The 57,395-nt window shown below is 71.2% G+C and carries 46 protein-coding genes, 4 pseudogenes and 2 CRISPR repeat arrays (2 of these 52 only partly in view); of the genes and pseudogenes, 19 read left to right on the top strand and 31 right to left on the bottom strand.

From position 1 onward, the window contains the following. The 14 genes from ACH4VX_RS20280 to ACH4VX_RS20215 form a co-directional block, all read right to left on the bottom strand. Positions 1-2,707, bottom strand: partial view of an AAA family ATPase gene (locus ACH4VX_RS20280; protein ID WP_398368780.1) — the 5' portion only. It extends 833 nt beyond the left edge of the window; the window shows 2,707 of its 3,540 coding nt (coding positions 1-2,707); its start codon is at positions 2,705-2,707; its stop codon lies off the left edge, out of view. 224 nt (positions 2,708-2,931) lie between these two features. Continuing rightward, positions 2,932-3,997: a CRISPR direct-repeat array (repeat unit 29 nt; unit sequence CGGAACACCCCCGCGTCGGCGGGGAGGAC). Between the two features lie 17 nt (positions 3,998-4,014). Next, positions 4,015-4,332 (bottom strand): type I-E CRISPR-associated endoribonuclease Cas2e, encoded by a 318-nt coding sequence (gene cas2e, locus ACH4VX_RS20275; RefSeq protein WP_398368779.1) that lies wholly within the window; start codon positions 4,330-4,332, stop codon positions 4,015-4,017. Further along, a complete protein-coding gene (cas1e, locus tag ACH4VX_RS20270) occupies positions 4,332-5,285 on the bottom strand; it encodes a type I-E CRISPR-associated endonuclease Cas1e (RefSeq protein WP_398368902.1) in 954 nt (317 codons plus the stop codon). The genes cas2e and cas1e overlap by 1 nt, the downstream gene beginning before the upstream one ends. 56 nt (positions 5,286-5,341) lie before the next feature. Beyond that, entirely contained in the window at positions 5,342-5,992 is a 651-nt protein-coding gene (cas6e, locus tag ACH4VX_RS20265) for a type I-E CRISPR-associated protein Cas6/Cse3/CasE (RefSeq protein WP_398368778.1), read from the bottom strand. Continuing rightward, positions 5,989-6,783, bottom strand: coding sequence for a type I-E CRISPR-associated protein Cas5/CasD (gene cas5e, locus ACH4VX_RS20260; protein WP_398368777.1), 795 nt, complete (start codon positions 6,781-6,783; stop codon positions 5,989-5,991). The genes cas6e and cas5e overlap by 4 nt, the downstream gene beginning before the upstream one ends. Beyond that, positions 6,780-7,907: a type I-E CRISPR-associated protein Cas7/Cse4/CasC gene (cas7e, locus tag ACH4VX_RS20255; protein WP_398368776.1), complete on the bottom strand. Its 1,128-nt coding sequence runs from the start codon at positions 7,905-7,907 to the stop codon at positions 6,780-6,782. The genes cas5e and cas7e overlap by 4 nt, the downstream gene beginning before the upstream one ends. After that, the gene (gene casB, locus ACH4VX_RS20250) at positions 7,904-8,536 is read right to left on the bottom strand and encodes a type I-E CRISPR-associated protein Cse2/CasB (RefSeq protein ID WP_398368775.1); all 633 of its coding nucleotides are present in this window, start codon (positions 8,534-8,536) and stop codon (positions 7,904-7,906) included. The genes cas7e and casB overlap by 4 nt, the downstream gene beginning before the upstream one ends. 85 nt (positions 8,537-8,621) lie before the next feature. Beyond that, on the bottom strand, positions 8,622-10,211 hold the full coding sequence (casA, locus tag ACH4VX_RS20245) for a type I-E CRISPR-associated protein Cse1/CasA (protein WP_398368774.1): 1,590 nt from the start codon (positions 10,209-10,211) through the stop codon (positions 8,622-8,624). Positions 10,212-10,366: 155 nt separating this feature from the next. Next, positions 10,367-13,174, bottom strand: a complete 2,808-nt coding sequence (locus ACH4VX_RS20240) for a CRISPR-associated endonuclease Cas3'' (protein WP_398368900.1) — start codon at positions 13,172-13,174, stop codon at positions 10,367-10,369. A gap of 223 nt (positions 13,175-13,397) precedes the next feature. After that, positions 13,398-14,524: a CRISPR direct-repeat array (repeat unit 29 nt; unit sequence GTCTTCCCCGCCGACGCGGGGGTGTTCCG). A 206-nt stretch (positions 14,525-14,730) separates the two neighbouring features. Further along, positions 14,731-15,186, bottom strand: coding sequence for a hypothetical protein (locus tag ACH4VX_RS20235; protein ID WP_398368773.1), 456 nt, complete (start codon positions 15,184-15,186; stop codon positions 14,731-14,733). A 76-nt stretch (positions 15,187-15,262) separates the two neighbouring features. Next, the gene (locus ACH4VX_RS20230) at positions 15,263-15,742 is read right to left on the bottom strand and encodes a hypothetical protein (protein WP_398368772.1); all 480 of its coding nucleotides are present in this window, start codon (positions 15,740-15,742) and stop codon (positions 15,263-15,265) included. 266 nt (positions 15,743-16,008) lie between these two features. Beyond that, on the bottom strand, positions 16,009-16,215 hold the full coding sequence (locus ACH4VX_RS20225) for a hypothetical protein (RefSeq protein WP_398368771.1): 207 nt from the start codon (positions 16,213-16,215) through the stop codon (positions 16,009-16,011). After that, positions 16,212-16,589, bottom strand: a complete 378-nt coding sequence (locus ACH4VX_RS20220; RefSeq protein WP_398368770.1) for a DUF6415 family natural product biosynthesis protein — start codon at positions 16,587-16,589, stop codon at positions 16,212-16,214. The genes ACH4VX_RS20225 and ACH4VX_RS20220 overlap by 4 nt, the downstream gene beginning before the upstream one ends. Next, on the bottom strand, positions 16,586-16,792 hold the full coding sequence (locus ACH4VX_RS20215) for a hypothetical protein (protein ID WP_398368769.1): 207 nt from the start codon (positions 16,790-16,792) through the stop codon (positions 16,586-16,588). The genes ACH4VX_RS20220 and ACH4VX_RS20215 overlap by 4 nt, the downstream gene beginning before the upstream one ends. Positions 16,793-16,997: 205 nt before the next feature. On the opposite strand from ACH4VX_RS20215, the gene ACH4VX_RS20210 reads away from it, so the two are divergent. Together ACH4VX_RS20210 and ACH4VX_RS20205 are read left to right on the top strand one after the other, a co-directional pair. After that, a complete protein-coding gene (locus ACH4VX_RS20210; RefSeq protein WP_398368768.1) occupies positions 16,998-18,443 on the top strand; it encodes a hypothetical protein in 1,446 nt (481 codons plus the stop codon). A 9-nt stretch (positions 18,444-18,452) separates the two neighbouring features. Then, on the top strand, positions 18,453-18,935 hold the full coding sequence (locus ACH4VX_RS20205) for a hypothetical protein (protein WP_398368767.1): 483 nt from the start codon (positions 18,453-18,455) through the stop codon (positions 18,933-18,935). A 265-nt stretch (positions 18,936-19,200) separates the two neighbouring features. Here the strand turns inward: ACH4VX_RS20205 and ACH4VX_RS20200 are convergent. The 3 genes and pseudogenes from ACH4VX_RS20200 to ACH4VX_RS20190 form a co-directional block, all read right to left on the bottom strand. Continuing rightward, positions 19,201-19,392 (bottom strand): annotated as a pseudogene (locus ACH4VX_RS20200) (HAD family hydrolase); the annotation flags it as partial. Positions 19,393-19,544: 152 nt separating this feature from the next. Beyond that, positions 19,545-21,047, bottom strand: a complete 1,503-nt coding sequence (mmsA, locus tag ACH4VX_RS20195; protein ID WP_398368766.1) for a CoA-acylating methylmalonate-semialdehyde dehydrogenase — start codon at positions 21,045-21,047, stop codon at positions 19,545-19,547. A 209-nt stretch (positions 21,048-21,256) separates the two neighbouring features. Further along, positions 21,257-21,358: pseudogene (locus tag ACH4VX_RS20190) on the bottom strand (5-deoxy-glucuronate isomerase); the annotation flags it as partial. A 462-nt stretch (positions 21,359-21,820) separates the two neighbouring features. On the opposite strand from ACH4VX_RS20190, the gene ACH4VX_RS20185 reads away from it, so the two are divergent. Continuing rightward, entirely contained in the window at positions 21,821-22,021 is a 201-nt protein-coding gene (locus ACH4VX_RS20185) for a helix-turn-helix transcriptional regulator (RefSeq protein WP_398368765.1), read from the top strand. Positions 22,022-22,039: 18 nt separating this feature from the next. Here ACH4VX_RS20185 and ACH4VX_RS20180 read toward each other — a convergent pair. After that, positions 22,040-22,177, bottom strand: a pseudogene (locus ACH4VX_RS20180) (alcohol dehydrogenase); the annotation flags it as partial. A 297-nt stretch (positions 22,178-22,474) separates the two neighbouring features. Between ACH4VX_RS20180 and ACH4VX_RS20175 the strand changes: the two are divergent. After that, positions 22,475-22,714: a heavy-metal-associated domain-containing protein gene (locus ACH4VX_RS20175; protein WP_398368764.1), complete on the top strand. Its 240-nt coding sequence runs from the start codon at positions 22,475-22,477 to the stop codon at positions 22,712-22,714. 110 nt (positions 22,715-22,824) lie between these two features. Further along, the gene (locus tag ACH4VX_RS20170) at positions 22,825-25,122 is read left to right on the top strand and encodes a heavy metal translocating P-type ATPase (RefSeq protein WP_398368763.1); all 2,298 of its coding nucleotides are present in this window, start codon (positions 22,825-22,827) and stop codon (positions 25,120-25,122) included. A gap of 638 nt (positions 25,123-25,760) precedes the next feature. Here the strand turns inward: ACH4VX_RS20170 and ACH4VX_RS20165 are convergent. From ACH4VX_RS20165 to ACH4VX_RS20150, 4 genes are all read right to left on the bottom strand, one after another. Then, complete coding sequence (locus tag ACH4VX_RS20165) at positions 25,761-27,050, bottom strand: citrate synthase (protein WP_398368762.1); 1,290 nt, start codon at positions 27,048-27,050, stop codon at positions 25,761-25,763. 232 nt (positions 27,051-27,282) lie between these two features. Continuing rightward, positions 27,283-29,562 carry an ATP-dependent RecD-like DNA helicase gene (locus tag ACH4VX_RS20160; RefSeq protein ID WP_398368761.1) on the bottom strand — a complete coding sequence of 760 codons (2,280 nt, stop codon included), beginning with the start codon at positions 29,560-29,562 and terminating at the stop codon, positions 27,283-27,285. A 75-nt stretch (positions 29,563-29,637) separates the two neighbouring features. Beyond that, positions 29,638-30,027, bottom strand: coding sequence for a hypothetical protein (locus ACH4VX_RS20155; RefSeq protein WP_398368760.1), 390 nt, complete (start codon positions 30,025-30,027; stop codon positions 29,638-29,640). A gap of 424 nt (positions 30,028-30,451) precedes the next feature. After that, positions 30,452-31,081 carry a TetR/AcrR family transcriptional regulator gene (locus ACH4VX_RS20150; protein ID WP_398368759.1) on the bottom strand — a complete coding sequence of 210 codons (630 nt, stop codon included), beginning with the start codon at positions 31,079-31,081 and terminating at the stop codon, positions 30,452-30,454. Between the two features lie 105 nt (positions 31,082-31,186). Between ACH4VX_RS20150 and ACH4VX_RS20145 the strand changes: the two genes are divergently transcribed. Beyond that, positions 31,187-32,239, top strand: a complete 1,053-nt coding sequence (locus ACH4VX_RS20145) for an aldo/keto reductase (RefSeq protein WP_398368758.1) — start codon at positions 31,187-31,189, stop codon at positions 32,237-32,239. 64 nt (positions 32,240-32,303) lie between these two features. After that, positions 32,304-32,642, top strand: a complete 339-nt coding sequence (locus tag ACH4VX_RS20140; RefSeq protein WP_398368757.1) for a hypothetical protein — start codon at positions 32,304-32,306, stop codon at positions 32,640-32,642. A 43-nt stretch (positions 32,643-32,685) separates the two neighbouring features. Here the strand turns inward: ACH4VX_RS20140 and ACH4VX_RS20135 are convergent, their stop codons facing one another. Continuing rightward, the gene (locus tag ACH4VX_RS20135; protein ID WP_398368756.1) at positions 32,686-33,339 is read right to left on the bottom strand and encodes a hypothetical protein; all 654 of its coding nucleotides are present in this window, start codon (positions 33,337-33,339) and stop codon (positions 32,686-32,688) included. Positions 33,340-33,833: 494 nt separating this feature from the next. Between ACH4VX_RS20135 and ACH4VX_RS20130 the strand changes: the two genes are divergently transcribed. The 6 genes from ACH4VX_RS20130 (at position 33,834) to ACH4VX_RS20105 (ending at position 41,015) form a co-directional block, all read left to right on the top strand. Then, positions 33,834-34,877 carry a LacI family DNA-binding transcriptional regulator gene (locus tag ACH4VX_RS20130; RefSeq protein WP_398368755.1) on the top strand — a complete coding sequence of 348 codons (1,044 nt, stop codon included), beginning with the start codon at positions 33,834-33,836 and terminating at the stop codon, positions 34,875-34,877. Next, positions 34,874-36,394 carry a sugar ABC transporter ATP-binding protein gene (locus tag ACH4VX_RS20125; RefSeq protein ID WP_398368754.1) on the top strand — a complete coding sequence of 507 codons (1,521 nt, stop codon included), beginning with the start codon at positions 34,874-34,876 and terminating at the stop codon, positions 36,392-36,394. Before ACH4VX_RS20130 ends, ACH4VX_RS20125 begins: the two co-directional genes overlap by 4 nt. Continuing rightward, entirely contained in the window at positions 36,384-38,342 is a 1,959-nt protein-coding gene (locus ACH4VX_RS20120; RefSeq protein ID WP_398368753.1) for a substrate-binding domain-containing protein, read from the top strand. The genes ACH4VX_RS20125 and ACH4VX_RS20120 overlap by 11 nt, the downstream gene beginning before the upstream one ends. 95 nt (positions 38,343-38,437) lie before the next feature. Beyond that, positions 38,438-39,409, top strand: coding sequence for a ribokinase (locus ACH4VX_RS20115; protein ID WP_398368752.1), 972 nt, complete (start codon positions 38,438-38,440; stop codon positions 39,407-39,409). Then, positions 39,406-39,795: a D-ribose pyranase gene (gene rbsD, locus ACH4VX_RS20110; protein WP_398368751.1), complete on the top strand. Its 390-nt coding sequence runs from the start codon at positions 39,406-39,408 to the stop codon at positions 39,793-39,795. Before ACH4VX_RS20115 ends, rbsD begins: the two co-directional genes overlap by 4 nt. Before the next feature lie 248 nt (positions 39,796-40,043). Continuing rightward, entirely contained in the window at positions 40,044-41,015 is a 972-nt protein-coding gene (locus tag ACH4VX_RS20105; protein ID WP_398368750.1) for a helix-turn-helix domain-containing protein, read from the top strand. A 315-nt stretch (positions 41,016-41,330) separates the two neighbouring features. On the opposite strand, the gene ACH4VX_RS20100 is transcribed toward ACH4VX_RS20105, so the two are convergent. The 3 genes from ACH4VX_RS20100 to ACH4VX_RS20090 are packed head-to-tail and all read right to left on the bottom strand — an operon-like array spanning position 41,331 to position 44,460. Continuing rightward, positions 41,331-42,128 carry a sugar phosphate isomerase/epimerase family protein gene (locus ACH4VX_RS20100; protein WP_398368898.1) on the bottom strand — a complete coding sequence of 266 codons (798 nt, stop codon included), beginning with the start codon at positions 42,126-42,128 and terminating at the stop codon, positions 41,331-41,333. A 32-nt stretch (positions 42,129-42,160) separates the two neighbouring features. Next, positions 42,161-43,312: a dihydrodipicolinate synthase family protein gene (locus ACH4VX_RS20095; RefSeq protein WP_398368749.1), complete on the bottom strand. Its 1,152-nt coding sequence runs from the start codon at positions 43,310-43,312 to the stop codon at positions 42,161-42,163. Continuing rightward, positions 43,309-44,460 carry a Gfo/Idh/MocA family protein gene (locus ACH4VX_RS20090; RefSeq protein WP_398368748.1) on the bottom strand — a complete coding sequence of 384 codons (1,152 nt, stop codon included), beginning with the start codon at positions 44,458-44,460 and terminating at the stop codon, positions 43,309-43,311. The genes ACH4VX_RS20095 and ACH4VX_RS20090 overlap by 4 nt, the downstream gene beginning before the upstream one ends. A 243-nt stretch (positions 44,461-44,703) precedes the next feature. On the opposite strand from ACH4VX_RS20090, the gene ACH4VX_RS20085 reads away from it, so the two are divergent. The 3 genes from ACH4VX_RS20085 (at position 44,704) to ACH4VX_RS20075 (ending at position 48,390) form a co-directional block, all read left to right on the top strand. Beyond that, complete coding sequence (locus ACH4VX_RS20085; RefSeq protein WP_398368747.1) at positions 44,704-45,750, top strand: LacI family DNA-binding transcriptional regulator; 1,047 nt, start codon at positions 44,704-44,706, stop codon at positions 45,748-45,750. 506 nt (positions 45,751-46,256) lie between these two features. Continuing rightward, positions 46,257-47,057 (top strand): sugar phosphate isomerase/epimerase family protein, encoded by an 801-nt coding sequence (locus ACH4VX_RS20080; RefSeq protein WP_398368746.1) that lies wholly within the window; start codon positions 46,257-46,259, stop codon positions 47,055-47,057. A gap of 94 nt (positions 47,058-47,151) precedes the next feature. Beyond that, positions 47,152-48,390: an MFS transporter gene (locus ACH4VX_RS20075; RefSeq protein WP_398368745.1), complete on the top strand. Its 1,239-nt coding sequence runs from the start codon at positions 47,152-47,154 to the stop codon at positions 48,388-48,390. Between the two features lie 244 nt (positions 48,391-48,634). Here ACH4VX_RS20075 and ACH4VX_RS20070 read toward each other — a convergent pair whose 3' ends face one another. Both ACH4VX_RS20070 and ACH4VX_RS20065 read right to left on the bottom strand, forming a co-directional pair. Continuing rightward, positions 48,635-49,273, bottom strand: a complete 639-nt coding sequence (locus tag ACH4VX_RS20070; RefSeq protein ID WP_398368744.1) for a GNAT family N-acetyltransferase — start codon at positions 49,271-49,273, stop codon at positions 48,635-48,637. Positions 49,274-49,398: 125 nt separating this feature from the next. After that, positions 49,399-49,518: pseudogene (locus tag ACH4VX_RS20065) on the bottom strand (EamA family transporter); the annotation flags it as partial. A gap of 105 nt (positions 49,519-49,623) precedes the next feature. On the opposite strand from ACH4VX_RS20065, the gene ACH4VX_RS20060 reads away from it, so the two are divergent. The 3 genes from ACH4VX_RS20060 (at position 49,624) to ACH4VX_RS20050 (ending at position 53,534) form a co-directional block, all read left to right on the top strand. Further along, positions 49,624-50,541, top strand: a complete 918-nt coding sequence (locus ACH4VX_RS20060) for a LysR family transcriptional regulator (RefSeq protein WP_398368743.1) — start codon at positions 49,624-49,626, stop codon at positions 50,539-50,541. Positions 50,542-50,893: 352 nt separating this feature from the next. Continuing rightward, positions 50,894-52,738, top strand: a complete 1,845-nt coding sequence (locus ACH4VX_RS20055) for a glycoside hydrolase family 3 protein (protein ID WP_398368742.1) — start codon at positions 50,894-50,896, stop codon at positions 52,736-52,738. Between the two features lie 148 nt (positions 52,739-52,886). Continuing rightward, the gene (locus ACH4VX_RS20050) at positions 52,887-53,534 is read left to right on the top strand and encodes a hypothetical protein (RefSeq protein ID WP_398368897.1); all 648 of its coding nucleotides are present in this window, start codon (positions 52,887-52,889) and stop codon (positions 53,532-53,534) included. Between the two features lie 13 nt (positions 53,535-53,547). On the opposite strand, the gene ACH4VX_RS20045 is transcribed toward ACH4VX_RS20050, so the two are convergent. The 3 genes from ACH4VX_RS20045 to ACH4VX_RS20035 all read right to left on the bottom strand — a co-directional run. Further along, a complete protein-coding gene (locus ACH4VX_RS20045) occupies positions 53,548-54,981 on the bottom strand; it encodes a S28 family serine protease (protein WP_398368741.1) in 1,434 nt (477 codons plus the stop codon). 96 nt (positions 54,982-55,077) lie between these two features. Further along, the gene (locus ACH4VX_RS20040; protein WP_398368740.1) at positions 55,078-55,464 is read right to left on the bottom strand and encodes a hypothetical protein; all 387 of its coding nucleotides are present in this window, start codon (positions 55,462-55,464) and stop codon (positions 55,078-55,080) included. Between the two features lie 93 nt (positions 55,465-55,557). Next, positions 55,558-57,395 carry the 3' portion of an ABC transporter ATP-binding protein gene (locus ACH4VX_RS20035; protein ID WP_398368739.1) on the bottom strand. It continues 1,870 nt past the right edge of the window, so 1,838 of the gene's 3,708 nt are visible here — the last part of the coding sequence; its start codon lies beyond the right edge, outside the window; its stop codon occupies positions 55,558-55,560.

The raw sequence follows: 57,395 nt of genomic DNA, 5'->3' as shown, positions 1-57,395 counted from the left end.
CGGCGGAAGCGCCTGTTTCCGCGTCCCAGACTCGAGCCGTGCCGTCGTTGGAGGCCGTGGCGACGCGACTGTCGTCCCCGGACCACGCGGCCTCGTTCACCGGACCGTCGTGCCCGTCGACGAGTATGGACTCGGCACCGCGCGGACGCAGGTCCCACACGATCCCGGTGCCGTCGGTCGAGCCGGTGGCGAGCTGTGTGCCGTTGGGAGACCAGGTCACTCCCCACACGGTGTCGGTGTGGCCGCGCAGCACCGCCAGGACCTTCGCATCCTCGGCGTCGACGATGCGCACGGTCCGGTCGGAGGAGGCGGAGGCGAGCATCCGGCCGTCCGGTGACCAGGCCAGGTTCCATACGTAGTCGGTGTGCCCGCGCAGCAGGAGACGGAGCTCGCCCGTCTCCGCGTCCCAGATGCGGGCGGTGTGGTCACCGGAGCCGGTCGCGATGCGGCGCCCGTCCGGGGACCAGGCGATGCCTTCGACGAAGTCCGTGTGCCCGGTCAGGGTCACGGTGGCCGTCCCCGTCGCGCGGTCCCACACGATCACGGTCTGGTCATGGGAGACGGAGCCGAGAAGGCTGCTGTCCGGCGACCAGGCAACGCCCCAGACATCGTCGCTGTGCCCGCGCAGTTCGTGCACGAGCCGGCCTGTCCGGGCCTCCCAGACACGTACCGCTCGGTCCTTGAAGGTGGCGGCGATGTGCGACCCGTCGGGCGACCAGGCCACCTGCCTGCCGATGTCCCCGGCCCCGGTCAGCAACCGTACGGGCTCACCGGAAACGGCGTCCCAGATCCGTACGACATGGTCCCGGCCGACGGTGGCCACCTGGGCCGAGTCGGGTGACCAGGTGACGGACTCGACCATCGCACCGTCGGAGGGCAGGACAAGCACGGCCCGTCCCGACCGGGCATCGTAGACGCGGGCCGTACCGTCCCGGGACGCCGTCGCCAGCAGGCGCCCGTCCGGCGACCAGGCGATGTCGCGGACCGTGTCCGTGTGCCCGTCGAGCCGGGTGCGCGGATGGCTGGCGGCCAGGGCCGCCATCAGCCCGCGCCTCGCGGAGGGTGTCGGCGTGCACTCGCCGAGCGCGGCCAGCGACAGCAGCAGGGCGCGTTCGGGCTCGGTCTCCGCACTGCCGAGAACCTGCCGGCCGATGCTGTCGGAGACACGGCTCAGGAAAGCGAGGTCCCGGCGCTGGGAAGCCTCGACAAGCGCTCGCGCGGGCGCCGACGCCTGCCCGGCCTCGTCCAGGGCTTCGAGCCAGCGCTGGGCCACGGTGAGCCGTTCACCGGTGAGGAGGTAGTCGGCGCTGCGCCCGGACCGCTCCCAGTCCTCGGCCCACCGCTCCAGCTCGGCGCGCTCCCGCAGCCGCTCGGCCCGCGCCTCGACCTCCTGCCGCAGCGGCGCCCACTGCCGGAACAGTGCCTCGTGCGTCACCTGGGCGTACGGCTCCTGGCCGGTGGTCGCGTCCCCGCGTACGTCGGACCGCAACAGCCGGGCGTCGATGAACGCGTCCACCACGTGCCGCTCCCTGTCAGTGAGGTCCGACAGCGGCACGTGGCGGCGGGCGACCTCCTGCCCTTCCACGGTGACGCACTTCAGCAGCACGCGGAGGACGAAGTCGATGGTGTCGCCCGTACCGAGACCGGCCACGGTGTTGTCGGCCTGCCGCGCCAGCGCGCCCGGTACGCCGCCGAGCCGCTGGTACAGCTCTTCGGTGACCGTTCCGCCGGGGCCGGACGCGAAGTACAGCTCCTGGAGGAGGTAGGCGAGCAGCGGGAGGGCGTCGTCGGTACCCGTCTCACCCACGATCATGTCGACCACGCCGGGTGCGAAGGAGAGATCCACCAGGGCACCGGGCGCCTCCACCACCTCGGCGAGCTGGGCCCTGCTCAGGGTGCCGATCGCGATGGGGTGTTGGAAGAGGTCGGCGTGACCGGCGCCGAGGAGCTTTCCCAGAAGGTCCACGCGGAGAGTGGCCAGCACCCTGACCGAGGGGTCCTGCTCCAGGCAGGTGCGCAGGGAGTCGAGGAATTGGGCTCGTTCCCGCTCGCCCCCGAGGGTGACAAGTTCCTCGAACTGATCGATGACGAGGAGTGTCCGCCGGAACCGCCCCCCACGAAGCCGGGTCAGCTCGGCCCGCAGGGCATCCGGCCCCTGGCGCAGCCGCCGCAGAACGACACCGGCCGTTTCCCGCCCTCCGGCGGCGGTCGTGAGGGCGGCAGCCAGAGCGCCGAGAGGATTCGGGCCGGGCGAGAAGGGCGGGATGACAGCCCATCGGCGCTCTCGCAGCCGGGGCAACACCCCGGCTCGCACGAGCGAGGACTTCCCGCTGCCGGACGCCCCGGCCAGCAGAAGGAACCGGTCGGCGGGGCGCGTCGCGGTGGCGTGCAGCCTTCGCGTCAACTCGGCGGCCTGCGCCTCCCGGCCGAAGTAGACGGCCGCCTCCTCCTCGTCATACGCGTCCAGGCCCGGATACGGGACTCGGTCACGCGGCCAGTCGGCTTGCGGCGGCGCGGGATTCTCCAGCCGGTACACCACGACCTGCCCGACCACCATGGCCACCACCAGCAGCCCGATCGCCGGGACCGAGAACCGCTGAATGACCTGCAGCGCCCACGGCGCCTCGTCGGTGCTGGTGGCGTAGTTGGTGGTGATGCCGAGTAAGCAGGCAATCAGCGCCAGCATGATCTGGAGCAGCACCTGCATCCGGTGCCTCATCCGACACCACCCACGACCGCGTCACCGCCCGCCGACACGACCCGCCCCCGATCTACCGGCCTCGGAGCCGGTTCCGCGCTTCCTCACCCCTCACCACGGACAGAAGGGCTCGTGACCATCTTCCGGGGCGGCCAGGACGCGATCAACGGTGCGGGTTGGATCCAGCCACAGCAGGTCGTACAGGACACCACCGCCGAGATCGCGGTCATCCGCGGGACACCCTCGCATCGGCGGGGAGGACTAGCGGGACGAGGGCGTCGGGAGACTGAGAAGCGGAACACCCCCACGTCGGCGGGGAGGACGGTGCGGGTGTGGGTGCTCACAGGGTCTGGTCCGGAACACCCCCGCGTCGGCGGGGAGGACCCCTTGGGGAGCCCCGACTTCTCGACGATGTCCGGAACACCCCCGCGTCGGCGGGGAGGACAGCCGGTCGAAGACCTCCAGGACGGCCGTGCGCGGAACACCCCCGCGTCGGCGGGGAGGACGAGGTCCTGGAGTGCGGCGGTGTGCGTATCGGCGGAACACCCCCGCGTCGGCAAGGAGGACCCGACCGCGAGTTCGAGGCGGGAGCGGATGGACGGAACACCCCCGCGTCGGCGGGGAGGACCCGACCGCGAGTTCGAGGCGGGAGCGGATGGACGGAACACCCCCGCGTCGGCGGGGAGGACTCGGTGTAGTTCGTGTAGGCGAGCAGGAGCAGCGGAACACCCCCGCGTCGGCGGGGAGGACCAGAGCGTGATGGCCTGCGCCATGCCCTGCACCGGAACACCCCCGCGTCGGCGGGGAGGACGCGCTGGTGGAAGACGCCGCGTGCGACGCCGACGGAACACCCCCGCGTCGGCGGGGAGGACGTCTGATGGAACAACTCGACCGCATCGGCAACCGGAACACCCCCGCGTCGGCGGGGAGGACGCGTGCACCGCGTGCGCCTGGACCGCCCGAGCCGGAACACCCCCGCGTCGGCGGGGAGGACTCAGCCGCGTCGGGGCTGTACACCCGGGGGATCGGAACACCCCCGCGTCGGCGGGGAGGACCTGCCTGTACGCGATGATCACGTGCTGTCTCTCGGAACACCCCCGCGTCGGCGGGGAGGACATCTGGCTCGGGATGCCCTCGCCCACGGTCGGCGGAACACCCCCGCGTCGGCGGGGAGGACGTCGACGTGGAACTCGGCTCCTTGCTGCTCCTCGGAACACCCCCGCGTCGGCGGGGAGGACGCCACCGGGAGCGCAAGACCGTCCTCGACACTCGGAACACCCCCGCGTCGGCGGGGAGGACCCTTCCTGACCTGCACCTCAAGAAGGGTATTGCATTTCCTTTACCTTTGGTGCGGCAGTCATGCGAATCAGGGTGAGGCCGTCGAAGTCGACGGGGACCCGGCGGCGGGTTCCTGCGGTGCGGATGGCATAGCCCTGTTCTGTTGCGGCGGGGTGGATGAGGACGGCGGCGCCGTTGCCCACGACTTCGGTGACGACGTGCCAGAGTTCATCGCGGACGCGGGCCGAGACGCTGCCGACGAAGATGCCGGGCACCACTTCGCTGGTCCATCGGCTGAGGGCGCCGCGCAGGTGGTCGGGGACCGCGGTGGTGGCGATAACGACCATGGAGGGCATCAGTCGCCTCCTTTCGCGTAGTTGACGCCTGCTGGGAGGACTCCGGCTTTGGGGTCCCAGAGGTGGACCATCCTCACGTCACTCCGTTCGGAACGTTCCTCGTCGGTGTCGTCATCGGCTGTGGTCGTGGGTGTGTGGGGCGAGGTCAGCAGGGACTGGACGTTCTGGACGATGCGGGGCAGGAGGCGCAGGAGTCGGAGGTCTTCGCGGAAGCGGCGGCGGGCTTCCTGTTCGGGGTTGTCGGAGTTGTGGAGGGCGAAGGCGAGGGGGAGTGTGATGTCGGCTTTGTAGAGGTCGGCGATGTCGTAGACGAAGGCGTGTTGGGTGCCGGCGTGGACGTAGCCGAGGGCCGGGGAGAGCCCGAGGGCGAGCAGAGCGGCGTGGACGACGCCGTACAGGCAGGTGTTGGCGGCGGACAGGGCGAGGTTGACGGGGTCCTGGGTGTCCCATTGGTCGGGCCGGTAGTTGCGCCGGAAGCGTCCGATGCCGTGCTGCTGCGCGAGGATTCTGTAGAAGGCCTTCATGCGCTGGCCTTCCATACCGCGGAGCTGGTCCAGGGTGACGGATTCCGGTACGTCGGCGTCTTTGAAGCGCATCCGGTACATGCGGACGGCGACGTCGAGGCGCCGCGCCGGGTCGGCCCATGTCGCGACCTGTTGTTCGAGCCAGTGGGTGGTGAGGGAGTCCGGGAGGATGCCCGCGTAGGCGCGGATGCCGCCCGCGCCGACGCAGACGACGCTGGTGCCGTGGCGGGCGAGCGTGGTCAGGGCGGGGGTGGTGATGGAGACCCCCGGGCCGAGGAGCAGGCAGGACAGGGCGGCGGTGGGGATGTAGACGAGGTCGGTGCGGTGTTCGTCGATCTGGATCTGCGCGCATACTCCGGTGTCGTCCTGCACCACGCGGACCATGTCCAGGTAAAGGAAGGACAGGGAGTCCGCGACGCGGGGAAGCATGGCCAGGGTGGGGGCGGCGAGGCGCCTGCGCGCGTCACCGCCCCGTCGTGGCGCGCTCACGTGGTTCTGGCGGGTGCGAGGCTGAGCAGTCCCGCGCCGTACGGCTTGCCGCGTCCGATGCCGTGAATGACGGCATCGCGTACGGCGTCGGGGTCGGTGACGGTGGCGGTGCCGTCGTAGCGGATCAGGCTGTGTCGCATGCGAGGGGCGTCTCGTCCGCGAGGGCGGGCCGGTTCCATGCTGGTGGGGGTCAGGACGTGGAGGTCGAGGCCGGCTTCGGTGGCCCGGCGGAGCCACCACTGGTCGGCGTCGGCGCCGGAGAGCGGCATGATCCGTCCCCGCTTCCCCTTCTCCTCCAGGGAGAGCCGCTCCCGTTTGGCGGGGTTGAGGACGATGCGGAAGCGGACGCCGAGGCCCTTGCGCAGTGCGGTGAACATCGGGGTGAGGCTTTTGACGTCGGCCTGCCCGTATCCGGTGGGCAGGCGTGCCGGGTCGAGCCTGGCGGCCTGGACGAGGAGGGTGATGGAGGTGTCGGTTTCGTCCAGGCGGTACAGCAGTCCGGCCCGGTGGCGGGGGGCGTCACCGAGACCGTCGGGGACCATCCGCATGACGGTGCGGTGCATCTGGGTGGCGTCGTGCAGATCCCGCTGCACGTCGCGGCTGTGCGGATTGAGGCGGATGCGTGCGATCACCGGGTGGTCGTTCATGCGCTTTCCTCGAGGTGGGCGTAGTCGATCAGACGCTGCGTCAAGGTCTCTTGAGGGCCTGCGAGAGAGCGGGGCACCGGTACCCGGGTCCGGTGGATGCGGCGGCCGGTGTGGCTGCGGCCGTGCTGGGCGAAACTTACCGGCACGTCGTTCACGTCGATGACGTCGACCGGTACAGGCTCTGCGGAACCGCTGGTGAACGGTGGCTGTTCCCAGAGGAATTCCACGGCAATCGTCTCGGCTTCCTGACCGTCGCCGTTCTTCGCGCGCGGTGCGGTGCGGCTGAGCGGCACCCGGGTACGGAGTTCTTCCACCGGGTCGTCGACGTGGCGGCGCAGGAGGAACGGCTCGTCGGGGACGCAGGAGCGACGACCCAGATAGGGCGCCCAGTGCGGGCGGCTCAGGGCATCGGCGAGGCGCTCGACGGTCTCGTCGGCTGCGGTGACGGCGACGACGAACACCGCGTCGGAGAGGTAGTGGCGGCGGGTGACGACGGCGGCGCCTTTGTTGCTGCCGCCGCTGGTGGCGGCTGTGCGGTCCTTGGGGAATCCCCCTCCGACGGTGTGGTAGTCGACGAGGCGGACGCCAGGCCGGTCCACGCGCACGGTGAGCTGCAGGTCCTGGTAGCGGTCCAGGCCTGCCTCGTCGCGGCCGATGCCCTCGGCCGCGGCGAACATTCCGATCAGCGCGGAGCGGGTCGGGAAGGGCGCGGTGTCCCTCACCGGGGTGAACGCGGAGCGCTCACCCCAGGACTGCAGGGGGCCGGCCAGGCGCAGCAGGAGTCCGCTCACTGCTGGTCCTCCGCGGCGGGCACGGCGGCCTCGACGGCGGCGTCGATCAGCTGGTCGAAGGAGTCGTGGGCGGTGCCGAGCCCGGTGTACTTCTCGACGGGATCGATGACGGTGTGGCCGTGGAAGCGGCGGTTGCGGTTGCCGGTGAGGCGGTTGAGGTTACCGGCGTAGGCGTCGAGGGCCTGGCGGGAGGGGTGGGAGAAGCCGCCTTGCCGGTCGCCGGTGACGGGGGTCTCGAAGGCCGCGGCCAGGGAGAGGGGCCGGTGTTCCCGCACGGCGAGGTAGGTCAGGTCCGGGACGGTGTGCGGGGCGGTGCTGTTCTTCTTGGCCTGCGGCAGGGAGAGCAGGAAGTGCTCGGCGAAGGAGCTGAGTACGGTCCGGGCGGCCTTGACGTCGCCTTCCAGGTTCTTCAGCAGGTCGGAGACGTTGACGGTCGCATACCGGTAGAAGACGCCCGCGCTGAACTCGGCGGTGTCGAGGTGACCGCTGCCGGTCTCGGCCTCGCCCAGCCAGTCGTCGACGGCGGTGAAATAGTCACGCTGCGGCTCGGCGGCGTGCGTGGTGAACGCGTGGGCGACCTGGGCGGCCCCGTCCACGTTGGCGTCCGGGAGCTCGGCGAGCATGCGGCCCAGCAGACCGATGGAGGCGGTACGCCGCTTGAGGATCGCCTCGATCGTCTGGGGCGGCAGTACCTGGCCGGGCTTCTTCTTGCCTTGGGCCGCCTCCAGAGCCGGCCGGTGCTCGGCGCACACGGCGGCCAGTTCGTCGATGGCCGCCTCCGGCAGGAACAGCAGCACCGAGGTGTGGCCGGCCGACTCGGTGCCGATGCCCTTCTTCCCGGCGCTCGCGGCGACCTGCACCCCGGCGAACGCGGCCAGCTCGGTGGGCCAGCCGGCGCTCTCAAGGGCGCGCTGCACCTTCACCGGCACCAGGCGGGTGCGGGCCGCCTTCTCCCCGAGGTCCTGCTCGACGCCGAGCCGGATGACCCGCTTCCAGGACTGGCTGGAGACCCGGATGCGGGGAGCGTTGCCGTAGCGCACCTGCTTGGGAGAACCGAGGTCGTCCCGGTTCAGGTTGGCGGCGGGCACCGACTGCAGAGCGCTCAGGTCCAGGTAGAGAGTCATCGGTCGTTCTCCTCGGCGGAATCAACGGGGGCGGCGGAGTCGGTCGTGCCGCCTGCGGTGCGGAAGTAGTGCTCCAGCCAGCGGGTGGCGATGCGGTCGCGGCTGCGGTTCCACCAGGCGAGGTCCTCCAGGAGGACCGCCCAGTCGACCGTGATGCCACCGCCCAGAAGCTGGCGGACGAGGGCGGGCAGGCCCGGGTGGACTGCGTCGCTGCTCTGCCGGGCCATCAGGTGAAGAGCGCTTTCGGCGGAGTTCTCCTTGAGGACTCCCTTGGCGACGGCCTGTCCGAGCGAGGCTCCCAGGTTGGCACGCTCGTACCAGGAGGCGATGGCGCTCTCGTCGGGCGTGATGTCACGTGCCGAGCGGGGACGTGCGGCGATCAGCGCGGCCACCGCGTAGTACGCCCGCCGGACATCGGCATGGTGCTGGTCGTCGTGGTCGCGCAGCCATGACACCAGGTAGCGGTGCATGTAGGTGCACCGCTCCACCGGCAGCCCGAGGCCGCGCCGCAGAGCGGCACGGGCCTGCTTGGACTCGCACACCTGGTGCACGTAGGTGGCGAACCGGTCCGAAACGCGGACGGTCGAGGAGTTCGGCGGAGCGGACACCGCCGGCACGGAATCGGTCATGGGACATCCCTGATGCGGGGAAGGGGCGGGAACGGGTGAGGTGGCGGAGCACCGACAGCATCGGCGTGGGCGCAGCCGGGCGGGTTCAGTCGGATGCGGACGGCTGCAGCAGTGCGAGAAGGAGGCCGCGGGCGCGGTGACGGGCGCGCGCCACTCTGATGTCCGCGCGGTTGGCCTGGCCGATGGCATCGTCGAGAGCGGCCAGGGCCGCGTCGACGAACGGTTTGTCGACCTGGTCTGTGGTGCGGCCGGGCTCGGTGAGCTGCCAGAACTGCTTCTCCGCGGCCGGCCAGTAACGCGTCAGCGCGGCAGAGGTCCACGGACCGGGCTTGCGGGCATCAAGCTTGATCCTGGCCTTGGGCGACAGGTCGACACTCGCGTCGGTGGCGATCTTCCACGCGATCCTCGCGGCGAAGTCCAGTCGGCTACCGGCCTTCTCCGCAGCGGCGTGGCAGCGCTTGACGTGATGGGCCATCTCCGCGTCGTTCTCCTCCTGCCACTGCAGGACCTGCGGACTCGTCGCCCGGAACCAGACGCTGTCCTTCTGCTGACCGTCCTGGTCGAAGCCGTAGGCGCGCACCCGCAGCCGTGGCAGCAGCGGCCTGGGCAGGTGTTCAAGAGCCGGAGGGCGCCGGGCGTCCTGACGGCTGTCCTTCAGCAGCAGCGAGTCGAGGTCACGCCACAGGGCCCTCGCCCCGTCGGCCTCCCGTGGCTGGAAGTCCCCGTCCTTGCGACGGTCGAGGATCTGGTACGGGTCACGCACCTTCTGCGGCGGTTCGTGTGTCGACCAGGTGAGGTAGGCGTCGGTCACCGCCCGGCCGTCCTCGGAGGGCACGAGCAGCGCGGCGTGACGGAACCGGCCGGTCAGCATCCGGCCCGGCCACGTGACCGGCGGCAAAGGTTCCAGGGGAGCACTGAGACCCCCCTCCCACGGGCAAGCGTCCTCCGCTTCCCAGTCGACCTCGGTCTGAGGGCTCGGCACGGCCAGCACCAGCGTGGTGAACAGGTTGGGCCCCCAGGCAAAGTAGGAGACGGACTTGCGCAGCGGGGCGGCGTCACCGCTGCCCGCCCGTTCATCGGTGATCCGGCGGGGCGTGCACTGTCCGGACGGCCCGTAGTACAACTGCGCGATCAGGTGCCAGGCGGCCTCGGCGGCCGGTACCGGCACGGGCGCGGTGTCGGTGAAATGTCCGAACAGCACTGCCCCGTTGACTCCCGTGGGGCGGCCCATCACGAGCTTGTTCACCCCGGACGGGTTCGGCGCCCCCTTCGCGTCCACGCACTCCTTGCGCAGTCGCGGATCCTGGAGGAACGGTCGCGCAGGATGGAACAGGTCGAACCGGCCCGCCAGATCCTCCCGGCCGAAGTAGGCGTCCACCGCCTGCGGATCGAACCGGCCGGCCTTCAGGGCACGCTCCCGTAAGTCGAACCAGTCGTCGATGTCCTCCGCAACGTCCGGATCGTCGAGCCGCTCCTCGCCATCGGCGGCGATCCGCGCCGCGATCGGCGCCAGAATCCGCATCAGACCTGCCACCGCAGGCGGCACCGGGATCTCCAGGTCCTCGATCTCGTGGGCCCGCTCGAACAACTCGCACAAGCCCACGCCCGCCGATTCCCCAGTCAGCAGACGCACCGGAATCCACGGCTCGACCCGCAGATCGTATCCCCCACTCACCGTCGTCCCCTCCCACAGCCCTGATCCCATGACGCACCGGCATGGCAAAGCCCCCAGCAGCCCTACTCTGGCGTCGTCTGGGCATTCAAGCAGCCGCCACTGACAATGCGCCCGGACCTGCTAATTTCCGGGTCAAATGTGGGTGGTGACTGGTATCAGCGGCGAACCAGACCGCAGTCCTGGTCCAGACGAAAAGTCTTACCGCCGACTTTCACCGCCTGCACGCTCCCGCCCTGCACGGGCTGGTGAAGAACACGCAGTTCTCCGAGCATCGGGTGCTCCGTCCACGACTCCGGCAGGGCGAATTGACCGGGATCCGCTTCCTTGAGCCAGTCGGCGCGGACCGGAATGGTGCGGCGCATCATCTCCCGCACGGACGAGACCGGCATCTTGCCGTCCGTCACTGTCTGGGGGAGCAGTTGCTCGCCCTCCAGGTCCAGGGTCACCCGGCCGTCCTCCTGGACATAGGCGCACAACAGCCGCACCGAGTCGGCGCCAAGCCTGGTGGACACCTCCCACTCGTCCTCTTCACCGGGCAGATCATGCAGGTCATGCAGTGCGGAAACACTCCGCGCACGCGGGACGGCGAGAAGGCCGGCCATACTGCGTTCCGCCATCTCTTTGCCCTTGTGAGCCGCCCAGGCTTTCGTCTCGCTACCACCCGGGTTGTTCCAGTCGAATTCCTCGTTGTCCCCATGGACCGCTTCAACCAGGCCCTGTACATCACCGGGGATGGAGATGATCTCGCCCTCGATTCCGGCAAGAGTTCGGGAAGTGGAGGCGAGGAGGTGCTCGGAATACACCTCGCCCCACTGCTGTGGCATCTTCCCGCCGTCCACGATCGGGTCAAGCACCACAAGACGCGGCCCGATCGCCCAAGCCGGACGGCTACGGCCGTCCGGATAGCCGTACCGAGTCCAGTGGTTCTCGTGCCGCCAGCACCGTCCAGCCCGCTGCAACAGCAAGGACAGCGGAGCGAGGTCGCTGATGACGATGTCGGCATCAAGGTCAAGCGACTGCTCGACGACCTGGGTGGCGACGACGATCCGGCGCAGCGGACGCGGACCCGTGCGGCCCAGCCCCTCGGTGACCTCCCGCGTACGGGCCTCACGCACATCGCCGGGGAAACGAGCGTGCAGCAGCTGCACGCTTCCGCCCTGCTCGTGGGAGCGTTTGTCGAACCGTTCGCAGAGCCTCAGGTAGGTGTCCTGCGCGTCTCCTACGGTGTTGCACACCACCAGGGCGGTACCGCCCTCTCCCTCGCTCACCGGCTTCAGGAGCCGTTCGATCACCGCCAGTCGGGCCCGGGCTCCGCCCCCGGAGCCGTGGATGACCGGTTCCACCACGACACCGAGTTCCATGCCTCGCGCACGCGCCTGTTCACGCTGGTGGGCGGGCGAGATCTGGGTTGCCTGGCCGCTCTCCCCGTCCACGTACAGCCATCCGGGGTAGGGCGCCGGGAACGTCTGTCTGCTCAGGACGCGTGTCTTGTGGCCGGCGCCTTGCAGGTACTCCTTGATCAGCCGGTCGCTGACCGACGCCGGCAACGTCGCCGACAACAGGACGACCGGCACGCCGTACGCCCCGAGCCAGTTCAGCAACCGGCCCAACAGCACCTGCATGTACGGGTCATAGGCGTGAGCCTCGTCAACGATGAATGTTTTCCCCGACAGGGCCAGCAACCGCAGCGTGTTGTGCCGTACCGGCAGCACCGCCATCAATGCCTGGTCGATCGTGCCGACCGCGAACTGTGCGAGCAACGGCCGCTTGGGCCCGCGCAGCCACCGCTGCGGCCGCATGTCCGCATCCGCCCGCCGGCTCCCCTCCCCGACCTCGTCACCATCGCAGGTCAGCACGCTCTGCGCGTCCAAGTCCTCGTCGGCATACGCGCTGTTCAACCAGGCCATACTGTGGACCAATGTCAACCCGGCGTCCTCACCGGACTGACGCAGCAGCGCTTTCGCGACCCGCCCGTGCATCTGATCACTGGTGGCCATCGTCGGCAGCAAGAACGCGTACCCCTGCGTGCCGAAGACCTCGGACAGAACCCGCTCGGCCTCCAGAGCCGTCTCACTTTTCCCGTCACCCGGAGCCGCGGTGACGAGGAAGATGCCACCATGACGTCCCTCGCCCACCGCCGTCCGAAGCTCGTCCATCACGGACCGCTGCAACGGATTCGGCTCACCCTGAATACCGTACGCCTCCGCGAACCCCTTGCGCTGCAGCCGCACCCGGGCCAACCCGGCCTCGACCAGCAGACGGGGAGCATCCTGCTGGGAACGCCTGAAATGATCAGCCAGTACCGGCGCCAGTTCTCCCTGCCGCAGTCGAAGGTAGTCCTCCTGGCTAACCAGCCAGTCCGCGAGAATAACCACCCCCGTCACCAGCACCGCAGCCGACGCCTTGAACACACCCGGCGCCTGCGGGGCCCCCAGTGATTCGTGCACCTCGGCTGCGTGCGCGACCCGCTGCCGCGCCCAGGCAACCCCACCGAGAAACGCCGGAGCAATGCCGTCCTCAACGCGGTGAAAACGTCCGTGATGACCACCGATGACCTCGGCCAGCCGCTCAGCGACCCTCAGGTCTTCGTCAGCGGCAAGGCCCAGATCCGCCAGCACTTCCTTCGTGCTCTGCAAGCCTGCCACGTCATGCCCGAACCGCTCCATGCTCATTCTCGTTCGGTCGCCACCCAGTTCCGCACTGAGGTACTGACTGCCGTGCCGGGAGCAGAACTGGAACCCTGACAGCTTCCCGATGTCATGCAGACCGGCACACAGCCCGACGACCGCCCTCGCACGTTCCAGCTCGCCCGCCAGCCCCATCCCCTCGGCGATCCGCACACGCTGGTTCTCGGACAGATAGACATCCCAGAGGTGCAGTGCCATCGCGGCAGCGTCCAGGAGATGCCGGATCAGCGGATACGGGGGCAGCCCCGGATCCAAACCTCTCGACTTCCCCCACACCGACTCATCCGGAGCTTCCCACTTCCCCGTCACCCTCGCCCCCCACTCCAGCCACCGGCCTGTGCCCCGCTGCTGAAGCCGGCATTCAACCACCCCTCACTGACAGCACCTCAGCAGTCGAGCCCCGATAGGGTGACGACATGCAGCCCTGCCAGTCGCGACGCAGAGCCCTATTCAATGCAAAGGAAGGGCAAAGCCCCTCTTGAGTCGCAGGTCAGGAAGAGTCTTCCCCGCCGACGCGGGGGTGTTCCGAGACCGCCCGCGATGAGAACCACCCCCGTCGCGTCTTCCCCGCCGACGCGGGGGTGTTCCGATCAGAGGTCAGCGGGCGATGCCCAGCTCCAGGTCTTCCCCGCCGACGCGGGGGTGTTCCGCCGCGTCAAGGGTGCGGCGCTTGGCAGCGAGCGTCTTCCCCGCCGACGCGGGGGTGTTCCGCGGTAGCTCCCGCCGGTGGCGCCGGCCCCCGAGTCTTCCCCGCCGACGCGGGGGTGTTCCGCACCACTGGCTGTACATCAGGCAGGAGGCGGGGTCTTCCCCGCCGACGCGGGGGTGTTCCGTTCTTCGCCTTCTGCGCGCCGTTGGCGTCCCGGTCTTCCCCGCCGACGCGGGGGTGTTCCGCGATGCCCGGACCGGGATGCCCTGCACGCCCTGTCTTCCCCGCCGACGCGGGGGTGTTCCGCTGTGGAGGCGGGAGTCGATCTAGGTGGCCGTGTCTTCCCCGCCGACGCGGGGGTGTTCCGCCTTCGCAGACCCCTTCGCAAACCCCTTCGCAGTCTTCCCCGCCGACGCGGGGGTGTTCCGTCGATGATCTCGCAGGGCTGCTCGGCCTCCGGGTCTTCCCCGCCGACGCGGGGGTGTTCCGATGCAGATCGGCAAGGAGCTGGAGATCGAGGGGTCTTCCCCGCCGACGCGGGGGTGTTCCGCCGGTGGCCTGGGCGACGGTGCTGCCGGTCGGGTCTTCCCCGCCGACGCGGGGGTGTTCCGCGTCTCAACGGCCGGTCCGCCCGCCGCCGTACGTCTTCCCCGCCGACGCGGGGGTGTTCCGAACACGCCGAAGAGGGTTGTGACCCGCGACGAGTCTTCCCCGCCGACGCGGGGGTGTTCCGCCCGTCGGTCGCGGCGGGCAGGATCTCGATCTGTCTTCCCCGCCGACGCGGGGGTGTTCCGCCGCGGCGAACACGCGGCAGATCGAGCAGATCGTCTTCCCCGCCGACGCGGGGGTGTTCCCCAGTGGGTGAATGTGACCGCGTCGATGCTGGCGTCTTCCCCGCCGACGCGGGGGTGTTCCGTCCTTCACGGGCTGCATGTCCTACCCGCCCACGTCTTCCCCGCCGACGCGGGGGTGTTCCGCCCACCTGAGCCAGGTGCAGTTGGGCGAGCACATCGGCCGGGACCACAAAGCGATCCACCGGTGGGAGACCGCACAGCGCCTGCCGAACCTTCTGGACCTGCTCCTCCTGGCCGGCGCTCTCGATATCCCCTGGCGCCACCCGGCAGCGAGAGGCCCCGCCCATCCGCCACGGGGGCAACGGACGGACGGGGCCGGTCTCGGAGGGCTACGCGGCGACGGGCGGGCATTCCAGGAGCGTGTGGGCTCGCTCGGTCAGCGCCGGATCGTCCAGCGTCATGCGGCCCGCCACTACCCGCCGGTGGCCGTAGTAGGTGCTGTCCAAGTCGACCGCGTGCGCCATGTCGAGCGACCAGCCGACGTCCGGCACGTCGATGGTGCCGGGCTTCATCACGGTCCGGGACCCGTAGCCGGTGCAGGCCAGCCAGCAGGCGCACCGCTGCTCGTGGTTTCCCTTCCACTCGCCCACGAACCCGTGGCGTCTGCCAAGGGCAAACAGGTCGCCGGGCTCGAATTGGTTGCCTTCGACGGGGAGCACACCGAGAACCGCGGTCAGACCGGTGTCCATGGTCGTGTAGGTCAGGATGCAGCGGGAGCCGGTCTCCCAGTCGTGCAGCATCAAGAAGATCGTGACCCTGCCAGTGCTGCTCAGGTTCCTCGCCATCGATGCGTCCCTTTCTTCCTGGTGGCCGACCCGTCTCTGTACGAGCGGGGTCGGCCACCTCTCACGAGGTCAGAGGTCAGCCGTGGTCACCGCAGGGCAGCGGGTCGGGCTGGCCGCCGTCGTCACCGCACGTGTCCCCACAGTCCACCTTGGCGGTCCACAGCTCCGGGATCGCCGTGTAGCCGGCGGCCCGGATGGCGTCGACGGTGGGCGAGATGGCGGCCTCGGGCGCGGGATAGGTCGCGCCACCCCAGCCGTCGCAGGGGTTGTGGTGGACCTTGTGCCAGCCCGGCCGCTGGAAGAACGCGTCGTACTCGGCAGTGAAGGTCATGAACTCGTGCCACGCCGGATCGACGTCCGCGCTCATGTACAGCGTCGGCGCTCCCTTGGGCTTGACCGCCGACGTGGCGAGGTAGGCGAGGGCCTGGTCCGTGATGGCCTCGGCTCGCGCCTGCTCGAGGACTGTGGTCTTGGCGACGCGCCTGCTCAGGCGGATGAAGAAGTCCGTGTCGACGAGGGTCCTCGCCGACACGGACTCCATGACTGGTGCAGACATGCTCATTCCTCTGATGATTGAGTGGTGGTGCATTGCAGGCCCGCCCCAGGGCTCGGCCTGTCCAGGGTTCGGGGGCCCTGGGGCGGGGCTTGTGGAACCCGTTTCGTCGGAGGCTTGCGGACCTTCCGGCGGGACGGGCGTTCTGGGGTGCGACCCTGACCCTGCGGTCGCCGTGGGGGTGCGTCAGTTGAGGGTCCGCGCCGGCACCACAGCGAGGACCGGGTCCGAGATGAGGGCCACGTAGGTCAGCAGGCCGGCGACGGCCTTCACGACTCCAGGGCCTTCACGATGAGGACGCGGGCCGCGGCACGGGCCGCCACCGGGTCCGGGCCAACCTGGTTGACGTGTCCGCGGTGCGCGTGGATGTCCCAGCCGGGCCCCGAGTTCCCTTCCTCGTGCCCGAGGTAGACGGCATCGTCCGGGTCCTCGATCGGCTCACCGCAGGCGCGACAGATCGGTACGGGCCCGCTCACCGCATGGTTCCGTTCAACATCTCGTAGTGGTCACACAGGGCGTTGAGGGCGCGGGCCAGGCGCCGGGCGTAACCGGGGGCGCCGCCGAAGCGGGGGGACGGCTGTGCTTCCAGTCTGCTGCGGGCCTCCCACACACAGCCGAGCACGGTGTAGCGGTGGACGCTGTCCGACTTCAGCTTCCAGGCCGCCGTTTCCACCTCGGGGGCCAGCAGCGCAAGGTGACCGCGCACGGTTTCGGTCAGCGTCCGAAGCTCGTCACCGGTCGGCGGCAGGGCTTCGGGGACGGCGTCGGGGTCCAGCAGCCGGTTCACGATGTCGCGCATCGTGGCGGTGTCGACCGGCGTGGTCTGCGTGTCCGGGCGGGTGGCGCTCACCGGGCCGCCGCCTGGCGGGTGCGGTGACGCGGGCACCGGCAGGGCGGGAAGCCATAGACGTCAGGGGCGAGCGCGGCCGGGTCCTCCTCGAACCCGACGGCGACCAGCTCACCCCGGTCCTCGATGACGGTTCCCTGCGCGTTCACGGTGTAGACCCGGACCGTCATCTTGACGCCGGACTTCGGCGGGGCTGTAGCGTTCATGGTGTTGACGCTCCTTCGCAGCGTTGACCACGCCCCGGGGCCGCTCGCAGCGCGGTTGCCGGGGTCTTGTCTGTCATGCATCGAGGGTCGCCGCCCGCGCACAACTGCGCCATGACCGGCGGGGATTACCGAAGTGGTAATACGCTCGTTCCTGATTCCGTAAATGCGTGACGAAGCGCCTACCATCACTACGGAAGTCGGCCCCATGGACGCCATCACCCCCGGCCCGCTCGCTCCCGAGGTCCTCGAACGAGACGACGTGAAGCGAGCCCTGGCAGAGCACGACTTTGCCGCGGCCTTCTCACTGATCAAGAAGTGGGGCGGCCTGTCCCAGAACCGCATCGCGTCGGCCTGCCAGCTCACCCCCGGCAAGGTCTCCACGATCATCAGCGGTCAACAGCAGGTCACGAGCTTCGATGTGATCTGCCGCATCGCAGACGGGCTGCGCATCCCCGGACGTTTCGTCGGCCTCGCCGACCGCCCGTGGGAAGAGCAGCCCGACATCCCCGACCCGCCGACTCCGCCTACCGCACAGCCTTCTGAAGGCGCCGCCTGGTGTCCCGCAGTGACAGTGCACCTGGCCGCAGACCTGACCAGGAGCGACCTCGTGATGGACCGCCGCACCGCAACCCGTGCCCTCGCCGGCGCCACTATGTCCGGAGCACCCCTGCTCGACACCCTGGAGAGATGGCTCCAGCCCGCCCTGCGGGTCGATCAGGGCCACCGCCGCGGACGTATCGGCCGGCGTGAGGTCCACGAACTGGAAGCGACGGCCCGCGCCTTCCGTGCGTGGGACCACCGGTTCGGCGGCGGCCTCCGCCGCAAGGCGGTCGTCGGACAGCTCAACGAGGTAGTCGGCCACCTGGAGGACCACCAGGCACCGGATGTCGAGCAGGGGCTGTTTCAGGTGATGGCTTACCTCGGTGGGACCGCAGCAACCATGGCCTGGGACTCTGGACACCAGAAACAGGCACAGGACTACTACCTCTTGGCGCTGCGAGCTGCTCACGCTGCCGACGACACCGCATTCGGCGCCAACGTACTGGCCGGCATGGCGCGGCAGATGCTGTACCTGGACCGTCCGCAGGACGCCCTCGAACTCGCACACTTGGCACAAAAGGGCACCGGAAGAGCAACCAGCCCGCGTTTGTGGGCCATGCTGCACACGCGGGAGGCATGGGCATACGCGGCCATGGGCCGGGCTGCGGCATTCAGCCGGGCCACCAGCGAGGCGGAGGAAGCACTCGCCGACGCCGGCGGGGATGAAGAGCCCTACTGGATCGCGTACTTCGACAGTGCGGAGCTGGCTGGTGTCACTGGCGGCCGTCTGCTGGAGATGGCTCGCGCAGATCCTCAGAAACATGCGGAGGCCGCTGCCGGAAGCATCCGCAGTGCGCTCGCCGGACGCGGCTCGGAGGCAGGGCGTAGCCATGCCCTGGATCTGATCGGGCTTGCGGAGTGCCACTTCCTGATCGGGGATCTGACCGGCGCAGTCGAGCACACACATCGCGCAGCCGACGCTGCTGCCCGGACCCGCTCAAGTCGTGTCCGCGCCCAGCTCGGGCAGCTGTACCCGTACACCGTGGGCCGGTCGGCATCGCGTACGGTCGGCGAGGCGCGGGCAAGGATCCGCGATGTCCTGTCGAGTTGAAGGAGCACCGTGACCACGATCGCCGTGACCGGGCACATGGATCTGACCGACAGCAGCATGCCCCTGGTACGCGATGCGCTACGAGAGACACTCCGGCCCTACGCCGACGACCTCACCGGCGTCTCGTGCATCGCCAGGGGATCCGACACCCTGTTCGCTGAAGTCGTACTCGAGTTGGGTGGCCGCCTGATCGTGGTCATCCCCTCGAAGGACTACCGGCAGAGCAAGGTCAAACCCGACCACACCGATGCATTCGATCGGCTCGTGCAGGCCGCGGACGACGTCGTCGTACTCAATAACGAGACTGCGAACCGAGCTGCCTACGAGGAGGCCAATCGCACACTGCTGCACCGGGCCAGCCGTCTGGTCGCTGTCTGGGACGGCACGCCCCCGAGCGGCAAGGGCGGCGGCACGGCAGACACCGTCCAGGAAGCCCGCGAAGCCGGATTCCCCGTGGATGTCGTCTGGCCCGCCGGGGCCGTGCGGGGATGAGTCCCGCGCCCGCCCCGCTCGATCTTCCGGATGGTGCCGAGCGCGACGCAGGCTGCGTCGGCGAGCTGCTGCTGCTGCTGTGTCAGCTTCGGTCGCATGGCGCTGCGGCAGTAGACGATCCGGCGGCCTATCTCGCCGTCAGCGTGTACGGGTATACCGGCTCCCGGTTCGGCGCATCCCACTCCGAACAGTACTCGCGCCTGTACGCCGCGTGCACAGGAACGGCCTCGCCAACCATCCGGCTGGTAAGGCCGGTTCATGCCCGTCAGGCACCGACGATGCCGGCGAGCTGGGTAAGGCTGTCGATCCGCCAGTCCGCTTGCGCCACTACCTCCGGATCGTCCGCCCACAGGTAGCCCCACGGTCCGCGGCGAAGGTGCGCCGTACGCAGTCCTGCCGCCTTCGCGGGGAACACGTCGTTGGCCGGGTGGTCACCCACATACAGGGTCGCCTCCGGGACCGTCTGCAGCGGCCTCGTCCGACCGCGTTCGTGCGTCCCGTCGGCGGGGGACGGGAGTGGACCGTGCCCCCGGAGCGGTTGCGGGCGGCCGGCCGGGACCGTGGTGGTGGGCACGGTCCCGGCCGGCCGGGGTGACGGTTCGCGCGGGCTCAGTGGTTGCGCGGGAAGCCCAGGTCGACGCCGGTCGGGGCGTCCGCCGGGTCGGGCCAGCGGGTGGTGACGACCTTGCCGCGGGTGTAGAAGTGCGTGCCGTCGTTGCCGTAGATGTGGTGGTCGCCGAAGAGGGAGTCCTTCCAGCCGCCGAAGGAGTGGTAGCCGACGGGGACCGGGATCGGGACGTTCACGCCGACCATGCCGGCCTCGACCTCCAGCTGGAAGCGGCGGGCGGCGCCGCCGTCGCGGGTGAAGATCGCGGTGCCGTTGCCGAACGGGGAGGCGTTGATGAGGTCGAGGGCTTCTTCGTAGGTCTCGGTGCGCAGGACGCACAGGACCGGGCCGAAGATCTCGTCCTGGTAGGCCGCGGCGGACGTCGGCACCTTGTCGAGGAGGGAGATGCCGATCCAGTGGCCGTTCTCGTGGCCGTCGACCGTGTAGCCGGTGCCGTCGAGGACGACCTCGGCGCCCTCGGCCGCCGCACCCGCCACGTACGAGGCGACCTTGTCGCGGTGGGTCGCGGTGATCAGCGGGCCCATCTCGGAGGTGGGGTCGTTGCCGGGGCCGATCTTGATCTTCTCGGCGCGCTCGCGGATCTTCTCCACCAGCGTGTCGCCGATCGCGCCGACGGCGACGACCGCGGAGATCGCCATGCAGCGCTCGCCCGCGGAGCCGTAGGCCGCGGAGACGGCGGCGTCGGCCGCCGCGTCGAGGTCGGCGTCGGGGAGGACCAGCATGTGGTTCTTGGCGCCGCCGAGGGCCTGGACGCGCTTGCCGTTCGCCGAGGCGGTGGTGTGGATGTAGCGGGCGATCGGGGTGGAGCCGACGAAGGAGACGGCCTTGACGTCGGGGTGGGTGAGGAGGCGGTCGACGGCCACCTTGTCGCCGTGGACGACGTTGAAGACGCCGTCGGGGAGACCGGCCTCCGACAGGAGTTCGGCGAGGCGGACCGAGGCGGACGGGTCCTTCTCGGACGGCTTCAGCACGAACGTGTTGCCGCAGGCGATGGCGAGCGGGAACATCCACATCGGCACCATCGCCGGGAAGTTGAACGGCGTGATGCCGGCGACGACGCCCAGCGGCTGGCGGATGGACGACACGTCGACGCGGCTGGCGACCTGTGTGGACAGCTCGCCCTTGAGCTGCACGTTGATCCCGCAGGCCAGGTCGACGATCTCCAGGCCGCGTGCCACCTCGCCGAGTGCGTCGGAGTGCACCTTGCCGTGCTCGGCGGTGATCAGTTCGGCGATCTCGTCGCGGTGGGCGTCGAGCAGCGCGCGGAACCTGAAGAGGATGGTGGTGCGGGTGGCCAGGGAGGACCGGCCCCAGCTCAGGTACGCCTCCTTGGCGGCGGCGACCGCGGCGTCGACCTCCTCGACGGACGCGAACGCGACCTTCGTGGTGATCTCGCCGGTCGCCGGGTCCGTCACCGGGCCGTGGGTACCCGAGGCGCCTTCGGCGGTCCTGCCGCCGATCCAGTGGTTGACGATCTTCGTCATGACCGAGAACTCCTTCGCAGGGGGCGGCGTCGGGTGGGGACGTGCCGTTCGTACAGCTCGTGCCGTCGGGTCGCGGGCGGACGCGCCGCGGCCCCGGCCACGGATCCATCCCACCAGGACCGGGCGGCCGGACGGGCCCGACACAGTGTCGGCCGTTCGGGTCTCCGAGTGGACACATGACACTTCGGCGGCTTCGGCGACGTCGGCAAAACCTCCGGCGCGGGGCCGCGGCGGGCGGGGAGTCGTCGCCCGCGCTTCGCTCCTGCCAAAGCGAAGCGGCCTTCCGCGCCGGAGGCGATCGGTGCCGGGGTACCGGCGGTCGCGCCACGGTGACGTCGGCGTGCCACTCGCATGGCGATCACGTCGTGCACCATGGCGTCCCCTTCGTACGGCCGCACGGCCTCCACGGCTCTGCGGCTTCACGGCTCCCCCCGGTTCTAGCTCCGGGCACGAAGCCCTGTCAATGTTTTGTCCGGACATTCGGACGAAACTTTGTCGGGGTCCTGCCCGCCCCCGCCGCCGCGGGGGAAGTCAACGTGCCCCGCCGATGAACCGGCGTGCGCCTGTGTGGCATCCCTGTCACAAACACTCCCGTGCCGTCACGGACGTCACACGTGCGCGGACCTTCCGTCACACCCGGCGCACAACCCCTGCCCTGCCGCCGACGGGCCTCGTTCACCGGGCACAACGCATGCCTGATCACCAGCGCGCACCCGGACCCCCCTGACTGCCGCCCCCGGCCGTCGCCGCGGTGCGCGCGGGGAGGTGCCACCATGACCGACCGATCGCTGTGGTCCTACAGGGACATCGCGGCCCACATCAAGGTGCAGCCGGACACCGTCCGCTCCTATCGCAAGCACGGCCTGCTGCCCCCGCCCGATCAGGTGGAGGCGGGCAAGCCCTACTGGTACGCCGACACCATCCGGACGTGGGTCGCCTCCCGCCCGGGCAACCGGGGCCGCAACAACGGCTGACCTCCCGGCAGTCCGCGCTCAGCCCCAGGGCTCGATCACCGTCACGCCGGCCCCCGCTCCCGCCCCGCCCATGGCCGCGAGGGCGGGCGGGGCGGCGTCCGGGGCGATGGTGGAGGTCGCCGGCAGACCGGGGCGGAGCACCCCGGCGCGGACCACGACCCCTCGCTCCGCCGGCTCCGGGTCCGCGACCTCCCGCACCTCGGCCGGCCTCCCGTACCGCTCGAACACCACCGCCCGCGTGCCTGGTCCCGCCCTCCGGTGATCGTCGCTTCCGACGGAACGCCATCCCCCGGGTCCCGCCTTGTCGCGGATGCCCTCGGTCCATCCCGGTCCGCCCCGGTCCGCCTTGCGCCATCCCGGCCGCCGGACTTGGATTCATACCCCCTAGGGGTATAACCTGGAGTCATGGCCACGGCCACACCTACCCCATACGCCTCGACGAGGAGTAACGACATGACCTCCCAGACCGACACCCAGGGTTCCGTCACCGCCGTCTACCAGGTGAGCGGGATGAGCTGCGGCCACTGCGAGGGCGCCGTCTCCGGGGAGATCTCCCAGCTCCCCGGTGTCAGCTCGGTGCAGGCGGTCGCCTCCTCCGGCAAGGTGACCGTCGTCTCCGCGGCCCCGCTCGACGAGGAGGCCGTCCGCGCCGCCGTCGACGAGGCCGGCTTCGAGCTGGTCGGCAAGGCCTGAAGCCCCGTGCGGCGTGAACCGGGCCGCAGCGGCCACCCGTTCCCCGCGACCTGTCGCGGCCCGGCCCGCCACCGTTCACCGGAGCCCCCGGACATCCCTGGAGTACGGACATGACCAGCACCACCGCCATCGGGACACCGGCCGCCGGACAGCCGGCCCGCTCGGAGGTCGAGCTGCTCATCGGCGGGATGACCTGCGCCTCCTGCGCGGCCCGCGTCGAGAAGAAGCTCAACCGCATGGACGGCGTCACCGCCACGGTGAACTACGCCACGGAGAAGGCCCGGATCACCTACCCGCCGGGCACCGAGGTCGCCGACCTGATCACCACGGTGGTGCGGACCGGCTACACCGCCGAGGAACCCGCGCCCGCGCGGGACGAGACGCCCTCCACGGAGGCCGACCCCGAACTGGCCGCCCTGCGCCGGCGCCTCACCGGCTCCGTGCTCCTCGCCCTCCCCGTCGTCCTCCTGGCGATGATCCCGCCCCTGCAGTTCGACAACTGGCAGTGGCTCTCGCTCACCCTCGCCGCGCCCGTCGTGGTCTGGGGCGCCGCCCCCTTCCACCGGGCCGCCTGGACCAACCTCCGGCACGGCGCGGCCACCATGGACACCCTGGTCTCCGTCGGCACGCTCGCCGCGTTCGGCTGGTCCCTGTGGGCGCTGTTCCTCGGCGACGCGGGCATGCCAGGCATGCGGCACCCCTTCGAACTCACCGTCGCCCGCACCGACGGCGCCTCCACGATCTATCTGGAGGTCGCCGCCGGCGTCACCGCCTTCATCCTGCTCGGCCGCTACCTGGAGGCCCGTTCCAAGCGCCGCGCGGGAGCGGCCCTGCGGGCGCTGATGGAACTGGGCGCCAAGGACGTGACCGTACTGCGATACGAGGAGGGCGAGCGCGAAGCGCTCTCGGTCGAGGGCGGTGGCGGGAGACGGGTGGGCGGGCGGGAGGTGCGGATCCCGGCGGAGCGGCTGGCCGTCGGCGACCGGTTCGTCGTACGGCCCGGGGAGAAGATCGCCACCGACGGCACGGTGCTCGAGGGCTTCTCCGCCGTGGACGCCTCCATGCTGACCGGCGAGTCCGTCCCCGTGGACGTCACCGTCGGCGACACCGTCACCGGCGCCACGGTCAACGCCGGCGGACGGCTCGTCGTCGAGGCGACCCGGATCGGCGCCGACACCCGGCTCGCGCGGATGGCGCGGATGGTCGAGGAGGCGCAGAACGGCAAGGCGCAGGTGCAGCGCCTCGCCGACCGGATCTCCGGGATCTTCGTCCCCGTGGTGCTGCTGATCGCGGTCGGCACCTTCGGGATGTGGCTGGGCGCCACGGGCGACACCGTCGCCGCGTTCACCGCCGCCGTCGCCGTACTGATCATCGCCTGCCCCTGCGCCCTCGGGCTCGCCACGCCGACCGCGCTGATGGTCGGCACCGGGCGGGGCGCCCAGCTCGGCATCCTCATCAAGGGCCCCGAGGTCCTGGAGTCCACCCGCCGCGTCGACACCGTCGTCCTGGACAAGACCGGCACCGTCACCACCGGCCGGATGACCCTGCAGGAGGTGTATGTCGCCGAGGGCACCGACGAGCAGCGGCTGCTGCGGCTCGCGGGCGCCCTGGAGCACGCCTCCGAGCACCCCGTCGCGCGGGCGATCGCCGCGGGCGCCGAGGAGCGCGCCGGGACGCTGCCGGAGGCCGAGCGCTTCGAGAACGTCCCCGGCCGGGGCGTACGCGGGCGCGTGGAGGGCCACGAGGTGGCCGTGGGGCGGCTCTTCGAGGAGTTGCCGCCCGCCCTGGCCCGGGCGAAGGACGAGGCCGAGCGGGACGGGCGTACGGCCGTCGTGGCCGGCTGGGACGGGGTGGCGCGCGGTGTCCTCGCGGTCGCCGACGCCGTGAAGGAGACCAGCGCCGAGGCGGTGCGCGAGCTGCGCGCCCTGGGGCTCACGCCGGTGCTGCTGACCGGTGACAACCGGGCCGTCGCCGAGGCGGTGGCGCGGACCGTGGGCATCGACGAGGTGATCGCCGAGGTGCTGCCCGAGGACAAGGCCGACGTCGTACGACGGCTGCAGGGCGAGGGGCGCAGCGTCGCCATGGTCGGCGACGGCGTCAACGACGCGGCCGCGCTGGCTGTCGCTGATCTGGGTCTCGCCATGGGCACCGGCACGGACGCGGCGATCGAGGCGGGCGACCTCACCCTGGTCCGCGGCGACCTGCGGGTGGCCGCGGACGCGATACGGCTGTCCCGCAGGACACTCGGCACGATCAAGGGCAATCTGGTGTGGGCCTTCGGCTACAACGTGGCCGCGCTGCCACTGGCCGCGGCCGGGCTGCTGAACCCGATGATCGCCGGTGCGGCGATGGCGTTCTCCTCGGTTTTCGTGGTGACGAACAGCCTGCGCCTGCGGGCGTTTCATTGAGGTCTCAAGTTGGGGTGTACCCCTGTTGTCCGGTACGACCCTCACATAAGCTCTTCACAAGGCTCGCGCATCATCCTTACGCTCGAGCCCCGTGAGCGGTTTGCGGGCTCTTGCGCACCCTCGAGGGATACGCAAGAGACGCAGATCACAGTGATCCGAACGTAACCACCGAAGGGGTTCGAAGGTCTAAGTTGGCGATGTCGGGCAGCGTCTTGGGGGGCGCTTCCTGGCATCTGGGGATGTCTTGGGGGACTTTCCCAGAGGTTGCGTTGCCGGGGCACGTACCCAGCGGGGAGCTTTGAGCGGCCCTCCCGACACGTGCGCTGTCCCGGCAGACCGCACACCGACGAGTGCGGCGGGTTCAGGTCCGCCCGCACTCGCACAGCGATTCAGGCGCTGTTCTCACAGACGCCCGGCCGGATCCCGTGGGGGGAATCCGCACCGGGACATGGGAAGGCGCCCTGGTACGTCGGCCCGTGGGGGGACCGCCGGCCGGGGCGCCTTTTCCATATGTCCGTACTCGTACTCCGTACGTCTGTACCCGTGTTCCGTATGGCCCCGTACTCGTACCGCAGCACCGGGCCCCGCACACGACCAGCGTGTGCGGGGCCCGGTGCTGCGGCTCGGAGGCGCCGGGGTCAGCGCTCCTCGACCGGGACGAAGTCGCGCTCGACGACGCCCGTGTAGATCTGGCGCGGGCGGCCGATGCGGGAACCCGGCTCCTTGATCATCTCGTGCCACTGGGCGATCCAGCCCGGAAGGCGGCCGAGGGCGAACAGGACCGTGAACATCTCGGTCGGGAAGCCCATGGCCCGGTAGATCAGACCGGTGTAGAAGTCGACGTTCGGGTAGAGGCTGCGCGAGACGAAGTAGTCGTCGGAGAGCGCGTGCTCCTCCAGCTTCAGGGCGATGTCCAGCAGCTCGTCGGACTTGCCGAGGGCGGACAGCACGTCGTGCGCGGCAGCCTTGATGATCTTGGCGCGCGGGTCGAAGTTCTTGTAGACCCGGTGGCCGAAGCCCATCAGGCGGACGCCGTCCTCCTTGTTCTTCACCTTGCGGATGAAGGAGTCGACGTCGCCGCCGTCGGCCCGGATGCCCTCGAGCATCTCCAGCACCGACTGATTGGCGCCGCCGTGCAGCGGGCCCCACAGGGCGGAGATGCCGGCGGAGATCGAGGCGAACATGTTCGCCTGCGAGGAGCCGACCAGGCGCACGGTGGAGGTCGAGCAGTTCTGCTCGTGGTCCGCGTGCAGGATGAGCAGCTTGTCCAGGGCGGCCACGACGACCGGGTCGAGCTCGTAGTCCTGCGCCGGGACCGAGAACGTCATGCGCAGGAAGTTCTCGACGTAGCCGAGGTCGTTGCGCGGGTAGACGAACGGGTGGCCGACCGACTTCTTGTACGCGTAGGCCGCGATCGTCGGAAGCTTGGCGAGCAGCCGGATGGTGGAGAGGTTGCGCTGCTGCTCGTCGAACGGGTTGTGGCTGTCCTGGTAGAACGTCGACAGCGCGGAGACGACCGACGACAGCATGGCCATCGGGTGGGCGTCGCGCGGGAAGCCCTTGTAGAAGTTCTTGACGTCCTCGTGCAACAGGGTGTGCTGCGTGATGTCGCCCTTGAACGCGGAGAGCTGGTCGACGGTCGGCAGCTCGCCGTTGATCAGCAGGTAGGCGACCTCCAGGAAGGTGGAGCGCTCGGCCAGCTGCTCGATCGGGTAGCCGCGGTACCGGAGGATGCCGGCCTCGCCGTCCAGATACGTGACCCCGGATTTATAGGCGGCGGTGTTGCCGTAGCCGCTGTCCAGTGTCACCAGACCGGTCTGAGCGCGGAGCTTCCCGATGTCGAAGCCCTTGTCGCCGACGGTGCTGTCGATCACCGGGTAGGTGTACTCGCTGCCGTCGTACCGCAGTACTACAGAGTTGTCGCTCACGTCTTCCCTCACCGACCTAGTGCCTCATCTTCGAGGTGCCCTGACTGTCTCCACCATCCCCCACTCGGCGCAGGAGAGTGCACTCGGGGTCGACCATCGGGCCTATTGGCGGCACTGAGTGCCGCCAACTTGCCCATCCTGCCCCTTGAGTTCCCCATCCGGAAGGGCTCTGTGACCTTCGTGACTCATTTGATCGATCATTTTTTGATGACGGGGCGCTCACAGGGGTGATTCAGGGGTGTGAGAGGCGGGAGCCGGCGAGGCGGAAGTCCAGCGCCGTGCACCGGCGGCCCGCCGAGACGGTGCGCACCGCCTGTCCGATCGCCTTGCGGGAGCCGACGAGGACGACCAGCCGCTTGGCCCGGGTGACCGCCGTGTACAGCAGGTTGCGCTGGAGCATCATCCAGGCGCCCGTGGTCACCGGGATGACGACCGCCGGGTACTCGCTGCCCTGGGAGCGGTGGATGGTCACGGCGTAGGCGTGCGCCAGCTCGTCCAGTTCGTCGAAGTCGTAACTCACCTCCTCGTCCTCGTCGGTCAGCACCGTCAGGCGCTGGTCGACCGGGTCGAGCGAGGTGACCACGCCCACGGTGCCGTTGAAGACCCCGTTCTCCCCCTTCTCGTAGTTGTTGCGAATCTGGGTGACCTTGTCGCCGACGCGGAAGACCCGGCCGCCGAACCGCTTCTCGGCGAGGTCGGGGCGGCCGGGGGTGATGGCCTGCTGGAGCAGCCCGTTGAGCGTGCCCGCGCCGGCCGGGCCCCGGTGCATGGGGGCGAGGACCTGCACGTCCCGGCGTGGGTCGAGGCCGAATTTCGCGGGAACGCGCCGGGCGGCGACGTCCACGGTGAGCCGGCCGGCTTCCTCGGTGTCGTCCTCGACGAAGAAGAAGAAGTCCTTCATGCCGTCGGTGACGGGGTGCTGCCCGGCGTTGATCCGGTGCGCGTTGGTCACCACCCCGGACTGCTGCGCCTGGCGGAAGACACGGGTGAGCCGGACGGCGGGGACGGGGCTCCCGTCGGCGAGGAGGTCCCGGAGCACCTCGCCGGCGCCGACACTGGGCAGCTGGTCGACGTCGCCGACGAAGAGGAGGTGGGCGCCCGGGGGCACCGCCTTGACCAGCTTGTTCGCGAGGAGGAGGTCCAGCATGGACGCCTCGTCGACCACCACCAGGTCGGCGTCGAGCGGGCGGTCCCGGTCGTAGGCCGCGTCGCCGCCGGGCCTGAGCTCCAGCAGGCGGTGGACGGTGGAGGCCTCGGCGCCGGTCAGCTCGGCGAGCCGCTTGGCGGCACGGCCGGTCGGGGCGGCGAGGACGACCTTGGCCTTCTTGGCACGGGCCAGCTCCACGATGGAGCGGACCGTGAAGGACTTGCCGCAGCCGGGGCCGCCGGTGAGCACGGCGACCTTCTCGGTCAGCGCCAGCTTGACGGCCGCCTCCTGCTCGGGGGCGAGATCGGTGCCCGTACGCCCCTTCAGCCAGCCGAGCGCCTTGTCCCAGGTCACGTCCCGGAAGGCCGGCATCCGGTCCTCGTCGGTGCGCAGGAGGCGCTGCAGCTGGGCGGAGAGGGCCAGCTCGGCGCGGTGGAAGGGGACGAGGTAGACGGCGGTGACGGGGTCGCCGCCCTGCGGGTCGGGGACCTTCTCGCGTACGACGCCGGGGTCCTCGCCCTCCTGGGGGTCGGCGGCCAGCTCGGCCAGACACTCGATGACCAGCCCGGTGTCCACCTGGAGCAGCTTCACCGCGTCGGCGATCAGCTTCTCCTCGGGGAGGTAGCAGTGCCCCTGGTCGGTGGCCTGCGAGAGCGCGTACTGCAGGCCGGCCTTCACCCGGTCCGGGCTGTCGTGCGGGATGCCTACGGACTGGGCGATCTTGTCGGCGGTGAGGAAGCCGATGCCCCAGACGTCGGCGGCGAGGCGGTAGGGCTGGTTCTTCACGACGGAGATGGAGGCGTCGCCGTACTTCTTGTAGATCCGGACCGCGATGGAGGTGGAGACCTCGACGGTCTGGAGGAAGAGCATGACCTCCTTGATCGCCTTCTGCTCCTCCCAGGCGTCGGCGATCTTCTTGGTCCGCTTGGGGCCGAGGCCGGGGACCTCGATGAGGCGCTTGGGCTCCTCCTCGATGATCCGGAGCGTGTCCAGCCCGAAGTGCTGGGTGATGCGGTCGGCGAAGACCGGGCCGATGCCCTTGACCAGGCCGGAGCCCAGGTAGCGGCGGATGCCCTGGACGGTGGCGGGGAGGAGGGTCGTGTAGTTCTCGACGTGGAACTGCTTGCCGTACTGCGGGTGCGACCCCCAGCGCCCCTCCATCCGCAGGGACTCCCCCACCTGTGCGCCGAGCAGCGCACCGACGACGGTGAGGAGATCGCCGGCGCCTCTGCCGGTGTCGACCCGGGCGACCGTGTAGCCGTTCTCCTCGTTGGCGTACGTGATCCGCTCCAGGACACCTTCGAGGGTGGCGAGCCGGCGTTCACCGGGGGCGGCGGCTGCGGACTGGGCGGACTGGTTGGACATGATCCGACGGTACCCGTGGGGTGTGACAAGGGGGTGCGGGATCGCTCGCCGCGAGCGTGGGCCGACCCGGCCCGGTCAGGTGGGTATGAAGTCCGGCCACCAGGGCGGGACGTTCCCCGGGCACACGGGGTCCGGGTAGGAGTCCAGTACGCCGAGCCAGGTGACCAGGAACCACGTGCAGCACACGGTGAACAGGAACCCCGCCGCCAGGGCCGCGCGCCGGTGGCGTCCGCCGAGGACGCCGTACAGGACGCCGAGCGGGATCGCCGCGGCGATCCAGATCAGCGGGGCGAGGAAGAGCAGCGCCAGGGAGTTCGCCGCCGCGCCGACGCCGGTGTCGCACGCCCCCCACGCCCGCCCGATGGCGACGGTGGAGACGAGTGAGGTGAGGCCTCCGAGGAGAACGCCGAACAGGAAGGCCCCGGCCCAGGTCGTCGAAGGGCTCGGCCGCCCCGCTTCCACCATCGATCGGCCCCCGTCGTCGTAGGGGCGGAGACTACCAACGCCCGAGCCTCCGCAGCCGTCCGAAGGGGATGCGGAGTCGGAGGACGGGCGCGGGCCGGCACTGGTGCGGGCCCGTGCCGACGTGTGGGGGTGGCAGCCGCCGGCTGTTCCGGCGGGGCAGCCGGGGCGAGTACGTGTGGTGCGAGCCGTCGGCGGCCTGACGGGCGGCCGGGACACACGGCTTGTCCGCGCGGGGCTTCCCGCGCGTGACTCGGCCCGCGTGACTCGGCCCCGTGAATCGACCCCCGTGACTTGTCCCCCGTGAATCGACCCGCGTGAATCGACCCCCGTGACTCGACCCGCGTGACGCGACCCCGTGAATCGACCCCCGTGACTCGCCCCGCGTGACGCGACCCCCGTGAGCGGACACGAAGCGGGAGGCCCGTCACGTACGGCCTTCGCCGCCCCGCAGGTACGCTCCCGCGCGCGCTGCGGCCACCGCGGCCTCGGCGGCCCGGTCCGCGGCTGCTTCGTCGAGGGGGGCGCCGCTGGTCAGCAGGCGGTAGTAGAGGGGGGCGGAGACGGCGCGGATCACCTCGTGGACGTCGGTGCCCTCGGGGACCTCGCCCCGGTCGACGGCCTGTCGGACGCAGGGCGCCCACTCCTCGACGCGGATGTCGTAGAAGCGGTGCAGGGCCTCGGCCGTCCTCGCCTCGCAGGTGGCGGCGGCGATCACCGCCTTGAACAGCGCTCCCTGCCGCGGATCGGCCAAGGTGCGCTGCACGAGCCGGGCGTTGGCCTTGAGGTCACCGAGCAGCGAGCCGGTCTCGGTACGCGGCAGCGACTGCTCGGCCATGTCCAGCAGCAGATCGGCCACCAGGCCGGTCACCGTCCCCCACCGTCGGTAGACGGTGGTCTTGCCCACCTCGGCACGGCGCGCGATGTCGGCGAGGTCCAGGCGGGCGAAGCCCTGCTCCGCCAAGGCGTCCCCGGCCGCCCGCAGTACCGCCGCCCGCACCCGCGCCGTGCGCCCACCAGGACGGACGGTCCCCGGATCGGCATCCTCGAACCTCATAACGGCACTCCAGTTCCATTAATTACTCGCACCTGCTACGTTGAGATCCACGGTAACGGAACCACAGACCCGTTAGCCAGGTCATGCGACGAGAGAGGTACAGCCATGGAGTACAGGCGGCTGGGCGCATCCGGCCTCAAGGTCCCCGCACTGAGCTTCGGCGCCGGCACCTTCGGCGGCCAGGGGCCGCTGTTCGGCGCCTGGGGCACCACGGACGCGCGAGAAGCGCGACGTCTCGTGGACATCTGCCTCGACGCCGGGGTCACGATGTTCGACACCGCCGACGTCTATTCCGGCGGGGCCTCCGAGGAGGTGCTGGGCGAAGCGATCAAGGGCCGCAGGGACCAGGTGATCGTGTCCACCAAGACCGGCCTGCCGATGGGCGACGGCCCCGGCGATGCGGGCACCTCTCGTTCACGCCTGATCACCGCGTGCGAGGACGCCCTGCGCCGGCTCGGCACCGACTACATCGACCTGTTCCAACTGCACGCCTATGACGCCGGCGCACCGATCGAGGAAGTCCTGTCCGCGCTCGACGACCTCGTTCGCGCAGGGAAGGTCCGCTACCTGGGAGTCTCCAACTTCTCCGGCTGGCAGGCGATGAAGTCCCTCGCGAGCGCGGAGAGGTACGGCCGTCCGCGCTATGTGGCACATCAGGTCTACTACTCGCTCGTCGGGCGCGACTACGAATGGGAGCTGATGCCCCTCGGGCTCGATCAGGGCCTCGGAGCCCTGGTCTGGAGCCCGCTCGGCTGGGGACGGCTCACCGGCAAGGTCCGCCGCGGCCGGCCGCTCCCGGCCGACAGCCGACTGCACCGCACCGCGGACTACGGCCCGCCGGTCGAGGACGAACACCTCTACCGCGTGGTCGACGCCCTCGACGAGGTCGCGCAGGAGACCGGCAGGAGCATTCCGCAGATCGCCATCAACTGGCTGCTGCGGCGGCCGACCGTCTCCTCCGTCATCATCGGCGCCCGCAACGAGGAGCAACTCCGTCAGAACCTCGGCGCCGTCGGCTGGACGCTCACGCCCGACCAGATGGCGAAACTCGACGCGGCGAGCAACAAGGCAGCGCCCTACCCGTACTTCCCCTACCAGCGCCAGGAAGGCTTCGCCCGCCTCAACCCGCCCGTCGTCGCATCTCCGCCCGCTGCGTGAGGACCAGCACTGTCGGTGGTGATCAGTAGGGTCGGCGCACTTGGTCAGCGAAGGAGCGCCGACCATGAAGTCCCCGGCCGGACCGGACGCCGTCCAGTGGCAGACACCGACCCACGCCCACGGCTCGGCCGTGGACGTGCCCGACTTGATCAGGGCGCTGTACCAGGGCGACGACACGACCACCGACGAAGCCGTTCACGAGCCGTACGGGAACATCCACCACCAGGGCACGGTGTACTCGGCGTCGGCGCCCGCCGTTCCCTTCCTCGCGCACGCCGCCCGGCACGTTCCCGGCAAACGCACCGAGTTGCCGATGCTGCTGGCGACGCTCGCCGACCACACCCCCTCGGACAGGCGAGTTCGGGGAAGGCGCCCTCCCACACGTCGTGGGTGTGCCTGCTGACCACGGTGCGCAGCACGGGCCGCTGGGAGGCGGCCACCGCCGCTCAGCCCGTGATGGAGAAGAAGATCGTGTCCTGGGTGTACCAGTCGATGTTCTTCGTGGCGTACTCCCATTCCGTGTGCTCGAACTCGAGCTTCTCGGCCAGTTCCCCGAGGTCGTACCGGAAACCCTCGTCCACCCGGTCCAGCACCGCACGGTAGGCGTCGGCGGCCGGCTTGGCCTTGGCCAGCGGGAACATGCCGATGTGCGGCCCGTCCACGGGAAAGGGGACGGGGAAGGGGATCTCCTCGGGCGGCCCGGAGAACAGGCGGTCGTGCAGCAGGAGATCGGCGCTCACGCCCACCCGGCGAAGCTCTTCGTCGAGCAGGCCGAAGAAGGTGGAGGGCTTGGAGTAGACACCGAGATCGGCGGGGTCGGAGGCGTTGCGGTCGATGATGTGCTGGAGCGCGCGGTAGTAGGCGCCCGCCGCGTACTCGGCTTCGGAGCTCGCGTGACCGGCCACGAGGTGTTCCAGTGCGTCGGGGACGGTCAGGCCCAGGTCGATGTCCTGCCGCTCCAATTCCCGCTGGCTCTCCCGCGCCTTCTCACGCATGACGCCGAGGTTCCGCACCTGATCGGGCGTCAGGGTGTCCGCGGCTCCGATGAAGGCCAGGACGTCGGCTTTGTCGGCGGTGCTGTACGAGATGATCCGGCTCATGATCGTCATATTGTCAGCAACCACTGACACCATGGACGGGTCCGCGCGCCGACCGCCGCCGGGCCGGCAGCCGGGAAGGCGATCGGCCGGAGCCCGGCGGGCGGACCGGCCGGCGGCGCGTCCGGGAGCCCGGCCGCGTCCAGGGTGAGTGGCCGCGGAGCGGCGGGCGCTCCGGACCGGTTCCGCAGGACCTTGCCCAGGGACAGGACGGCGCGGCGCCCCCGTGGTCCTCTCCCACCTCACCCTCCTCCTCGGTGGCCGGGATCTCCCGGTCCGAGGCGGGCCGGACGCCGCCCTCCCCCCACGGCGCGGAAGCGCCCTCCCCCACGGCACGGAAGAAGGAAGAAGGCGGTGCGCAGAACCGGTCACCCCGGGGACACCGTCACCCCGGCGGTCACGATTCGATTTCGGCCACCCCGCACCCTCTTGCCAACCACCCGTGTAATCGATTCCAATCCTCCGTGTAATCGATTCCACGAGGAGGTGGAACGGCGATGGCGAGCATCAAGGACGTCGCCGCGCGGGCCGGGGTGTCCGTCGCCACGGTGTCGCGCGTCCTGAACGACCATCCGTCGGTCAGCGCGGACGCCCGCACCCGCGTGCTGGCCGCCGTCGAGGCGCTGGGCTACCGCCCGAACGCCGTCGCACGCTCCCTGCGCACCGACCAGACCCGCACCCTCGGGCTGGTGATCAGCGACGTGATGAACCCGTACTTCACCGAGCTGGCCCGCTCCGTCGAGGAGGAGGCCCGCGCGCTCGGCTACAGCGTGATCATCGGCAACGCCGACGAGCGGCCCGATCTCCAGGACCACCATGTGACGACGCTGCTGGACCGGCGCATCGACGGGCTGCTCGTCTCCCCCACCGACGGCGGCTCCCCGCGCATGCTGGACGCCGCCCGCGCGGGCACGCCCATGGTGTTCGTCGACCGGTGGATCCCCGGCGTGGACGTGCCCGTCGTCAGGTCGGACGGGCGCGGCGCCGTACGGGACCTCGTGGCGCATCTGTACGAACTCGGTCACCGGCGGCTCGCGATCATCGCCGGGCCGGCCGCCACCACCACCGGCCGTGAGCGCGTGGACGCCTTCCGGGAGGCGCTCGGCGCGTACGGGCTCGTCCTTCCCGACGCCTACATAGGCCAGGGCGACTTCCAGGCCGACAGCGGACGCCGGGTCACCGAGGGCTTCCTCGATCTGGCCGAGCCGCCCGAGGTCGTGTTCGCCGCCGACAACCTGATGGCGCTCGGCGCGCTGGACGCCGTACGCGCGCGCGGCCTGCGGGTCCCCGACGACATCGCGCTGGCCGCGTTCGACGACATCCGCTGGTTCGTGCACACCGATCCGCCGGTCACCGCGATCGCCCAGCCCACGGGCGCACTGGGCCGGGCCGCCGTGCGCGCGCTGGTCGACCGGATCGAGGGCCGGCCCGGCGAGTCCGTGACCCTGCCCGCCCGGCTCGTCGTACGCCGCTCGTGCGGTGAGCCGGCACCCCCGCAGTCCCCCGTACAACAGTCCCCCGTACGAAGGAGTACGTCGTGAGCGACCCGGACGAGTTGCTGCGCATCGAGGGCATCCGCAAGACCTTCCCCGGTGTGGTCGCGCTCGACAGCGTCGACTTCGACCTGCGCCGGGGCGAGGTGCACGTGCTCCTCGGTGAGAACGGCGCGGGCAAGAGCACCCTCATCAAGATGCTCTCCGGCGCCTACACGCCCGACACCGGCCGGATCGTGGTCGGCGGCGAGGAGGTGCGCATCCACGGTGCGCAGGACTCCGAGCGGCTCGGGATCGCCACCATCTACCAGGAGTTCAACCTGGTCCCCGATCTGACGGTCGCCGAGAACATCTTCCTCGGGCGGCAGCCGCGCCGCCTCGGGATGATCGACCGGAAGAAGATGGACACGGACGCCGAGGTGCTGCTGAAGCGGGTCGGGGTGGACGTCTCCCCGCGTGCGCGTGTACGCGAACTCGGCATCGCGCGGCTGCAGATGGTCGAGATCGCCAAGGCGCTCAGCCTGGACGCGCGCGTGCTCGTCATGGACGAGCCGACGGCCGTGCTGACCTCCGAGGAGGTCGAGAAGCTGTTCGCGATCGTGCGGCGGCTGCGCGAGGACGGCGTCGGGATCGTGTTCATCACGCATCACCTGGAGGAGATCGCCGCCCTCGGCGACCGGGTCACCGTCATCCGGGACGGCCGCAGTGTCGGTCAGGTGCCCGCCTCCACCCCCGAGGACGAACTCGTACGGCTGATGGTCGGGCGGTCGATCGAGCAGCAGTACCCGCGCGAGCGCACCGACGCCGGGGACGCGCTGCTCAAGGTGGAGGGGCTCACCCGGGACGGTGTCTTCCACGACGTGGGTTTCGAGGTGCGGGCCGGTGAGGTCGTCGGTATCGCGGGGCTCGTCGGGGCCGGGCGGACGGAGGTGGTCCGGGCGGTGTTCGGGGCCGATCCGTACGACGCGGGGTCCGTGCACGTCGCGGGCGCGCGGCTGCGCCGCCACGACGTGAACGCCGCCATGGCGGCCGGGATCGGGCTCGTGCCCGAGGACCGCAAGGGACAGGGACTGGTGCTCGACGCCTCCGTCGAGGAGAACCTCGGCCTGGTCACCCTGCGGTCCTCCTCCCGCGCGGGGCTCGTCGACCTCAAGGGGCAGCACGAGTCGGCGGAGCGGATCGCCGGGCAGCTCGGCGTGCGGATGGCCGGGCTCGGCCAGCATGTGCGCACGCTCTCCGGCGGGAACCAGCAGAAGGTCGTCATCGGCAAGTGGCTGCTGGCGAACACCAAGGTGCTGATCCTCGACGAGCCGACGCGCGGCATCGACGTCGGCGCCAAGGTCGAGATCTACCAGCTCATCAACGAACTGACGGCCGCGGGTGCGGCCGTGCTGATGATCTCCAGCGATCTGCCGGAGGTGCTCGGCATGAGCGACCGGGTGGTCGTCATGGCGCAGGGACGCGTCGCGGGCGAACTCACCGCCGAACAGGCCACCCAGGACGCCGTGATGGCCCTCGCCGTCAGTACTCACCCCAATGGAACGGAGGCCTCCCGTGGCCACTGACACGCTCAAGAGCAAGCCGGGCGCGCAGGGCGGCGCCACGGCCGGCCTGCGCCGCCTGCTCCTCGACAACGGCGCGCTGACCGCGCTGATCGTCCTCGTGATCGCCATGTCGGCGCTGTCCGGGGACTTCCTGACCGCCGACAACCTCCTCAACGTCGGCGTCCAGGCCGCCGTGACCGCGATCCTCGCCTTCGGCGTCACCTTCGTGATCGTCTCGGCGGGCATCGACCTGTCGGTCGGTTCGGTCGCCGCACTGTCCGCCACCGTGCTGGCGTGGAGTGCGACCGAGGCCGGGATACCGGTCGCCCTCGCGGTCCTCCTCTCCGTCGCGACGGGTATCGCCTGCGGTCTGGTGAACGGTTTCCTCATCTCGTACGGGAAACTGCCGCCGTTCATCGCGACGCTGGCCATGCTGTCGGTGGGACGCGGTCTGTCGCTCGTCATCTCGCAGGGTTCGCCGATCGCCTTCCCGGACTCGGTCTCGCACCTCGGTGACACGCTCGGCGGGTGGCTGCCCGTGCCGATGCTCGTGATGATCGTGATGGGGCTGATCACCGCCTTCGTGCTCGGACGGACGTACATCGGCCGTTCCATGTACGCCATCGGCGGCAACGAGGAGGCCGCGCGGCTGTCGGGGCTGCGGGTGAAGCGGCAGAAGCTCGCCATCTACGCGTTCTCCGGTCTGTTCGCCGCCGCCGCGGGCATCGTGCTCGCCTCCCGGCTGTCCTCCGCGCAGCCGCAGGCCGCGCAGGGCTACGAGCTGGACGCGATCGCCGCGGTCGTCATCGGCGGTGCCTCCCTCGCGGGCGGCACCGGCAAGGCGTCGGGCACGCTGATCGGCGCGCTGATCCTGGCGGTGCTGCGCAACGGCCTCAACCTGCTGTCCGTGTCCGCGTTCTGGCAGCAGGTCGTCATCGGTGTCGTGATCGCGCTGGCGGTGCTGTTCGACACGCTGCGCCGCAAGGCGGGCGCCACCACCCCGGCGGCCGGGGCGTCCGGGGGCGGGAACCGGGGCAGGCAGGCACTCACGTACGTGATCGCCGCCGTCGTCGCCGTCGCGGTGGTCGGTGCGACCTCGCTGCTGCACAACGGGTCCTCGGCCGGCAGGACGCAGAAGATCGGCCTGTCGCTGTCGACGCTCAACAACCCGTTCTTCGTGCAGATCCGGGCCGGGGCCGAGGAGGAGGCGAAGAAGCTGGGCGTGGACCTGACGGTCACGGACGCGCAGAACGACGCCTCCCAGCAGGCCAACCAGCTGCAGAACTTCACCAGCGGCTCGCTCTCCGCGGTCGTCGTCAACCCGGTGGACTCCGACGCGGCCGGTCCCGCGGTGCGCGGCGCGAACAAGGCCGGCATCCCGGTCGTCGCCGTGGACCGCGGGGTCAACAAGGGGGAGACGGCCGCGCTGGTCGCCTCCGACAACGTCGAGGGCGGCGCGCTGGGCGCCAGGGCGCTCGCCGAGAAGCTCGGCGGCAAGGGCACGATCGTCATCCTGCAGGGCCAGGCGGGCACCTCCGCCAGCCGCGAGCGCGGCGCGGGCTTCGCCGCCGGTCTGAAGGACTACCCGGGCATCAAGGTAGTCGCCGAGCAGCCCGCGGACTTCGACCGCACCAAGGGCCTGGACGTGATGACGAACCTGCTGCAGGCGCACCCCGACATCAACGGTGTCTTCGCGGAGAACGACGAGATGGCGCTCGGCGCGATCAAGGCGCTCGGCTCCAAGGCCGGGAAGTCGGTCCAGGTCGTCGGCTTCGACGGCACTCCGGACGGGCTGAAGGCGGTCGAGGCGGGCACGTTGTACGCCTCCGTCGCGCAGCAGCCGTCGGAACTGGGCAGGATCGCGGTACGGAACGCGCTGCGGGCCGCCGAGGACAAGAAGGTGGAGACCACGGTGAAGGTGCCGGTGAAGGTGGTCACCAAGGAGAACGTGGCCGGCTTCGAGGGCTGACGCCGGCCCCGGGGGCGCACGGGCGGGCGGTCACGTCGACCGCCCGCCCCCACACTCGGATTCACTCGGACTTCACTCGGATCGGGGAGCGATTCATGTACGACTACGACCTCCTGGTCGTGGGATCGGCCAATGCCGACCTGGTGATCGGGGTCGAGCGCCGGCCGGGCGCCGGGGAGACGGTGCTCGGCTCCGACCTGGCCGTCCACCCGGGCGGCAAGGGCGCGAACCAGGCGGTCGCGGCCGCCCGGCTCGGCGCCCGTACGGCCCTGCTGGCGCGGGTCGGTGACGACGGGCACGGGCGGCTGTTGCTGGACTCGCAGCGGGCGGCCGGGGTGGACACGGTGGGCGTGCTGGTGGGCGGGGCGCCGACCGGGGTCGCGCTGATCACGGTGGACCCGTCGGGGGACAACAGCATCGTCGTCTCCCCGGGCGCCAACGGCCGGCTGACACCGGCGGACGTGCGGGCGGCGGGGAGCCTCTTCCACGTCTCCCGGGTGGTCTCCGCCCAGCTGGAGATCCCGCTGGAGACGGTGGTGGAGGTGGTGCGGAGTCTGGTGCCGGGCAGCCGGTTCGTGCTGAACCCGTCCCCGCCGCGCCCGCTTCCGGCGGACGTGCTGGCGGCCTGCGACCCGCTGATCGTCAACGAGCACGAGGCGAAGGTGATCCTGGGCGAGGACGCCGGGACGAGTGACGAGCCCGAGGACTGGGCACGGCTGCTGCTGGCTAAGGGCCCGCGTTCGGTGGTGGTGACGCTGGGCGGCGAGGGCGCGCTGGTGGCCTCCCCGGACGGGGTCGCCCGGGTTCCGTCCGTCGAGGTGCGTGCCGTGGACACGACCGGGGCGGGTGACGCGTTCACCGCCGCGCTGGCCTGGCGGCTGGGCGCGGGCGAGCCGCTCGCCGGGGCGGCGGCGTACGCGGCCCGGGTGGGGGCGGCGACGGTCACCAAGGAGGGCGCGCAGGTGTCCTTCCCGACGACGGAGGAGGTCGCGGCGCTGTGCCGCGCCGACCCCGGCCGGGGGCCGGACGGCGCGTCCGGCGTGGACCCGGAAGGCGGCGCCCGGTGAAGAGGCACGGAATCCTGAACCGGCATCTCGCCGGCGCCCTGGCCGAACTCGGGCACGGCGACGGGGTGCTGGTGTGCGACGCCGGGATGCCGATTCCCGGCGGGCCGCGCGTGGTGGACCTGGCGTTCCGCGCGGGGGTGCCGTCGTTCGCGGAGGTGCTGGAGGGGCTGCTGGAGGAGCTGGTCGTCGAGGGGGCCACGGCCGCGTCCGAGGTGCGGGACGCCAATCCGGCGGCGGCCGAGCTGCTGGCGGGCCGCTTCCCCGGCCTCGGCCTGGTCCCGCACGAGCGGCTCAAGGAGCTGAGCGCCGGCGCGCGGCTCGTCGTCCGCACCGGCGAGGCACGGCCGTACGCGAACGTGCTGCTGCGCTGCGGGGTGTTCTTCTAGGAACACCCGGTGCAGGGCGCGTACGACTTCGAGGGGGCCCGGTCCGTCGACCGGGCCCCCTCGTCCCTCCCCCGTCAGAACCCCCCCGAGTCCCCCCGGGTCCCCTCCCAGAAGCCCTGACGCCACGTACGACCCGCGAGGTACGGGAAGGGTTGCACGGTCTCTCCGGGTTTTTTCCGGCCCTGGTTCCTTACGATGTCTTCCTGGGCAGGATGCGGTCGTCCGGTACGCGTTGGGGGCGTGTGGGGATGCTGGTGCAGGAGTTCCGGACCGGGGTGGTGCCGCCCGCCGAGCGGTGGGACCTGTGGCAGGACGTCGCCACGCGGACGCATGTGCCCACCCTGATGCGCAGTGGGCGCAGCGACGACTTCGAGGCCACGATGCGGGTCCTGCCGCTCGGGGACCTGCAGATCGCCGAGCTGAGCCTGCCGCACCTGGACACCGTGCGCACACCGCGGGTCATCCGGCGTTTCGATCCCGAGTTCCTGCAGATCAACTGTCAGCTCGCCGGCGACGGCGGTATGGCGCAGGACGGTACCGAGGCGGTGTTCGGGGCGGGGCAGCTCATCGTGGCCGACACCAGCCTCCCGTACGACGTCCGCATCAACAGGACGTCGCAGCGGTCCACGACGGTGGTCGTCAGCATGCCCCGGGCCCGGTTCCCGCTGCCGCCGCGCGCGATGCGCCGCCTGCTGGCGGTACCGGTCCCGGTGGACCGGGGCATGGGCGGCGCGCTGCGGCGCTGGCTGGCCGATGTCGCCGGACGGGCCGACGAGTTCACCGAGGCCGACGTGCCGACACTGGCCTCGGTGACCACGGATCTGCTCGCCTCCGTGCTCGGCCGCTGCGTGGACTCCGAGGACGTGCTGCCGCCGGAGTCCCGCCGGCGTGCCCTGCGCATCCGGATCCGGGACTTCATCGACCGGAACCTGGGCGATCCTTCGCTGTCCCCGGCGACCGTCGCGGCGGCCCACGGCATCTCGGTGCGGCATCTGCACCAGCTGTTCGCGGCGGAGGGCGAGGCTCCGGCGGCCTGGATCCGCCACCGCCGTCTGGAGCGGTGCCGCCGTGACCTGGCCGACCCCCGGCTGCGGGGCCGCTCCGTCCGTTCGATCGCCGCACGGTGGGGCTTCACCGACGCGGCCACCTTCAGCCGCGTCTTCCGCCGCGTGTACGGCATGACGCCGACGGACCACCGCCACCACCACGCCGCCCCGTAGGGGCCCGGCCCTTCCTGCCGGAATCGACAGGATCCCTGCACGGACGGTCAAGGTTTCAAGCGTCCGGTGGACGCATGCTGGTGCCTGTGCACGGTGGGGGCTGTGCACTCGCGGGGAGCAGGGGGGAAGCATCGTGCGGTGCCGGCGAACGTCGGCGTCCGGTCCGGCACCGCACGGCTTGCGCCCCGCGCAGGACGACAGGGAACGGGAAGACCTCTCCCCGGAGCCTCATCCGGGCCCTGTTCCGTGGGGCACGGGCATCCGGACACGACGTGTGCGGGTGCCCGTGCCCCACGTCTCAGCGCACGGCGGACCTCATCCCGCGTGCTCCACGAACCGTGCCGCCGTCTCGGCGAGGACCTCTCGGCCGTCGCGGGACCACAGCGCGTCGTTGAACAGTTCGACCTCGATGGGGCCGGTGTAGCCGGCCGCCTCCACGTATCCCTTCCACTCCCGCATGTCGACCGCGCCGTCGCCGATCTGGCCGCGGCCGTTGAGGACGCCCTCGGGCAGCGGGGTGGTCCAGTCGGCGAGCTGGAAGGTGTGGATACGGCCCTGGGCGCCCGCGCGGGCGATCTGCGCGGGCGCGGTGTCGTCCCACCAGATGTGGTAGGTGTCGACCGTGACGCCGACCTGCCGGGCGGGGAACCGCTCGGCGAGGTCGAGGGCCTGGGCGAGCGTGGAGACCACGCACCGGTCGGAGGCGAACATGGGGTGCAGCGGCTCGATGGCCAGTTTCACCCCGTGCTCCTCGGCGTAGGGACCGAGTTCGGCGAGCGCGTCCGCGATGCGTTCCCGGGCGGCGCGCAGGTCCTTGGAGCCGGCCGGCAGTCCGCCCGAGACCAGGACCAGGGTGTCGGTGCCGAGCGTGGCCGCCTCGTCGACGGCCCGCCGGTTGTCGGCGAGGGCCGCCGCCCGCTCGCCGGGGTCGATCGCGGTGAGGAAGCCGCCCCGGCACAGCGTCGTCACCGCCAGGCCCGCGTCCCGTACGAGCTTCGCCGCCGCCTCGACGCCGTACGCCCGGACGGGCTCCCGCCACAGGCCCACGCCCGGTACGCCCAGGTCACGGCAGGCGTCGACGAGTTCGGGCAGCGACAGCTGCTTGACCGTCATCTGGTTGATGCTGAAACGCGCGAGGTCGGCGGTCACGGGGTCACTCCGTACAGGTGCAGCAGGGTCCTCATGCGTTCCTCGGCGAGCTTGGGGTCGGGGAACAGGCCGAGGCGGTCGGCGAGTTCGTAGGCGCGGGCGAAGTGCGGCAGCGAGCGGGCCGACTGCAGGCCGCCGACCATCGTGAAGTGGCTCTGGTGGCCGGCCAGCCAGGCGAGGAACACCACACCCGTCTTGTAGAAGCGGGTGGGTGCCTGGAAGAGGTGGCGGGAGAGTTCGACGGTGGGGTCGAGGAGGGCGCGGAAACCCTCCGTGTTCCCCGTGTCGAGGACGCGGACCGCTTCCGCCGCGAGCGGGCCGAGCGGGTCGAAGATGCCGAGCAGGGCGTGGCTGAAGCCCTGCTCGTCGCCGGCGATCAGCTCGGGGTAGTTGAAGTCGTCGCCGGTGTAGCAGCGCACGCCCTGCGGCAGGCGGCGGCGCAGGTCGATCTCGCGCTGGGCGTCCAGGAGCGAGACCTTGATGCCGTCGACCTTGTCGGGGTGGGCGGCGATGACCTCCAGGAAGGTGTCGGTGGCCGCGTCGAGGTCGGACGAGCCCCAGTAGCCCTCCAGCGCCGGGTCGAACATCGGGCCCAGCCAGTGCAGGACCACCGGCTCGGCGGCCTGGCGGAGCAGGTGGCCGTAGACCTCCAGGTAGTCGTCCGGGCCCTTCGCCGTCGCGGCGAGGGCGCGGGACGCCATCAGGATGGCCTGCGCGCCCGACTCCTCGACGACCGCGAGCTGTTCCTCGTACGCCGCCCGTACCTCGGCGAGGGTGCCGCCGGTGAGCTGGTCGGTGCCGACGCCGCAGGCGATGCGGCCGCCGACGGCCTTCGCCTCGGCGGCGGAGCGGCGGATCAGCTCGGCCGCGCCCGCCCAGTCCAGGCCCATGCCGCGCTGGGCGGTGTCCATGGCCTCGGCGACGCCCAGGCCGTGCGACCACAGGTGACGGCGGAAGGCGAGGGTGGCGTCCCAGTCGACGGCGGCCGGTGAGTCGGGGCTGGTGTCGGCGTACGGATCGGCGACGACGTGCGCGGCCGAGAAGACCGTACGGGAGGTGAAAGCGCTTCCCGGATGGACGGCGAGGGGCTCGGTGCGGGGCTCGTACGCCCGCAGGGTGCCGTTCGCGTCGGGCAGGTGCAGGGTCACAGCGCGACCTCCGGCACGTCGAGGCGGCGGCCCTCGGCCGAGGACTTCAGGCCCAGCTCGGCGAGCTGGACGCCGCGGGCGCCGGCCAGCAGGTCCCAGTGGTAGGGGGCGTCGGCGTAGACGTGCTTGAGGAAGAGCTCCCACTGGGCCTTGAAGCCGTTGTCGAACTCGCCGTTGTCCGGGACCTCCTGCCACTGGTCGCGGAAGACCTCGGTGGCGGGGATGTCCGGGTTCCAGACCGGCTTGGGGGTGGCGGAGCGGTGCTGGACGCGGCAGTTGCGCAGGCCGGCGACGGCCGAGCCCTCGGTGCCGTCGACCTGGAACTCGACCAGTTCGTCGCGGTTGACGCGGACCGTCCAGGAGGAGTTGATCTGGGCGACGGCGCCGCCGTCCAGTTCGAAGACGCCGTAGGCGGCGTCGTCGGCGGTGGCGTCGTAGGGCTTGCCGTTCTCGTCCCAGCGCTGCGGGACGTGGGTGGCGGTGAGGGCCTGGACGGACTTCACGCGGCCGAACAGCTCGTGCAGTACGTACTCCCAGTGCGGGAACATGTCGACGACGATGCCGCCGCCGTCCTCGGAGCGGTAGTTCCAGGACGGGCGCTGCGCGTCCTGCCAGTCGCCCTCGAAGACCCAGTAGCCGAACTCGCCGCGCACGGAGAGGATGCGGCCGAAGAAGCCGCCGTCGATGAGGCGCTTCAGCTTGAGCAGGCCGGGGAGGAACAGCTTGTCCTGGACGACGCCGTGCTTGATGCCGGCCGCGTTCGCCAGGCGGGCGAGTTCCAGGGCGCCGTCGAGTCCGGTGGCGGTGGGCTTCTCGGTGTAGATGTGCTTGCCCGCGGCGATCGCCTTCCTGATCGCCTCCTCGCGGGCCGAGGTCACCTGGGCGTCGAAGTAGATGTCGACGCTCTCGTCGGCGAGGACCGCGTCCACGTCCGTCGAGATGTGCTCGAGTCCGTGCCGCTCGGCCAGCGCCTTCAGCGCGTGCTCCCGCCGGCCGACCAGGATCGGCTCCGGCCACAGCACGGTGCCGTCGCCGAGGTCGAGACCACCCTGCTCGCGCAGGGCCAGGATGGAGCGGACGAGGTGCTGGCGGTAACCCATGCGCCCGGTCACACCGTTCATGGCGATACGCACCGTCTTGCGTGTCACGTCATTCCCTTCGTACGCGGTCTGCGCGCCGCATACGCCCCACTGGTGAGCGTGACAGCAAGCGCTTTCTATGTACGTAGAAGCTAGCCTCTGAACGGCGGTGCGGACAAGACCACGGCGAACCCGAGTTGTTCGAGGGGGCGAACAACCGCGCGGATGGCCGTAGGGTCTGCTCGGAACCACGGGTGTGGGCGTGGGTGTGTACGACGGCGTACGGCGAACGTACGAGGCGGAGGACGAGACATGACGGTGACCCTGGCGGACGTGGCGGCTCGCGCGCAGGTCTCCCCCGCGACGGTGTCGCGCGTGCTCAACGGGAACTACCCCGTGGCCGCGTCCACCCGTGAACGGGTGCTGAAGGCCGTGGACGAGCTGGACTACGTCCTCAACGGCCCCGCGAGCGCCCTGGCCGCCGCCACCTCCGACCTGGTGGGCATCCTGGTGAACGACATCGCCGACCCGTTCTTCGGGATCATGGCGAGCGCGATCCAGGCGGAGATCGGGGGTCCGGGCGGACGCGCGGGCGGGGAGAGACTCGCGGTCGTGTGCAACACGGGCGGCTCACCCGAACGTGAACTGACCTATCTCACACTGCTCCAGCGGCAGCGGGCGGCGGCGGTGGTGCTGACCGGCGGCGCGATCGAGGACGCGCCGCACAAGGCGGCCATGGACGCGAAGCTGCGCAAACTGGCGGACGCCGGGACCCGGGTGGTGCTGTGCGGCCGGCCGCCGGCACCGGAGACCGGGGCGATCGCGCTGACCTTCGACAACCGGGGCGGCGGAGAGGAACTCACCGAACACCTCATCGGGTCGGGGCACCGACGACTGGGGTACATCGCGGGCCCCCAGGAACGCACCACCACCCGTCACCGGCTCGAGGGACACCGGGACGCGCTGGCCGCGCACGGCATCGAGGAGGACCCGCGCTGGACGGTCCACGGCCGCTACGACCGACGGTCGGGGTACGAGGCGACGCTCGAACTCCTGCGCCGTGATCCGTCGTTGACGGCGGTTGTCGCCGCGAACGACTCCGTCGCGCTGGGGGCGTGCGCGGCGCTGCGGGACTCGGGGCTGCGGATTCCGGACGACGTGTCGGTGGCCGGGTTCGACGATCTGCCGTTCAGCATCGACGCGGTGCCCGCGCTGACGACGGTGCGGTTGCCGCTGGCGGAGGCGGGGGCCCGGGCGGGGCGGATCGCGATGGGGCGGGAGGAGGCGCCGCATGGTGGGATCGCTTCGGTGCGGGGGGAGTTGATGGTGCGGGGGTCCACGGCGGGGCCGCGGGACTGATCGGACCGGGGGTCCCGAGGGCGCACCGCGGGTGCGGACGGCCGAGGGTGCTTCACGCGGTTTCCCGCCCCCCTGAGGGGTGAGTGCCGGTCGGCGTTCGAAGGCGCGGGAGTCCTCGGGGATCCGACGAGACGGCCCGGGGCCCGCCGGGCGCCGGCTTCCCGCTCGGGGGAAGGCGAGGGCCGCTCCGGCCGCGATCGGGGGTTTCGCGGCTCGGAGGAGTTGCGGGCGGACATAGGACTCGACACCGTGACGCCGCCATCCGCGAGCAGCCGGCTCCTCGGCGTCGGTGACTTCGAGGACCTCTCCGGAGTGCGGGCCGAGGTCTTCGGGAAGCCCCAGGGCCGCGGCGAGCCGGCGGGTCGCGGACGGTGTGAAGCGCGCGTTCGAGCCGGTGCCGACGACCGCCGCCAGGACGGGCGCACAGGTCTGCGCCTACCGTCGGGCCGCGACACCCGAGTGACGAGGGGGAGTGACGCCGGGGGGCGCGGGTAGGGTCCGATGACATGAAGCTGGCGTTCTCCACCCTCGGCGTCCCCGGGCTGCCGATCACCGACGTACTGGCCCTCGCGACCGCGCACGGCTACCACGGCGTCGAACTGCGCGCCCACCCCGAGGAACCCGTCCACCCGGACCTCACTTCCGCACAACGCTCCGACGTGGCAGCCGAGTTCAAGACGGCCGGCGTCGAAGTCCTGGGCCTCGCCGGGTACGCCCGGGTCGCCGCGCCTGGTGAGGACGAACCCGTCCTCACCGAGGTTCGCGCCCTCCTCGACCTCGCCCGGGACCTCGGCGCCCCCTTCGTCCGGGTCTTCCCCGGCGGCGGCACCGAGCAGAGTCCCGAGGAGGCGGACGCGACGGCCGCCCGCCGGCTGGGCACGGCCGCCGAGTACGCCACCGACCTGGGCGTACGCATCCTGCTGGAGACCCACGACTCGCACCGCACCGGCGCCGACGCGATGCGGATCCTCGGCCTGGTCGGCCACCGTCAGGTGGGCGCGCTGTGGGACGTGATGCACACCTGGCTCGGCGGCGAACAGCCCGCCGAGAGCTACGCGGCCCTCTCCCCGCACCTCGGCTATGTCCAGGTCAAGGACATCGCCTCCGCCGACGACACGACCCCGCTCCCGCTCGGCGCCGGTGTCCTCCCGCTGACCGACTGCGTGGAGATCCTCTCCCGTCACAGCTGGGACGGCTGGCTCTGCTGGGAGTACGAGAAGCGCTGGTACGCCGACGCCGCCCCGCTGCCCGGCCTCCTCACCCCCGGCCGCGAACACCTGACCCGGCTGCTGAACGAGTCGGCCTGACCTCACCCGGAAAAGCACTGGCCGGGGCGCGGGGCGGCCGGATAGCGTCTCCCGCCGTGCCTCAGCCCGTGCCCCGCCCCGCCGCCCTCCCCTCGTGAGTCCGTCCCGCACGCTGATCGACGTGCGTCCCCTGCGTACCTCGCCGGTCTTCAGACGGCTGCTGATCGGGCGGACGGTCTCCGTGCTCGGCGGCTTCATGACCATGGTCACCGTCATGTACCAGGTCTGGGAGATGACGCACAGCGCGGCCTGGAGCGGCGCGGTGGGTCTCGCGCAGGCGCTGCCGCTGGTCTGCTTCGGCCTGTTCGCCGGGGCCTGGGCCGACCGGGGCGACCGGCGCCGGATCTTCCTGGCCGCGACGGTCGGCCAGGCGCTGTGCTCGCTGCTGCTGGCGGTCCAGGGATTCACCGGGAACGTACCGGTGGCCGGCGTGCTCGCCCTGGTCGCCGCCCAGTCCGCCTGCGCGGCGGTCGGCGGTCCGGCGGCCGGCGTGTTCGTCCCCCGGCTGCTGCCCAAGGAGCAGGTGGCCTCCGGTCTGGCGCTGTACCAGGTCACCGCCCAGTCGATGATGCTGGTCGGCCCGGCTCTCGGCGGACTGATGCTCGGCTGGTTCGGCATCGGCGTCTGCTATCTGGTGGACGCCTTGAGCTTCCTCATCGCCTTCTACGGCGCGTTCGGGCTGCCCGCGCTGCCGCCCGAGGGCGAGCCGTCCCGCGCCGGGCTGCACGGGGTGCTGGACGGGCTGCGCTTCCTGGCCGGCCACCGGGTGGTGCGCGGCGCGCTCGTCACCGACCTCGCCGCCACCGTCCTGTCGATGCCGGCCAGCCTGTTCCCGCTGATCAACGACGAACGGTTCGGCGGCGATCCGCGCACGCTGGGCCTGTTCCTGTCGGCGATCGCGATCGGTGGCGTACTGACGTCCGCGCTGTCCGGGGCGGTGACCCACCTGGGCCGTCCCGGCCTCGTGATGCTGTTCGGCGCCGGCGTGTGGGGTGCCGCGCTGGCCTCGTTCGGTGTCATGAGCAGCCCCTGGGCCGGTCTGGGGCTGCTGGTCGTGGCCGGTGGGGCCGACGCCCTGTCGGTGCTCTCCCGCACCACGATCGTGCAGACCCGTACGCCCGACGCCCTGCTGGGCCGGGTCACGGCCGCCGAGCAGATCGTCGGGCAGGCCGGCCCGCACCTCGGCAACATGCGCGCGGGGCTGGTGGCCGGCGCGACCTCCGGTGCGACGGCGCTGGTGACGGGTGGAGTGCTGTGCGTGGTCGCGGTGCTGTATGTCGGCGTGAGTACGCCGGAGTTGCGTGAGGGGGCTCCTGCGCCGGAGGCGCCCTGACCCCGGCGGGGGGGGCGAGGGGTCGGGGCGGGTGCCTTGTGTGGCGGGTGCGGGTGCGTCGTGGTTGTTCGCGCAGTTCCCCGCGCCCCTGTCCGCGCAGTTCCCCGCGCCCCTGTCCGCGCAGTTCCCCGCGCCCCTGTCCGCGCAGTTCCCCGCGCCCCTGTCCGCGCAGTTCCCCGCGCCCCTGCCCGCGCAGTTCCCCGCGCAGTTCCCCGCGCCCCTGCCCGCGCAGTTCCCCGCGCCCCTAGGGGGTGCTCCGCTCTCCGGCGTGTTCCGAGACCCTCTGCTCCAGTCGGTGTCGGCACTCCGGCCAGTCCTCCGTCGTGATCGAGTAGATCGCGGAGTCGCGCAGGCGGCCCTCCTCCCCCGGGGCCCAGGAGCGGGACCAGTTGCGCAGGACGCCCTCGAAGCGGGCGCCGGTGCGTTCGATCGCGGTGCGGGAGCGGATGTTGCGGGCGTCCGTCTTCAGGTCGACGCGGGCCACGCCCCACTGTTCGAAGGCGTGCCCGAACAGCAGGAGTTTGGACTCGGCGTTGATGCCCGTGCCCTGGGCGGAGCCGGCGAGCCAGGTGAAGCCGACCTCGATCGCGTCGAGCCGGTCCTCGCTCAGCCAGGAACGGGGCTCCCAGTACGCCGTGGCGCCCACCGCGCGTCCCGTGGCGAGGGAGACCTGCGCGTAGGGAGCGAGCCGACCGGTCGCGGCGCGGGCGAGCTGCGCGTCGACGTACGCGCCGACCTCGTCGGCCCTGGGCACCCACGTGTACGCGTACGTGCCCCGGTCCTCCTCGGCCGCCAGCGCCAGTTCGGCGGTGTGCCGGTGCTCCAGCGGTTCCAGGCGCACCCACGTGCCCTCGAGAACCGGCCCTTCCAGAACAAAACCCATGTGCGATCTCCCGATCTTCCTCATCCGCCGACCGGGGAGTCTTCCGCAAGCGCCCCCGTCCGTCGAACGGGTTTCACGGCCGCCGGCCGCCGCGTCACCGAGGCCAGTGCCACCCCGCCCACCAGCAGCGCCGCCACCGGGAAGCGCAGGGCGGAGAAGAGCAGCGGCGGGAAGTGGCCGAACCCGACCTCGATGACGGTGGAGTTCACCCCCCACACGGCGGTGACGAGGACGGCGGGGAACAGGTGGGAAGGTCGCGTACGTCGAGGATCACCGCCCGCCGCACTTCAGCACCAGCGATGATTCCTGCATGGTTGGATGAAGCATCGCTAACCGATCGGGGAGCCGTCATGCTCGACCTCCAGCGGCTGCGCGCCCTGCACGCCGTCTCCGTCCACGGCACCGTCGGTGCCGCCGCCGTGGCGCTCGGGTACACCTCGTCCGCCGTCTCCCAGCAGATCGCCAAGCTGGAGCGGGAGACGCGGACCGTGCTGCTGGAGCGGGAGGGCCGGGGCGTGCGGCTGACCGACGAGGCGCATCAACTGGCGCGTACCGCCCGGGAGCTGATCGCCATCGTGGAGCGGGCGGAGACCGAGCTGGAGGAGCGGCGCGGAGTGCCGGCCGGGCGGCTGACCATCGCCGCGTTCGCCTCGGCGGCCCGCGGGCTGATGCCGCCCGTCCTGGCCGACCTGGCCCGCCGGCACCCCGCGCTCGACACCCGGCTCACCGAGATCGACCCCCATCTCTCCGTGGACCTGGTCGCCAAGGGCGCGGTCGATCTCGTCGTCGCGCACGACTGGGACATCGCGCCGCTGCCCGCCCCGGCGGGCGTGGAGCAGGCGGTCATCGGCGACGACCTGTGCGACCTGCTGGTGCCGCGGGGCCACCCCTTCGCGGGGCGTACGGCGGTACGGCGGGAGGAGCTGGGTGGTGAGCGGTGGATCTGCCAGCCGCCGGGGCGGGTCTGCCACGAGTGGCTGGTGCGCACCCTGCGCGCGGCCGGGCACGAGCCGGAGATCGTCCACCAGGCCGACGAGAACCCGACCCTGGTCGCCCTGGTCGCGGCCGGGCTCGGCATCGCGCTGATCCCCCGGCTGGGGCGCGGTCCGCTGCCCGCCGAGGTGGTGGAGGTGCCGCTCGACCCCGTGCCCGTACGACGGCTGTACGCGCTGTGGCGCACCGGGGCGGCCCGTCGTCCGGCGATCGCGGAGACCGTCCGCACACTGTGCGGGCACTGGCCCGAGGTGTCGGCCCACACGCCCCGCTGACCCCGTACGGACCCCCGGTCCCGACTTCGGGAAACGGGGCCCGGACGGGGAACCCGTCCCGGCCTCCGTCCGTCCCATGGGCAGGCTGCCGGACGAGTCCGACGTGGTGCGGTGTCGGCCCTCGCTGCCGGCTGCGATCGCCGACCGACCCTCTCCGCCGTGCCGCGGCCGGCAGCACGCCGTCATCGGCGCGCCCCCTCCCGTTGCGCCGATGACGGCCCCCGCCGGTTGCTGCGCATTCCCTTGACTGGCAGAAACTTCCCGGATATTGGTGACCTCCTGGCAGTTTCCTTCAAGGATGTCCTTCAGCGGATCCCCGGTCCCCCGCGGATCACCTTCCAAAGGAGCGCACGTGCCCGACAGCAGCACCGGAAGCACGGGAAGCACCGCACGTCCGTCCAGACGCACCGTCCTCGCCGCGACGGCGGGCGTCACCACCGCCCTCGCGGCCGGCGGCACCGTCCACGCGGCCACCGGCCGGCCCGCGCCCGACGACAGGACGCTGCGCGCCCTCATCTCCCGCATGACGCTTCAGGAGAAGGTCGGCCAGCTGTTCGTGATGCGGGTCTACGGCCACTCCGCCACCGACCCGGACCAGGCCGACATCGACGCCAACCTCGAGGAGATCGGCGTCCGCACGGCCGCCGAACTGCTCGCCAAGTACCGGGTCGGCGGCATCATCTACTTCGCCTGGGCGCACAACACCCGCGCCCCGCACCAGATCGCGGACCTGTCCAACGGCATCCAGAAGGCGTCCCTCGGGCTGGAGCGCGGACTGCCCGTGCTCATCTCCACCGACCAGGAGCACGGCATCGTGGCCCGCGTGGGCCGGCCCGCCACCCTGTTCCCCGGCGCGATGGCCGTCGGCGCGGGCGGCTCCCGCTCCGACGCCCGCACCCTCGGCCGGATCGCGGGCCGCGAACTGCGCGCGCTGGGCATCCGCCAGAACTACTCCCCGGTGGCCGACGTCAACGTCGATCCGGCCAACCCCGTCATCGGCGTCCGCTCCTTCGGCGCCGACCCGCACTCCGTCGCGGATCTCGTCGTGGCGGAGGTCGAGGGCTACGAGTCGTCCCGCGTCGCCTCGACGGCCAAGCACTTCCCGGGACACGGCGACACGATCACCGACAGCCACGCCGAGCTGCCGTACATCCACCACACCCGTGAGCAGTGGGGCCGGCTGGACGCGCCGCCGTTCCGGGCCGCGATCGACGCGGGCATCGACTCCATCATGACCGCGCACATCGTCGTCCCGGCGCTCGACGCCTCCGAGGACCCCGCCACCCTCTCCCACCCGATCCTCACCGGCATCCTGCGCGAGGAGCTCGGCTACGACGGGGTCGTGGTCACCGACTCCCTCGGCATGGAGGGCGTACGCACCAAGTACGGCGACGACCGGGTGCCGGTGCTGGCGCTGAAGGCGGGCGTGGACCAGTTGCTCAACCCTCCTTCCCTGGACGTCGCCTGGAACGCGGTCCTGAACGCCGTACGCGACGGCGAGCTGACCGAGTCCCGGCTCGACGAGTCGATCCTGCGGGTGCTGCGGCTGAAGGCGAAACTGGGCCTGTTCGAGGACCCGTACGTCTCGCACGCCGGAGTCGACCGCGCCGTCGGCACCCGTGCGCACCTGGCCACCGCCGACCGGATCACCGAGCGCACCACCACGCTGCTGGTCAACGAGGGCGGTCTGCTGCCGCTGTCCCGGCGCAGCCGGCCGAAGCTGCTGGTCGTCGGCGCCGACCCGGCCTCCCCGTCCGGTACGACGGGGCCGCCGACCGGGGTACTCGCGGACGCCCTGACCGGGCTGGGCTTCACCGCCACCGCCCTGTCCACCGGCACGGCACCGTCCGCCGCCACCGTCGCCAAGGCGGTCGCGGCGGCCCGGGACGCGGACGCGGTGGTCGTCGGGACGTACAACGTCGGCGCGACCAGCAGCCAGAAGACGCTGGTCGAGCAGTTGCTGGCGACCGGGAGGCCGGTGGTCGCGGTCGCGATCCGCAACCCCTACGACGTGGCCCACCTCCCCGGCGTGGCGGCGTACGTGGCGACGTACTCCTGGACCGACGTCGAACTGCGGGCGGCCGCACGGGTGATCGCGGGCAAGGTGGACCCGCGCGGGACGCTGCCGGTGCCGGTGCAGCGGGCGGACGACCCGGCGGCGGTGCTGTACCCCGTCGGGCACGGGCTGAGGTACTAGGCGCACGCGGGCGCGCCCCCCTGCCGGACGTAGCGCGCGTACGTCACACACCCGACGCACTCTCCCCGATGTGGTGAAAGACCACCACATGTCTGGCGTGCCCCGACGGATCGGGGCACGCTGGACGGGGGTGCCCGGGGGGATGACGATGCACGTGCGAAGTAGGTGGGGGACGCGCGCCGCGCTCGCGGCGGCGGTCGCGGCGCTGCTCACCGGCTGCCAGAACGCGCCGGGCGGCGGTGAGGAGGACGCCCGAATGGGTGAGCAGCGCACGGTGACGGCGTCGCCGACGCCTGCCCGGCCGTCCGGGTACGGGGCGGTGTTCCTCGCGGTCGACGAGTGCAGTTCCTTCGGCCGGACCAGCTTCACCGAGGTGTCCTGCCGGAGCGAGCGGGCGGCGGCCCGGGTCGTCGCCCGCCACGACGGGACCGTGCGCGACGGGCCGCGCTGCCCGGCCACCACCGACTTCGTGCTGCACATCAGCGAGCAGCGCCCCTCCTCCGACGAGGACGGCGACGGCGCGGTGCCGCGCGGCTACGCCTGTATGCGCCATCTCCAGCCGCCGCACCCCGGGGACCCGGGCGGCGGGGGCGGGCCGCGCACCATCGTCGGCGACTGCGTCTACGACCTGGGCGGCGGCAAGGTCCGCGAGACGGCGTGCGACGGCGGCGACGAGCGGGAACCGGAGTTCGAGGTGACGAAGGCCGTGGACGACCGGTCCGGGTGTCCGGCGTCCACGGCCCTCTACGTCCGGCTCGGCGGAACGTCACCGGTGGGCTGCGCCCGCCCGGTGTAGTCCCGCGCGGGCCTTACGGTCGCAGCGTCCGCTGCCGCTCGACGTCCCGCTTGTCGAGCTTGGCGTCGAACTTCGCCAGCGGCTTCGCCGCCGCCGGGTTCTCCTGGACCGTGCTCGGCGCGACGTCCGCCCAGTCCAGGATGCGGGCCGTGGCGAACGCCTTCTCGTCCGCGACCAGCCCGGCCACGTTCGCACCGTGGTTCATGCCGGGCGCGGTGAGGACGTACGAGTCACGCGCGCCGTGCCCGAGGCGGAACCGCTCGGCGCCCCACGGGTCGTTCTCGCCGTACACGAACAGCATCTGCCGGGCGTTGTGGCGGACCCACGTGTCGACGTCCCGCATGGCCCACGGCTCGAACTCCATGTCGATCGAGCGGGGCACGAAGTTGCGCGGCGGCTGATAGCCGTAGCGGACGTACTTCCTCTCGATGTGCGGGAAGCGGATGGTCGGCGCGCCCAGCTGCGTACCGGCCTGGTAGTAGTACGGCGTGTACGGGCTCAGGCCCTGGTCCGTGTAGAACGAGAAGCCGGAGATCGTGTCGATCGAGGTCCAGATCTCCTCGTCGGTGGCGTTCTTGGCGTCCGCCGGGATCTGCTCGCAGTCGGCGAGGGTGCTGTACTGCCAGAAGCCCCACACGTAGTCGAGGACGACGGCCTCGTACGCCCGGTCCAGGCTGCCGATGGTGTCGAAGGTGTAGCCGTTCTCGGCGGCGACCGCCTCGTACTTCTTCTCCAGCGGCGCCCGGCGCACCAGCGCCTCGCGCTGCACCGCGTTCAGCCGGTCGCGGCACTCCTTGGTGCCGACGCCCGCGAAGAAGCGGTCGTAGGCCGAATCCTCCTTGTTCACCACGTCGTTGGGGGCGACGTAGGCGACCACGCCGTCCATGTCGCGCGGGTAGAAGCGCTCGTAGTAGGTGGCCGTCATGCCGCCCTTGGAACCGCCGGTGGAGATCCAGTTCTCGCTGTAGATCTTCTTCAGCGCCTTGAAGATGCGGTGCTGGTCGCTGGCGGCCTGCCAGATGTCCAGCTTCGACCAGTCGGCCGGCTCGGGCCGGGACGGGGTGAAGAAGCGGTACTCCATGGAGACCTGGTTGCCGTCCACGATCTGGGTCGGCTCGGCGCGGCGCGGCGTCGTGGAGACGCTGTAGCCGCCCGTGTAGAAGACGGTCGGCCGCGCGGTGTCCTTGTGCAGCACGGTGATCCGCTGCTGGAACGTGCCCTTGGAGGGCCTGCGGTGGTCGACCGGCTGGGTGTAGTTGAGGACGAAGAAGCGGTACCCGGTGTACGGCTTCTCCTCCACCAGGCTCATGCCCGGTACGGAGAGCAGCCTCTCCTTGATGTCAGTGGTGCCGGTGGCCTCCGGCTCGGCGGCGGTGGCCGCCCCGGCCGTACTCAGTGTGCCTATGAGCACCGTGAGCGCCAGCAGCCATCTGAGCGCCTTGCGCATGCGCACTCCCCTGTGAGACAGATGTGCGCCGGAAGTTACTGGACCAACTCCCCGCAGCACCAGGGGACATAGGGATAACCCTCGGCCGGTCGCCGGTCAGCACAGGATCCAGCCGGAGCTGACGGACCCGCCGCCGACCCTGCCCTTCACCCACACGCAGCGGCGGCCGGCGTGCACGGTCACCGGTCCTGCGTGGTGTGTGAAGTTGCCCTCGTCGACGACCGGGCGGCCACCGCGCGCCCGCACGCTCACCGACATCTTCCGTTTGGTGCCGGGCTTCTTGGCGAGGGTGACGGCACAGATGTAGCCGCCCCGCTTGTAGACGACCACCGAGCCGGTGGAGAACGGCAGCGTGCGCACCTTGCGCCCGGCACAGTACGCGGCGGCGTGCGCGTCACCCGGCGCGGCGACGGCGAGCAGCCCCGAGGCGGTCAGCACCGCAAGGACCGGCGCGAGTCGCCGGCGTATCGCTCCACTGCCCACAGTCGTCCTCCCGTACCGCGCCTACCGCGCCAGGCGGCGTACGCGTGTACGGACGCATGACGTATGTCGGATGGTTGCGCCCGAGGCCACCGCTCACGCCGGCGCCGGTACGTCCTCCCCCACGAACGTCCGCCACAGCGCGGCGTACGTGCCGTCGAGCCGGAGCAGCTCCTCGTGCGTGCCGTCCTCCGCGACCCTGCCGTGGTCCATGACGACCACCCGGTCGGCGCGGGCGGCGGTGGTGAGGCGGTGGGCGACGACCAGGGTCGTACGACGCCCGGACAGCCGGTCGGTCGCCTGGTTGACCTGCGCCTCGGTCGCCAGGTCGAGCGCGGCCGTGGCCTCGTCGAGCAGCAGCACGTCCGGGTCGACCAGCTCGGCACGCGCCAGCGCGATCAGCTGGCGCTGTCCGGCGGACAGGTTGCGGCCGCGTTCGGCGACCCCGTGGAGGTAGCCGCCGTCCAGCGTGGCGATCATCTCGTGCGCGCCGACCGCGCGGGCCGCCGCCTCCACCTCGGCGTCGGTGGCGTCCGGGCGGCCGTAGGCGATGGCGTCGCGGACGGTGCCCGGGAAGAGGTACGCCTCCTGCGGTACGACCCCGAGCCGGTGCCGGTACGCGGTGAGGTCCAGGTCCCTGAGGTCGATGCCGTCGGCGGTGACCCGCCCGCCCGTGGGGTCGTAGAACCGGGCGACCAGCTTGACCAGGGTGGACTTGCCCGCGCCGGTCTCGCCGACGAAGGCGACGGTCTGTCCGGCGGGGATGGTGAGGTCGATGCCGTCGAGCGCCGCCTCGCCGTCCCCGTAGGCGAAGCGCACGTCCTCGAAGACGATGTCGCCGCGCAGGGAGGGGACGGGGAGCGGCTTGTCGGGCTGCCGCGTGGAGGTGGGTTCCCGCAGCAGCTCCTGGATGCGGCCCAGCGAGACGGACGCCTGCTGGTAGCCGTCGAAGACCTGGGAGAGCTGCTGCACGGGCGCGAAGAACAGGTCGATGTACAGCAGGTACGCCACCAGCGAGCCGATCGCCAGCGTCCCGTCGTCGACCCGGCCCCCGCCCACGACCAGCACCGCCACGGCCGCGACCGACGACAGGAACTGCACGAACGGGAAGTACACCGAGATCAGCCACTGGCCCCGGATGCGGGCACTGCGGTAGTCGGCGCTGCGCCCGGCGAAGCGGCGCCCGCCGTCCCGCTCGCGGCGGAACGCCTGGAGGATCCGCAGCCCGGACATCGACTCCTGGAGGTCGGCGTTGACGCCCGAGACCCGCTCACGGGCCAGTTCGTACGCCTTCACGCTGGCCCGGCGGAAGAAGTACGTGCCGACGATCAGCGGGGGCAGGGTGGCGAAGACGATCAGGGCGAGCTCGATGTCGATGACCAGCAGGGCGCCCATGATGCCGAAGAAGGTGACCACGGAGACGAACGCCGTGACCAGGCCGGTCTGCAGGAACGTCGACAACGCGTCGACGTCCGTCGTCATCCGGGTCGTGATCCGGCCGGTCAGCTCGCGCTCGTAGTAGTCCAGGCCGAGCCGCTGGAGCTGGGCGAAGATCTTCAGCCGCAGCGCGTACAGGACGCGTTCACCGGTGCGTCCGGTCATCCGGATCTCGCCGGTCTGCGCCGACCACTGGACGAGCACGGTGAGCAGGCCCAGCAGGGCCGCCGCCCAGACCGCGCCGAGGGCGGCCCGCGTCACGCCCTGGTCGATGCCGTGCCGGATCAGCACGGGCAGCAGCAGGCCCATGCCGGCGTCCACGGCGACCAGGCCGAGGCTGATGAGGAGCGGTGTGCGGAAGCCGCGCAGGAGGCGGCGCAGGCCGTAGGAGTCCTCGGGGCGGACCGCGCGGGCCTCGTCGATGTCGGGGACGTCGTCCGCCGGGGGCAGCGCCTCGACCTGGGCGAGGAGCTCCGGGGTGGCGGGGGCGTCGGCCA

This window comes from Streptomyces sp. NPDC020731 (assembly GCF_044334705.1).
Taxonomy (GTDB): domain Bacteria; phylum Actinomycetota; class Actinomycetes; order Streptomycetales; family Streptomycetaceae; genus Streptomyces.
This window is presented reverse-complemented; position numbering and strand designations above follow the sequence as displayed.

Bases quoted from the DNA above. Each gene is read 5' to 3' on its own strand.
- cas7e (WP_398368776.1), bottom strand. From the start codon at position 7,907: ATGACTCTCTACCTGGACCTGAGCGCTCTGCAGTCGGTGCCCGCCGCC.
- ACH4VX_RS20145 (WP_398368758.1), top strand. From the start codon at position 31,187: ATGGAGTACAGGCGGCTGGGCGCATCCGGCCTCAAGGTCCCCGCACTG.
- cas1e (WP_398368902.1), bottom strand. From the start codon at position 5,285: ATGCTTCCCCGCGTCGCGGACTCCCTGTCCTTCCTTTACCTGGACATG.
- ACH4VX_RS20230 (WP_398368772.1), bottom strand. From the start codon at position 15,742: ATGTCTGCACCAGTCATGGAGTCCGTGTCGGCGAGGACCCTCGTCGAC.
- ACH4VX_RS20060 (WP_398368743.1), top strand. From the start codon at position 49,624: ATGCTCGACCTCCAGCGGCTGCGCGCCCTGCACGCCGTCTCCGTCCAC.
- ACH4VX_RS20070 (WP_398368744.1), bottom strand. From the start codon at position 49,273: ATGGGTTTTGTTCTGGAAGGGCCGGTTCTCGAGGGCACGTGGGTGCGC.
- ACH4VX_RS20160 (WP_398368761.1), bottom strand. From the start codon at position 29,562: ATGTCCAACCAGTCCGCCCAGTCCGCAGCCGCCGCCCCCGGTGAACGC.
- ACH4VX_RS20085 (WP_398368747.1), top strand. From the start codon at position 44,704: ATGACGGTGACCCTGGCGGACGTGGCGGCTCGCGCGCAGGTCTCCCCC.
- ACH4VX_RS20235 (WP_398368773.1), bottom strand. From the start codon at position 15,186: ATGGCGAGGAACCTGAGCAGCACTGGCAGGGTCACGATCTTCTTGATG.
- ACH4VX_RS20105 (WP_398368750.1), top strand. From the start codon at position 40,044: ATGCTGGTGCAGGAGTTCCGGACCGGGGTGGTGCCGCCCGCCGAGCGG.
- ACH4VX_RS20045 (WP_398368741.1), bottom strand. From the start codon at position 54,981: ATGCGCAAGGCGCTCAGATGGCTGCTGGCGCTCACGGTGCTCATAGGC.
- cas2e (WP_398368779.1), bottom strand. From the start codon at position 4,332: ATGCCCTCCATGGTCGTTATCGCCACCACCGCGGTCCCCGACCACCTG.
- ACH4VX_RS20185 (WP_398368765.1), top strand. From the start codon at position 21,821: ATGACCGACCGATCGCTGTGGTCCTACAGGGACATCGCGGCCCACATC.
- ACH4VX_RS20210 (WP_398368768.1), top strand. From the start codon at position 16,998: ATGGACGCCATCACCCCCGGCCCGCTCGCTCCCGAGGTCCTCGAACGA.
- ACH4VX_RS20140 (WP_398368757.1), top strand. From the start codon at position 32,304: ATGAAGTCCCCGGCCGGACCGGACGCCGTCCAGTGGCAGACACCGACC.
- ACH4VX_RS20080 (WP_398368746.1), top strand. From the start codon at position 46,257: ATGAAGCTGGCGTTCTCCACCCTCGGCGTCCCCGGGCTGCCGATCACC.
- ACH4VX_RS20115 (WP_398368752.1), top strand. From the start codon at position 38,438: ATGTACGACTACGACCTCCTGGTCGTGGGATCGGCCAATGCCGACCTG.
- ACH4VX_RS20150 (WP_398368759.1), bottom strand. From the start codon at position 31,081: ATGAGGTTCGAGGATGCCGATCCGGGGACCGTCCGTCCTGGTGGGCGC.
- ACH4VX_RS20135 (WP_398368756.1), bottom strand. From the start codon at position 33,339: ATGAGCCGGATCATCTCGTACAGCACCGCCGACAAAGCCGACGTCCTG.
- ACH4VX_RS20170 (WP_398368763.1), top strand. From the start codon at position 22,825: ATGACCAGCACCACCGCCATCGGGACACCGGCCGCCGGACAGCCGGCC.
- cas6e (WP_398368778.1), bottom strand. From the start codon at position 5,992: ATGAACGACCACCCGGTGATCGCACGCATCCGCCTCAATCCGCACAGC.
- ACH4VX_RS20130 (WP_398368755.1), top strand. From the start codon at position 33,834: ATGGCGAGCATCAAGGACGTCGCCGCGCGGGCCGGGGTGTCCGTCGCC.
- ACH4VX_RS20155 (WP_398368760.1), bottom strand. From the start codon at position 30,027: ATGGTGGAAGCGGGGCGGCCGAGCCCTTCGACGACCTGGGCCGGGGCC.
- mmsA (WP_398368766.1), bottom strand. From the start codon at position 21,047: ATGACGAAGATCGTCAACCACTGGATCGGCGGCAGGACCGCCGAAGGC.
- ACH4VX_RS20175 (WP_398368764.1), top strand. From the start codon at position 22,475: ATGACCTCCCAGACCGACACCCAGGGTTCCGTCACCGCCGTCTACCAG.
- casB (WP_398368775.1), bottom strand. From the start codon at position 8,536: ATGACCGATTCCGTGCCGGCGGTGTCCGCTCCGCCGAACTCCTCGACC.
- ACH4VX_RS20215 (WP_398368769.1), bottom strand. From the start codon at position 16,792: ATGAACGCTACAGCCCCGCCGAAGTCCGGCGTCAAGATGACGGTCCGG.
- ACH4VX_RS20050 (WP_398368897.1), top strand. From the start codon at position 52,887: ATGCACGTGCGAAGTAGGTGGGGGACGCGCGCCGCGCTCGCGGCGGCG.
- ACH4VX_RS20100 (WP_398368898.1), bottom strand. From the start codon at position 42,128: ATGACGGTCAAGCAGCTGTCGCTGCCCGAACTCGTCGACGCCTGCCGT.